47 protein-coding genes (1 of these 47 only partly in view) are annotated in these 57,433 nt (G+C 72.4%); 14 read left to right on the top strand and 33 right to left on the bottom strand.

Annotated features, from left to right (window positions below; genetic code table 11):
* Positions 1–89: 89 nt before the first annotated feature.
* Positions 90–1,256 carry an acyl-CoA dehydrogenase family protein gene (locus ACZ5K7_RS21470; protein WP_468915319.1) on the bottom strand — a complete coding sequence of 389 codons (1,167 nt, stop codon included), beginning with the start codon at positions 1,254–1,256 and terminating at the stop codon, positions 90–92.
* Between the two features lie 109 nt (positions 1,257–1,365).
* On the opposite strand from ACZ5K7_RS21470, the gene ACZ5K7_RS21465 reads away from it, so the two are divergent.
* Together ACZ5K7_RS21465 and ACZ5K7_RS21460 are read left to right on the top strand one after the other, a co-directional pair.
* Positions 1,366–2,856 (top strand): class I adenylate-forming enzyme family protein, encoded by a 1,491-nt coding sequence (locus tag ACZ5K7_RS21465; protein WP_468915317.1) that lies wholly within the window; start codon positions 1,366–1,368, stop codon positions 2,854–2,856.
* A gap of 4 nt (positions 2,857–2,860) precedes the next feature.
* On the top strand, positions 2,861–3,625 hold the full coding sequence (locus ACZ5K7_RS21460) for an SDR family NAD(P)-dependent oxidoreductase (protein ID WP_468915315.1): 765 nt from the start codon (positions 2,861–2,863) through the stop codon (positions 3,623–3,625).
* A 133-nt stretch (positions 3,626–3,758) separates the two neighbouring features.
* On the opposite strand, the gene ACZ5K7_RS21455 is transcribed toward ACZ5K7_RS21460, so the two are convergent.
* The 5 genes from ACZ5K7_RS21455 to ACZ5K7_RS21435 form a co-directional block, all read right to left on the bottom strand.
* On the bottom strand, positions 3,759–5,018 hold the full coding sequence (locus ACZ5K7_RS21455) for a metal-dependent hydrolase family protein (protein WP_468915313.1): 1,260 nt from the start codon (positions 5,016–5,018) through the stop codon (positions 3,759–3,761).
* 100 nt (positions 5,019–5,118) lie between these two features.
* Positions 5,119–5,448, bottom strand: a complete 330-nt coding sequence (locus ACZ5K7_RS21450) for a hypothetical protein (protein WP_351713200.1) — start codon at positions 5,446–5,448, stop codon at positions 5,119–5,121.
* A 17-nt stretch (positions 5,449–5,465) separates the two neighbouring features.
* Positions 5,466–6,752: an aromatic ring-hydroxylating oxygenase subunit alpha gene (locus tag ACZ5K7_RS21445; RefSeq protein ID WP_468915311.1), complete on the bottom strand. Its 1,287-nt coding sequence runs from the start codon at positions 6,750–6,752 to the stop codon at positions 5,466–5,468.
* Positions 6,753–6,936: 184 nt separating this feature from the next.
* Positions 6,937–7,797, bottom strand: coding sequence for an NAD(P)-dependent oxidoreductase (locus tag ACZ5K7_RS21440; protein WP_468915309.1), 861 nt, complete (start codon positions 7,795–7,797; stop codon positions 6,937–6,939).
* The gene (locus ACZ5K7_RS21435) at positions 7,794–8,033 is read right to left on the bottom strand and encodes a hypothetical protein (protein WP_468915307.1); all 240 of its coding nucleotides are present in this window, start codon (positions 8,031–8,033) and stop codon (positions 7,794–7,796) included. The genes ACZ5K7_RS21440 and ACZ5K7_RS21435 overlap by 4 nt, the downstream gene beginning before the upstream one ends.
* Positions 8,034–8,158: 125 nt before the next feature.
* On the opposite strand from ACZ5K7_RS21435, the gene ACZ5K7_RS21430 reads away from it, so the two are divergent.
* Both ACZ5K7_RS21430 and ACZ5K7_RS21425 read left to right on the top strand, forming a co-directional pair.
* Complete coding sequence (locus ACZ5K7_RS21430; RefSeq protein WP_468915305.1) at positions 8,159–9,439, top strand: cytochrome P450; 1,281 nt, start codon at positions 8,159–8,161, stop codon at positions 9,437–9,439.
* Complete coding sequence (locus tag ACZ5K7_RS21425; RefSeq protein WP_351713190.1) at positions 9,436–9,624, top strand: ferredoxin; 189 nt, start codon at positions 9,436–9,438, stop codon at positions 9,622–9,624. The genes ACZ5K7_RS21430 and ACZ5K7_RS21425 overlap by 4 nt, the downstream gene beginning before the upstream one ends.
* Positions 9,625–9,657: 33 nt before the next feature.
* On the opposite strand, the gene ACZ5K7_RS21420 is transcribed toward ACZ5K7_RS21425, so the two are convergent.
* Complete coding sequence (locus ACZ5K7_RS21420; RefSeq protein WP_468915303.1) at positions 9,658–10,116, bottom strand: VOC family protein; 459 nt, start codon at positions 10,114–10,116, stop codon at positions 9,658–9,660.
* Between the two features lie 111 nt (positions 10,117–10,227).
* Here ACZ5K7_RS21420 and ACZ5K7_RS21415 point away from each other — a divergent pair, with 111 nt between their 5' ends.
* Complete coding sequence (locus ACZ5K7_RS21415) at positions 10,228–11,529, top strand: acyl-CoA dehydrogenase family protein (protein WP_468915301.1); 1,302 nt, start codon at positions 10,228–10,230, stop codon at positions 11,527–11,529.
* Entirely contained in the window at positions 11,526–12,545 is a 1,020-nt protein-coding gene (locus ACZ5K7_RS21410; protein ID WP_468915299.1) for a phosphotransferase family protein, read from the top strand. Before ACZ5K7_RS21415 ends, ACZ5K7_RS21410 begins: the two co-directional genes overlap by 4 nt.
* An 84-nt stretch (positions 12,546–12,629) precedes the next feature.
* Here the strand turns inward: ACZ5K7_RS21410 and ACZ5K7_RS21405 are convergent, their stop codons facing one another.
* The 11 genes from ACZ5K7_RS21405 to ACZ5K7_RS21355 form a co-directional block, all read right to left on the bottom strand.
* A complete protein-coding gene (locus ACZ5K7_RS21405) occupies positions 12,630–13,778 on the bottom strand; it encodes an acyl-CoA dehydrogenase family protein (RefSeq protein ID WP_468915297.1) in 1,149 nt (382 codons plus the stop codon).
* Positions 13,779–13,895: 117 nt separating this feature from the next.
* Positions 13,896–15,089, bottom strand: coding sequence for a CaiB/BaiF CoA transferase family protein (locus tag ACZ5K7_RS21400; RefSeq protein WP_468915296.1), 1,194 nt, complete (start codon positions 15,087–15,089; stop codon positions 13,896–13,898).
* On the bottom strand, positions 15,089–15,856 hold the full coding sequence (locus ACZ5K7_RS21395) for an SDR family NAD(P)-dependent oxidoreductase (protein ID WP_468915294.1): 768 nt from the start codon (positions 15,854–15,856) through the stop codon (positions 15,089–15,091). Before ACZ5K7_RS21395 ends, ACZ5K7_RS21400 begins: the two co-directional genes overlap by 1 nt.
* The gene (locus tag ACZ5K7_RS21390) at positions 15,856–17,154 is read right to left on the bottom strand and encodes an amidohydrolase family protein (RefSeq protein WP_468915292.1); all 1,299 of its coding nucleotides are present in this window, start codon (positions 17,152–17,154) and stop codon (positions 15,856–15,858) included. Before ACZ5K7_RS21390 ends, ACZ5K7_RS21395 begins: the two co-directional genes overlap by 1 nt.
* Before the next feature lie 27 nt (positions 17,155–17,181).
* Positions 17,182–17,499: a hypothetical protein gene (locus tag ACZ5K7_RS21385; protein WP_351713173.1), complete on the bottom strand. Its 318-nt coding sequence runs from the start codon at positions 17,497–17,499 to the stop codon at positions 17,182–17,184.
* A complete protein-coding gene (locus tag ACZ5K7_RS21380; protein ID WP_468915291.1) occupies positions 17,465–17,899 on the bottom strand; it encodes a hypothetical protein in 435 nt (144 codons plus the stop codon). The genes ACZ5K7_RS21385 and ACZ5K7_RS21380 overlap by 35 nt, the downstream gene beginning before the upstream one ends.
* Positions 17,896–18,603: an ABC transporter ATP-binding protein gene (locus tag ACZ5K7_RS21375; RefSeq protein ID WP_468915289.1), complete on the bottom strand. Its 708-nt coding sequence runs from the start codon at positions 18,601–18,603 to the stop codon at positions 17,896–17,898. The genes ACZ5K7_RS21380 and ACZ5K7_RS21375 overlap by 4 nt, the downstream gene beginning before the upstream one ends.
* Complete coding sequence (locus ACZ5K7_RS21370; RefSeq protein ID WP_468915287.1) at positions 18,600–19,310, bottom strand: ABC transporter ATP-binding protein; 711 nt, start codon at positions 19,308–19,310, stop codon at positions 18,600–18,602. The genes ACZ5K7_RS21375 and ACZ5K7_RS21370 overlap by 4 nt, the downstream gene beginning before the upstream one ends.
* The gene (locus ACZ5K7_RS21365) at positions 19,291–21,402 is read right to left on the bottom strand and encodes a branched-chain amino acid ABC transporter permease (protein WP_468915285.1); all 2,112 of its coding nucleotides are present in this window, start codon (positions 21,400–21,402) and stop codon (positions 19,291–19,293) included. Before ACZ5K7_RS21365 ends, ACZ5K7_RS21370 begins: the two co-directional genes overlap by 20 nt.
* Positions 21,403–22,791 carry an ABC transporter substrate-binding protein gene (locus ACZ5K7_RS21360; protein WP_468915283.1) on the bottom strand — a complete coding sequence of 463 codons (1,389 nt, stop codon included), beginning with the start codon at positions 22,789–22,791 and terminating at the stop codon, positions 21,403–21,405.
* A gap of 46 nt (positions 22,792–22,837) precedes the next feature.
* The gene (locus ACZ5K7_RS21355; RefSeq protein ID WP_351713161.1) at positions 22,838–24,292 is read right to left on the bottom strand and encodes an aldehyde dehydrogenase family protein; all 1,455 of its coding nucleotides are present in this window, start codon (positions 24,290–24,292) and stop codon (positions 22,838–22,840) included.
* Between the two features lie 285 nt (positions 24,293–24,577).
* Between ACZ5K7_RS21355 and ACZ5K7_RS21350 the strand changes: the two genes are divergently transcribed.
* Genes ACZ5K7_RS21350 through ACZ5K7_RS21335 form a run of 4 tightly spaced genes read left to right on the top strand, consistent with a single transcriptional unit; the run spans position 24,578 to position 27,444 of the window.
* Complete coding sequence (locus ACZ5K7_RS21350) at positions 24,578–25,150, top strand: carboxymuconolactone decarboxylase family protein (RefSeq protein ID WP_468915281.1); 573 nt, start codon at positions 24,578–24,580, stop codon at positions 25,148–25,150.
* Complete coding sequence (locus ACZ5K7_RS21345) at positions 25,140–25,565, top strand: nuclear transport factor 2 family protein (RefSeq protein ID WP_468915279.1); 426 nt, start codon at positions 25,140–25,142, stop codon at positions 25,563–25,565. The genes ACZ5K7_RS21350 and ACZ5K7_RS21345 overlap by 11 nt, the downstream gene beginning before the upstream one ends.
* Positions 25,562–26,680, top strand: coding sequence for an acyl-CoA dehydrogenase family protein (locus tag ACZ5K7_RS21340; protein WP_468915277.1), 1,119 nt, complete (start codon positions 25,562–25,564; stop codon positions 26,678–26,680). The genes ACZ5K7_RS21345 and ACZ5K7_RS21340 overlap by 4 nt, the downstream gene beginning before the upstream one ends.
* Before the next feature lie 2 nt (positions 26,681–26,682).
* A complete protein-coding gene (locus ACZ5K7_RS21335) occupies positions 26,683–27,444 on the top strand; it encodes an acyl-CoA dehydrogenase family protein (protein ID WP_468915275.1) in 762 nt (253 codons plus the stop codon).
* A 1-nt stretch (position 27,445) separates the two neighbouring features.
* Here the strand turns inward: ACZ5K7_RS21335 and ACZ5K7_RS21330 are convergent, their stop codons facing one another.
* The 6 genes from ACZ5K7_RS21330 to ACZ5K7_RS21305 all read right to left on the bottom strand — a co-directional run bounded on the left by ACZ5K7_RS21330 (position 27,446) and on the right by ACZ5K7_RS21305 (position 31,867).
* The gene (locus ACZ5K7_RS21330) at positions 27,446–28,153 is read right to left on the bottom strand and encodes an SDR family oxidoreductase (RefSeq protein WP_351713151.1); all 708 of its coding nucleotides are present in this window, start codon (positions 28,151–28,153) and stop codon (positions 27,446–27,448) included.
* Between the two features lie 735 nt (positions 28,154–28,888).
* A complete protein-coding gene (locus ACZ5K7_RS21325) occupies positions 28,889–29,080 on the bottom strand; it encodes a hypothetical protein (RefSeq protein ID WP_082417165.1) in 192 nt (63 codons plus the stop codon).
* 176 nt (positions 29,081–29,256) lie between these two features.
* Entirely contained in the window at positions 29,257–29,718 is a 462-nt protein-coding gene (locus ACZ5K7_RS21320) for a hypothetical protein (protein ID WP_468915273.1), read from the bottom strand.
* On the bottom strand, positions 29,715–30,143 hold the full coding sequence (locus ACZ5K7_RS21315) for an ATP-binding protein (RefSeq protein WP_351702359.1): 429 nt from the start codon (positions 30,141–30,143) through the stop codon (positions 29,715–29,717). The genes ACZ5K7_RS21320 and ACZ5K7_RS21315 overlap by 4 nt, the downstream gene beginning before the upstream one ends.
* Positions 30,144–30,450: 307 nt before the next feature.
* Complete coding sequence (locus ACZ5K7_RS21310; RefSeq protein WP_468915271.1) at positions 30,451–31,239, bottom strand: zf-HC2 domain-containing protein; 789 nt, start codon at positions 31,237–31,239, stop codon at positions 30,451–30,453.
* 25 nt (positions 31,240–31,264) lie between these two features.
* Entirely contained in the window at positions 31,265–31,867 is a 603-nt protein-coding gene (locus tag ACZ5K7_RS21305; protein WP_351702364.1) for a sigma-70 family RNA polymerase sigma factor, read from the bottom strand.
* Positions 31,868–32,399: 532 nt separating this feature from the next.
* Here ACZ5K7_RS21305 and ACZ5K7_RS21300 point away from each other — a divergent pair.
* The 4 genes from ACZ5K7_RS21300 to ACZ5K7_RS21285 are packed head-to-tail and all read left to right on the top strand — an operon-like array spanning position 32,400 to position 34,517.
* Entirely contained in the window at positions 32,400–32,774 is a 375-nt protein-coding gene (locus ACZ5K7_RS21300) for a plastocyanin/azurin family copper-binding protein (RefSeq protein ID WP_351702367.1), read from the top strand.
* Complete coding sequence (locus tag ACZ5K7_RS21295) at positions 32,771–33,775, top strand: metallophosphoesterase family protein (protein ID WP_468915269.1); 1,005 nt, start codon at positions 32,771–32,773, stop codon at positions 33,773–33,775. Before ACZ5K7_RS21300 ends, ACZ5K7_RS21295 begins: the two co-directional genes overlap by 4 nt.
* Positions 33,772–34,224: a hypothetical protein gene (locus ACZ5K7_RS21290; RefSeq protein WP_351702373.1), complete on the top strand. Its 453-nt coding sequence runs from the start codon at positions 33,772–33,774 to the stop codon at positions 34,222–34,224. The genes ACZ5K7_RS21295 and ACZ5K7_RS21290 overlap by 4 nt, the downstream gene beginning before the upstream one ends.
* A gap of 20 nt (positions 34,225–34,244) precedes the next feature.
* Positions 34,245–34,517 (top strand): hypothetical protein, encoded by a 273-nt coding sequence (locus ACZ5K7_RS21285; RefSeq protein WP_351702376.1) that lies wholly within the window; start codon positions 34,245–34,247, stop codon positions 34,515–34,517.
* Positions 34,518–34,889: 372 nt separating this feature from the next.
* Here ACZ5K7_RS21285 and ACZ5K7_RS21280 read toward each other — a convergent pair whose 3' ends face one another.
* The 9 genes from ACZ5K7_RS21280 to ACZ5K7_RS21240 all read right to left on the bottom strand — a co-directional run.
* Positions 34,890–35,684, bottom strand: a complete 795-nt coding sequence (locus tag ACZ5K7_RS21280) for a thioesterase II family protein (protein WP_468915267.1) — start codon at positions 35,682–35,684, stop codon at positions 34,890–34,892.
* Positions 35,685–35,688: 4 nt separating this feature from the next.
* Positions 35,689–36,660: an LLM class flavin-dependent oxidoreductase gene (locus ACZ5K7_RS21275; RefSeq protein ID WP_351702382.1), complete on the bottom strand. Its 972-nt coding sequence runs from the start codon at positions 36,658–36,660 to the stop codon at positions 35,689–35,691.
* 90 nt (positions 36,661–36,750) lie between these two features.
* Positions 36,751–38,286, bottom strand: a complete 1,536-nt coding sequence (locus ACZ5K7_RS21270; RefSeq protein WP_468915266.1) for an AMP-binding protein — start codon at positions 38,284–38,286, stop codon at positions 36,751–36,753.
* A 32-nt stretch (positions 38,287–38,318) separates the two neighbouring features.
* Positions 38,319–41,150, bottom strand: coding sequence for a non-ribosomal peptide synthetase (locus tag ACZ5K7_RS21265; protein WP_468915265.1), 2,832 nt, complete (start codon positions 41,148–41,150; stop codon positions 38,319–38,321).
* Positions 41,147–46,387 carry an amino acid adenylation domain-containing protein gene (locus ACZ5K7_RS21260; protein ID WP_468915263.1) on the bottom strand — a complete coding sequence of 1,747 codons (5,241 nt, stop codon included), beginning with the start codon at positions 46,385–46,387 and terminating at the stop codon, positions 41,147–41,149. The genes ACZ5K7_RS21265 and ACZ5K7_RS21260 overlap by 4 nt, the downstream gene beginning before the upstream one ends.
* Positions 46,384–48,057 carry a hypothetical protein gene (locus tag ACZ5K7_RS21255; protein WP_468915261.1) on the bottom strand — a complete coding sequence of 558 codons (1,674 nt, stop codon included), beginning with the start codon at positions 48,055–48,057 and terminating at the stop codon, positions 46,384–46,386. The genes ACZ5K7_RS21260 and ACZ5K7_RS21255 overlap by 4 nt, the downstream gene beginning before the upstream one ends.
* Positions 48,058–48,233: 176 nt before the next feature.
* Complete coding sequence (locus ACZ5K7_RS21250) at positions 48,234–48,587, bottom strand: phosphopantetheine-binding protein (RefSeq protein WP_468915260.1); 354 nt, start codon at positions 48,585–48,587, stop codon at positions 48,234–48,236.
* Positions 48,588–48,823: 236 nt separating this feature from the next.
* Positions 48,824–55,537: a condensation domain-containing protein gene (locus ACZ5K7_RS21245; protein ID WP_468915258.1), complete on the bottom strand. Its 6,714-nt coding sequence runs from the start codon at positions 55,535–55,537 to the stop codon at positions 48,824–48,826.
* Positions 55,534–57,433: the 3' portion of a type I polyketide synthase gene (locus ACZ5K7_RS21240; RefSeq protein WP_468915256.1), read on the bottom strand. 1,403 nt of this gene lie beyond the right edge of the window; 1,900 of the gene's 3,303 nt are visible here — the last part of the coding sequence; its start codon lies beyond the right edge, outside the window; the stop codon is at positions 55,534–55,536. Before ACZ5K7_RS21240 ends, ACZ5K7_RS21245 begins: the two co-directional genes overlap by 4 nt.

The following is a 57,433-nucleotide window of genomic DNA, read 5'->3' as shown; positions in this document are numbered from 1 at the left end:
AACCGAAGCCCGCGTCCGCCCCGACGCGGGCTTCCCGCCGCCCGCGGGGGCCTGGCAGGCCGCCCGATCGGTGCGCACCGAAGCCGTCCTCAGTACGACCTGGGCAGTCCCAGCACGTGCTGGGACACGTAGTTCAGCACCATCTCCTGGCTGATGGGCGCGAGCCGCAGCAGCCGTGCCTCACGGAAGTACCGCTCGACGTGGTACTCGCGGGCGTACCCCATGCCGCCCAGCGTCTGCACGGCCCGGTCGGCGGCCTGGAAACCGGCGTCGGCGCAGAGGAACTTGGCCATGTTGGCCTCACGGCCGCACGCCAGCCCCCGGTCGTAGCGCCAGGCGGCGTTGCGGGCCATCAGCCGGGCGGCGTCGAGCCGGGTCAGGGCTTCCGCGAGCGGGAAGGCGATGCCCTGGTTCCGGCCGATGGGACGGCCGAAGACGACCCGTTCGCGAGCGTACCGGGTAGCCGCGTCGAGGGCCGCCCGGCCCAGACCCAGGGCCTCGTGGGCGAGCAGGATGCGCTCGGGGTTCAGGCCGTCCAGCAGGTAGCGGAATCCCTCGCCCTCCGCGCCGATGCGGGCACTCGCCGGGACGCGCAGGCCGTCGATGAAGACCTCGTTGGACGCGACGGCGTTGCGGCCCATCTTGGGGATCGGCCGGATGTCCATCGCCGCCCGGTCGACGTCGACCAGGAAGACCGAGATGCCCTGGGTCGGCTTGGCCACCTGGTCGCGCGGGGTCGTGCGGGCGAGGAGAATCATCTTCTGGGAGTCGCCCGCCTTGGTGATCCAGATCTTGCGGCCGTCGATGACGTAGTGGTCGCCGTCCCGGCGGGCGAAGGTGGCGATGCTGGCGGTGTCGGTGCCGGCGTCGGGTTCGGTGACGCCGAAACAGACATGCAGGTCTCCGGTGGCGGCGTGCGGGAGGATCTCGCGGCGGAGCGCCTCGCTGCCGTGCCGGGCCAGGACGTTGAGGCCGAAGATGGTCAGGTGCATGGTGCTGCAACCGTTCATCCCGGCACCCGAGGCGGCCACCTCCTCCAGCAGGAGGGAGGCCTCCAGCACGCCGAGTCCACCGCCGCCGTACTCCTCGGGGACGGCGATCCCGAGCCAGCTGGCCTTGGCGAAGGCGTCGTAGAAGCTCCAGGGGAACTCGGCCCGTTCGTCCTGCTCGGCCCAGTAGCCGGGCCCGAAGGAGGCGGCCAGTTCGCGGACGCCCCGGCGGATGTCCTCCTGCTGCTCGGTCAGCTCGAAATCCACGCGGCCCCCTGACACACAGCACAGCACGACTATGCACGACTATGGAGAATGAGGTTTTCCTATACGTAGAATATCGTTCACAGTCGGGGAGCGGAAGAAAGGGTGTGCCGTGAACATCGCGATGCTGCTCGACATGGCCGTGGCGGGCGATCCGGACCGGGTGGCGATCGGGCCGCGTGGTGCGGGGACGACCTGTGCGCAGTTGCGGCGCAGCGCGGCCGGAGTCGCGTCTGTGGTCCATCGGTCCGGGGCGCGGGAGTTGGTGTTCGCAGGGGTCAACGGCCCTGCCTTTCCGGTGCTGTTGTTCGGAGCTGCGCTGGCGGGTGTCCCGCTGGTTCCTGTCAACTACCGTCTTTCGGCAGCGGCGTTGACGGGCCTGCTGGAGCACACCGACAAGCCACTGGTCGTCGCGGACGAGGCCTTCGTGGGGGTGTTCGCCGGGGCGGGGCCTGAGGTGCGCGGTACGGAGGGTCTGCTGGCCGAGGGACTGGCCGCCGAGCCCGCCGAGGGCCTGGAGGGCGCGGCCGACGACCCGGCGGTGCTGCTGTTCACCAGCGGAACCACCGCCGCGCCCAAGGCCGCCGTGCTCCGCCACCGGCACCTGACCAGTTACGTTCTGGGGACCGTGGAGTTCGCGTCCGCCGCCCCGGACGACACCGTCCTCGCCTCGGTCCCGCCGTACCACGTGGCCGGCGTCGGCTCCGTGCTGAGCAGTCTCTACGCGGGCCGCCGCATGGTGCACCTCGGCGCCTTCGCACCGGAAGCCTGGCTTGAGCTGGTCCGTCGCGAGGGGGTCACCTCGACCATGGTCGTACCGACCATGCTGGCCCGTGTCGTCGAGCACCTGGACGGCCGTCCGGCCGAGGTGCCGACGCTGCGGGCGCTGGCCTACGGCGGTGCCCGTATGCCGCACACGGTGCTGGAGGCCGCCCTGCGGGCCTTCCCCGGCACGGGGTTCACCAACGCCTACGGCCTGACCGAGACCAGCTCCACCATCGCGCTGCTGGGTCCCGACGACCACCGCGCCGCCCTGTCCTCCGACGATCCCGCGGTGCGCGCCCGGCTGCGGTCGGCCGGACGGACGGTGCCGGGGGTGGCGGCGCAGGTCCGGGACGCGGGCGGGGCCGTGCTGCCCGCCGGTTCCTCGGGTGAGCTGTGGGTGCGCGGTCCGCAGGTGTCCGGCGAGTACAAGGGGGCTGCCGCGCTGCTGGACGCGGAGGGCTGGTTCCGCACCCGGGACCTCGCCCACTTCGACGACGCCGGCTACCTGTTCGTCGAGGGCCGCGCCGACGACACGATCATCCGCGGCGGCGAGAACATCGCTCCCGCCGAGGTGGAGGACGTGCTGCTGCGCCATGACGCGGTGCGCGAGGCCGCGGTCGTCGGGGTGCCGGACGCGGAGTGGGGCGAGCGGATCGTGGCCTTCGTCGTCGTCCACGAGGGCGCGGCCGTCGACGCCGAGGGCCTGCGCGGCTGGGTGCGTTCCCGGTTGCGCGGGTCCAGGACGCCGGACCTGGTCGTCTTCCGCGAGGAGTTGCCGTACACGCCCACCGGGAAGCTGCTGCGGCGCGAACTGCTGACCCTGATACGGAAAGGCTGACGTCGTGACGTCCTTCGCGGAGCTTCATGACCTGACGGGCAGGGTGGCCGTGGTCACCGGCGGTTCGCGCGGCATCGGGCGGGCCATCGTGCGGACGCTCGCGGAGGCCGGCGCCGATGTGGTGGTCGCCTCCCGGAAGGGTGAGGTGTGCCGGGCGGTCGCCGAGGAGGTGCGGGCGGCGACCGGGCGGCGGGCCGTCGGGATCGCCTGCCATGTGGGCCGCTGGGACGACTGCGAGCGGCTGGTCACCGAGACGGTGGAGCGGTTGGGCGGCCTCCACGTGCTCGTCAACAACGCGGGGATGTCACCCCCGTACGAGAGTCTCGACGCGGTCGGCGAGGAACTGTACGACAAGACGCTCGCGGTGAATCTGAAGGGCCCGTTCCGGCTGGCGGTCCTCGCGGCGAAGCACATGGCGGACCACGGCGGCGGCTCGATCATCAACATCGGTACGGCCGGCTCGCTGATGGCCAGCGTCCACGAACTGCCGTACGCCTGCGCCAAAGCGGGGCTCAACGCGCTCACGGTGGGGCTCGCGGAGGCGTACGCCCCGAAGGTCCGGGTGAACGCGATTCTCCCGGGGCCGGTGCTCACCGACGCCCACCAGGCCTGGGCCGCGGAGGACTTCGACCCGTCCTTCGTGCCGCTGGGCCGGCTCGGTCAGCCGGACGACGTGGCGCCCCTGGCGCTGCATCTCGCCAGTGCCGCGTCCAGTTTCACGACCGGTGCGATCGTCCGGGTCGACGGCGGGATCACGCGGAAGGTGTGAGCACCGTTCGGCATTCGGGAGAGCGGCGGTTCCGGTCCGATACGGCACGGGAGACCGGCGGCTCCGGTCCGATACGGCACGGGAGAGCGGCGGCTCCGGTCCGAGTCGCCGCCCTCCCGTCCCCCCGGCCCCTTTACTGTTGGGCGCCCTCGTTCCGGTACACCTGGCCGCCCTTCATCACGAACCGCACGTCCTGGGTCACCCCGATGTCCGTCAGCGGGTCGCCGGGTACGGCGATGACGTCGGCCAGCAGGCCGGGTTCGAGGCGGCCCCGGTCGTCGGCGGCGATCAGGTCGGCGGCGACGACGGTGGCGGCGCGCAGCGCGTCCAGGGGGCGCATGCCGCGGTCGACCAGGGCGAGCAGTTCCCTGGCGCCCCGGCCGTGCGGGACGGCGGGCGCGTCGGTGCCGACGGCGATCTTCACCCCGCGCCGGATCGCCCGGGTGGTGGACTCGCGGGCGCGCGGGAAGACCTCGGCGGCCTTGGCCCGGAGTTCCGGATCGGCCTGGGAGGTGTCCATGGCCTCGGTGAGACAGGTGGTCGCGACCAGGAAGGTGCCGCGTTCCGCCATCAGGTCGAGGGTGGCGTCGCTCGCGAGGAAGCCGTGCTCGATGCAGTCGATGCCGGCCTCGACGGCGGCCCGGATCGCGGTGTCGCCCATGCAGTGCGCCGCGACCTTCACCCCCGCCCGGTGCGCCTCGTCGACGGCGGCCCGCAGTTCCTCGTCCGAGTACTGCTGGGCGCCGGCCGGGCCGGTGTGCGACATGACGCCGTTGGAGGCACACACCTTGATCACCCGGGCGCCGTACTTGAGCTGGTACCTGACCGCCTTGCGGACCTCCGCCACGCCATCGGCGATGCCCTCCTCGACGGTGAGCGGCAGCACGCCGGGGGCGAACGCCTGGAACATGGTGGGGTCGAGATGGCCGCCGGTGGGCGCGACGGCGTGGCCGGCGGGCACGATCCGCGGGCCGTCGACCCAGCCGAGGTCGATCGCCTTCTTCAGCGCGACATCGAGGAGCACGCCCCCGGTCTGCACGAACAGACCGAGGTTGCGGACGGTCGTCCAGCCGTGCCGGAGGGTGCGGCGCGCGTTGGCGACCGCGCGCAGGGTACGCACCGCCGGGTCCTCCTGGACCGGGATGAGGGGGCTGCGGTGGTCGGGGCCGCCGAGGAAGAGGTTGACCTCCATGTCCATCAGGCCGGGCAGGAGGGTGACGTCACCGAGGTCGAGCACGACGGTGTCCGCCGGGACCGTCGCCGGGCCGACCGCGGTGATGTGCTCGCCCTCGATCAACAGGTCGGCCGGCTCGACCAGTTCGCCCTTGTCGACATCGAGCATGCGGGCGGCACGCAGCCGCACGGGAGGCTGCGGGGCGCGCGGCCGGGGCATCAGGCGCCTCCCGCGACGCGGAGGACGCAGAAGCCGCGGAACACGCGGAACACGCGGGCGGCATGCACGGCACGGACCGCGCGAACGGCTCGCATCCGGCTCACACCGCCGGTTCGACGACGGCGTCGATGCTCGCCGCGCCCGTGTCGGGCACCCTGGGCTGGCGCCATGCCTCGACCGAGAAGGCGACGGTCACCAGGGCGCAGAACACCCACAGCAGGTGCTTGTCCGCTTCGGAGATGTCCGTCATGGAGACGTTCCGCAGGTACTCCGTGCCGGAGGCGAGCAGCGGGTACGCGGTGGCGTAAAAGGCGTCCAGCTCGTCCATGGTGCTGGCGATCCGCTTGGCGTAACGGGCCTTCTCGGTGGGGACGGCCCAGTCGGCGAAGGGTTCCAGCGCGGCGAACTCGGGAGGAAAGACGGTGGCCATGGTTCGGTCTCCTCGGGTCAGCTCGCGGCCGGGGCGCCGCAGGCGCGCTGCTGGTACTCGCGGACGTACTGCCGGGCGGTGCCGTGCAGATGACGCAGCAGCACCTCCTGGTCGTTGAGCGGGAACTCCCCCACCGCACGCGACTCCAGCATGGTCTGGGTCGCCTCCAGGGTGTTGCCGTCCTGGAGTCCGTACTCCTTGAAGGAGACGACGGCCAGCTCCTGCTGGAGCCTTTGGAAGGCGTTCTCCGGCGGGACGAAGTAGCAGGTCGCCTCGAAGATGTGCGTGTTGTACGAGGTCGGCCAGTAGTGGTATGTCAGCACCCAGTTCGGCCGCCAGATCAGCAGCATGAAGTTGGGGAAGAAGACGAACGAGTCCATGCCCCAGCGCGGGTCCCGGGTGGGGTTGACGGCCGGCGGGAGCTGCTCGGTCGTCAGGCCGATGTCGGGCGCCTCCCAGGGCCCGAACAGGCCGCTGCGCAGCGCGGCTTCGATGGGCTTGACCATCGCGCGGTCGTGCGGCGGGGCGATGCCGCCCCAGGAGGAGACCATGCTGTGCGGGCCGTCGATGTCGTAGTGAAGGCCCTCGTACCCGTACTTCTGGATCTTGCGGGCCTCGTCGGAGACGTACTGGCCGGCGTGCAGGATCGGCGCGTGGTAGAACTCGGCGAACGCGTCGATGAACAGCTTCCAGTTGGCCCCGATCTCCGCCCGGTACCTGTGCGCCTGGGTCATCTTGTGGAACGGGTAGCCCTCGATGCCCTTGGCGAACTCGCCCAGGAACTCACGCAGTCCGGTGGTGTTCTCGGGATCGAGGTTGACGAAGACGAACCCCTCCCAGACGTCCGTGCGCACGCCCTTGAGCCCGTAGCGCGACTTGTCCAGGTCGAAGAACTCCTGCTCCTGCTGGACGAAGGACAGTCGGCCTTCGAGGTCGTAGCGCCAGGCATGGTATTTGCAGGTGAACTGGCGGCAGACCCCGCTGGTCTCCTCGCGCGGGAAGTCGTTCCACACGAGCTTGTTGCCGCGGTGCCGGCACACGTTGTGGAAGGCGCGCACTTCGTCGTCCATGCCGCGCACCACGATGACCGAGGTGCCCGCCGCGTCCAGCTCCTTGGTGAAGTAGCTGCCGCGCTTGGGGAGTTGCTCGATCCGGCCGACGTTCAGCCAGGTGCGCCTGAAGATGGCCGCCCGCTCCAGCTCGTAGTGCGCGGGCGAGATCGAGTCCTCGTACGAAACCGGCTCCGTGTCGATCTTGAGGTGTGCGGTCCAGCTGCCCGCCTCGGGCTTCTTGAAGTGCGCCATGGGGTCTGGTCCTCCAGTCGCTTGTACGGAGGGGGCTCTCGATAATCTCAGTCTCTCCGAATGAGAATGCTATTCTCGCCCGAGATCGGCCGTCAAGGCGGCCGCCAGACAGGAGGCCGGGGTCGGGGGCGGAGCCTGGGCGGGGGCCTGGACGGAGGCCGGGGCGGACGTGCCGACCGGTCCGTCAGGCCCCGTCCACGAAGGGGAAGATCCGGGTGAAGTCGGCCCCGGGCTCGGCCTCGGCGAACCGCGCCCACACCGACCCGGTCGCCGCTCCGATCGCGACCGGGCCACCCTGCTCGCCGACCGCGTCCAGATACAGCCGCATGTCCTTGTCCATCAGGGAGTTGGTGAAGCCGGCGGCGTAGCTGCCGGTGAGGACGTGGGCCGGGAACTTGTCGCTGGTGGCCGCGCTCCGGCCGCTGGAGCCGTTGAGCGCGTCGAGCATGGTGGCCATGTCGAGTCCGGCGGCGAGACCGAAGACGACGGCCTCGCTGGTCGCGGCGAGGGTGGTCGCGGACAGGAAGTTGTTGGCGAGCTTCAGGGCCTGGGCCATGCCGGGCTCGTCGCCGACCCGTCGGCGACGATCGCTCAGTCCGGCCAGCACCCCCTCGACACGTGAACACGCCTCGTCGTCCCCGGCGTACATGACGGTGAGGGTGCGGGCCCGGGCGCCGGCTACTCCGCCGGAGACGGGCGCGTCGACATAGCCGACCTCGCCGTCGGCCAGGAGCCCGGCGACGGTACGGGCGGCGGCCGGGCCGACGGTGGACGTGTCGACGACGTACCGGACCCGTCTCCCGGACGCCCCCAGGATCTCGCGGGCGACCTGCTCGGACGCGGCTCCGTCGGGCAGGCTGAGCACCAGAACGTCCGTGCGGCGGGCCACTTCGGCCACGTCGGGGACGTACTCGGCACCGTCGGGCGACCGGCGCGGGCCGAGTGCGTCATGCGTCACGACCGCGCAGCCCGCCCCCACGAGGTTCCCGGCCAGGACGCTGCCCATGTTGCCGAGGCCGACGAACCCGACGTTCCCCGCGCTCACTCCCCCGCCCCCCGCCTCACACGGACGTCCTTCACGCCCCGCCGGGCCACACTGCCCGCGGTCATTCCGCGGCAGGCGGTGAGCCGGCACAGCGGTTCGTCGGCCTCGGCGTCGGTGACCACGGTGCGGGGCGCGGTGCCGGCGTGGATGCGTAACTCCCCCATGCGGCCCGGGGCGGCCGTCATCGCCAGGACCAGGAGGCTGCGCGCGACGCGCAGCTCATCTGTCTCTTCCACGGATCTCCCTGAACTCGACCGAGAATGCGACTCTCCACCACGACGTCCAGCATTCCAGCAATTGGAGAACTGTGCTACCGTTCCCGATCGTCAGGGTTGCCGGCCGAGAGGGAGCCGAACAGACCGTGAACGACTTCGAGGCGATCGATTTCTTCCGGGACGAGAGGCTCGTCGCGGACCCCTACCCCTACTTCGACGCCCTGCGCGGACAGTGCCCCGTCCACCGCGAGACCCACCACGACGTGATGATGGTGACCGGGTACGACGAGGCGTTGCAGGTCTACAACGACAGCGGCACCTTCTCCTCCTGCGTCTCGGTCACCGGCCCGTTCCCCGGGTTCCCGGTCCCGCTGGAGGGCGACGACGTGAGCGGGCTGATCGAGCGGCACCGGGACGCGCTGCCGATGAGCGACCAGTTGCCGACCATGGACCCGCCGGTGCACACCGACCACCGCGCCCTCCTGATGCGGCTGATCACGCCGAAGCGCCTCAAGGAGAACGAGGCGTCCATGTGGCACTTGGCCGACGGGCTCCTCGACGCCTATCTCGCGCCGGGCGAGGGGGAGTTCATCGGCGGGTTCGCCGGGCCGTTCACCCTCCTCGTCATCGCCGACCTGCTCGGTGTGCCGGAGGAGGACCGGCAGGAGTTCATGGACAGGCTCCAGCGCCGGCCGCAGAACGGGGGTGGCATCGGCAGCACGGGAGACGAGGCGCTGCACCACTCGCCGCTGGAGTTCCTCTACGGCCGCTTCACGACGTACATCGAGGAGCGGCGGCGCGAGCCCCGCGAGGACGTGCTCACGGGCCTGGCGACCGCGACCTTCCCGGACGGGTCGACGCCGGAGGTCATCGACGTGGTCCGGGTCGCCGCCAACCTGTTCGCGGCCGGCCAGGAGACCACCGTCCGGCTGCTCGGCTCGGCGCTCAAGGTGCTCACCGAACGCCCGGAGCTGCAGCGGCTGTTGCGCAGCGAGCGGGACCGGATCCCGAACTTCGTGGAGGAGACGCTGCGGTCGGAGAGCCCGGTGAAGGGCGACTTCCGGCTGTCGCGGGTGGCTACCACGGTGGGCGGGGTCGACGTCCCGGCCGGGACCACGCTGATGGTGCTCAACGCCGCCGCGAACCGCGACCCGCGCCAGTTCGAGGACCCGGAGACCTTCGACGCCGGACGTCCGAACGTCCGCCGCCACCTCGCGTTCGGCCGGGGCGCCCACACCTGCCCGGGCGCGCCGCTGGCCCGTGCGGAGGCCCGGGTGACCCTGGAACGGCTGCTGGACCGTACGTCCGACATCAGGATCGCCGAGCGGGTGCACGGCCCGGCCGACGCCCGCCGCTACCAGTACGTGCCGACCTTCATCCTCCGCGGCCTCACCCATCTCGACCTGGAGTGGAGCCCGGCCCGATGAAGGTCACCGTGGACGACGACCGCTGCCGCGGGCACGGGGTGTGCTGCACGCTCTGCCCGGAGGTGTTCGACCTCGGCGACGACGGCTATGCCGTGGTGGACGTGCCCGAGGTCCCCGCGGAGCACGAGGACGCGGTGCGCTCGGCCGCCGCCCTGTGCCCCGAGCACGCCATCACCGTGAGCTGACGGCAGGGACCGGCGTGCCGGACGAACCCGTCATCACGACGGCCGCCTCCCGGTCGTCCAGTACCGCTCCAGGACCGGCTGCAACGCGCGGGTGACCAGCTCGATCCGCGGGCCGGTGATGCCGCGGTGGAACGCCCAGTACGGGGTGCCGTCCGGGCGCCGGCCGACGGCCTCGGGCGCGTAGCCGTGCCGGGCCAGTTCGGCGGAGTCGGCGGTCACGTCGTCGGACCAGTAGCCGAGGTGGTGGACGCCGGAGCCCGCGGCCGGCTGCCACAGGGAGCCCGGGATGCTCCGGACGAGTTCCAGCCGGGGCAGGGACATCGAGTACGTCGACCGCAGCTCGAGGACCGTGTCCCCGCCGGGCAGGCTCACCCTGACCGGCGCGCCGAGTTCGTCGCACCACTGGTGGCCGAAGAGCGCCGACAGCTCGGCCGCGGCAGCCGCGATGTCGTCGACGACGAGGCCGACATGGAACTGATCGGTCGCCTTCATCCGTACGCACGCTCCCTCGGGGTGACCGGTCCAGAACTCTCGTCCCATGCCATGGTAATTGCGTTCTCTTTCGCGAGAACGTTATTCTGACAGTCGCCGGAAGGAGACACAATGCCGTGGGACTTCGAGACCGAGCCGGACTACCAGGCCCAGCTGGACTGGGCGGACCAGTTCGTGCGGGAGGAGGTCGAACCCCTCGATCTGCTCTGGGACGGCCTGCAGTTCACCCCGCCCGACGCCAATCTCCGCCGGGTCCTCGACCCCCTCAAGAAGGAGGTCCGCGCGCACGGACTGTGGGCGACCCATCTCGGCCCCGAGCTGGGCGGTGCGGGCCACGGCCAGGTCAGGCTCTGTCTGCTCAACGAGATCCTGGGCCGCTCCTCCTGGGCCCCGGTCGTCTTCGGCTGCCAGGCCCCGGACACGGGCAACGCGGAGATCCTCGCCCACTACGGCACCGAGGCGCAGCAGGAGCGTTATCTGCGGCCGCTGCTCGACGGCGAGATCTTCTCCTGCTACTCGATGACGGAGCCCCAGGCCGGCGCCGATCCCAAGGAGTTCACCACGCGGGCGGTGCGGGACGGTGACGAATGGGTCGTGAACGGCTGGAAGTACTTCTCGTCCAACGCCAGGACGGCCGCCTTCTTCATCGTGATGGCCGTGACGGACCCGGACGGGGACCCGTACAAGAGCATGTCGATGTTCCTGATCCCGGCTCAGACGCCCGGCATCGTCATCGAGCGGAACGTGGCGCTGGCCGGTGAGCCCGAAGAACGGGGTTCTCACGCGCTGGTGCACTACGAGGACGTACGGGTGCCGACGGACGCGCTGCTCGGCGGCGAGGGGCAGGCGTTCGTGATCGCGCAGACCCGGCTCGGCGGCGGGCGGATCCATCACGCGATGCGCACGATCGGGCTCGCGGGCAAGGCGTTCGACATGATGTGCGAGCGCGCGCTGAGCCGGCACACCCAGGGCACGGTCCTCGCGGACAAACAGTTCGTGCAGGGGCACATAGCCGACTCGTGGGCGCAGCTGCAGCAGTTCAGGCTGACGGTGCTGCATACCGCCTGGAAGATCGACAAGTACAACGACCACCGCAAGGTCCGCAAGGACATCGCCATGGTCAAGGTGCTGCTGCCGGGCGTGCTGCACGACATCGCACACCGCGCGATCCAGGTGCACGGCGCACTCGGGGTGAGCGGTGACATGCCGCTGTTCCGGATGCTGCTGGGCGCGAGTGTGCTGGGCATCGCGGACGGCCCGACCGAGGTCCACAAGGTGACGGTCGCCCGGCAGGTGCTGCGGGACCACCGGGCGAGCGACGACCTCTGGCCGAGCGGCTATCTGCCCAGGCGGCTGGCCGCGGCCCGCGGCAAGTACGCGGAGTTCCTGGAGCCCGGGGCGGAGGCCCGATGATCGACGTCGAGCGGCTGGCGGGCTGGCTGGACGCGTCCGGTCTGCCCGGCAAGGGCGAGCCGGTGGAGCACCGGTATGTCTCGGGCGGGGCGCAGAACGAGATATACGAGATCCGGCGCGGCGAACTGCACTGTGCCCTGCGGATCCCGCCGCCCACCGCGCCGGCCGCCCGTGACGAGGGCATCCGGCGCGAGTGGCGGATCACCGAGGCGCTGAACGGCACGGACGTCCCGCACACCGAGGCGATCGCGGTCTGCACGGACGCCGCCGTCCTGGGCCGCACCTTCTATCTGATGGAGTTCGTCGACGGCTGGTCCCCGATGAGCGCCCGCACCTGGCCGGCCCCCTTCGACGCCGACCTCACCGCGCGAGCCGGGCTGGCGTACCAGCTCGCCGAGGGGGCGGCTCTGCTGAGCCGCGTGGACTGGCGGGAGAAGGGGCTGCACGACCTCGGCCGCCCCGACGGCTTCCACGAACGCCAGGTCGACCGCTGGACCCGCTACCTGGAGCGCGTCAAGGGCCGCGAGCTGCCCGGTTTCGACGCCGCGTCGGCCTGGCTGCGCGCCCACAGACCCCTCGACCACGTCCCGGGCCTGATGCACGGCGACTACCAGTTCGCCAACGTGATGTACCGCCATGGTGCCCCGGCCCGGCTCGCCGCCGTCCTCGACTGGGAGATGGGCACCGTCGGCGACCCCAAGCTCGACCTGGCTTGGATGCTGCGCGGCTGGCCCGAGGACACCGATGCCCCCGAGGCGGCGACCGCGTCCTACGTCGACCTGTCCGGCATGCCGTCGCGCGAGCAGCTGATCCAGCACTACGCGGACGTCTCCGGCCGTCAGGTCGACGACATGGACTACTACGACGTCCTCGCCCAGTGGAAGCTGGCCATCGTGCTGGAACAGGGCTTCCAACGGGCCGGTGACAACGAGAGGTTGCAGGCGTTCGGGCCGATGGTGCTGGAGCTGATGAAGTCCGCGGCCGACCTGGCGGAGACGACGGCGTACGGACGCTGAGCCGCGCGGGCGCCTCGGCCGTCGTGTGAACCGTGCGCGGAGGCCTCGGCCGTCGCGTGGCCGGCGGCCCTCGCGCAGTCCCGCTCACAGCCCCAGCGACTTCGCGATGATCACCTTCATGACCTCGCTGGTGCCGGCGTAGATCCGGGTGATCCGGGCGTCCGCGTACAGCCGGGCGATCGGATACTCCGTCATATAGCCGTAGCCACCGAACAGTTGAAGGCACCGGTCGACGGCTCGGGCCTGCATCTCGGTGCAGAAGAGCTTCACCTTGGCCGCGTCCGCGCCGGACAGTTCCCCGTCCACCAGGTCGAGGACGGCGCGGTCCAGCATGGCCTGTGCGGCCTCGATCTCGGCGGCCACGGCGGCGAGTTCGAACTTGGTGTTCTGGAAGGACGCCACCGCCCTGCCGAAGACCTCGCGTTCCTTGACGTACTCGATGGTCGTCTCCAGCGCGGCCCGCGCCTGCGCGACCGAGCCGACGGCGACCGTCATCCGCTCCTGCGGCAGGTTGTGGCCCAGATAGCCGAAGGCGGCCCCCTCCTCCCCCAGCCGGTTGGCCACCGGGACCCGTACGTCGGTGAAGGCCAGCTCGACGGTGTCCTGGACCTTGATGCCCATCTTGTCGAGGACCCGCCCCCGCGTGAATCCGGGCATGCCGTCCTCCACCACCAGCAGCGTCAGGCCGGCGCGCCGGTCGGCGGGGTCGTCCGCCGTGCGGGCGACCACGATCACCAGGTCGGCGAGCAGCCCGCCGGTGATGAAGGTCTTGGCGCCGTTGAGGACATAGGTGTCGCCGTCGCGTACGGCCGTGGTGCGGATGCCGGCCAGGTCGGAACCGGTGCCGGGCTCGGTCATGGCGACGGCGGTCAGCAGCCGGCCGGCGGCCAGGCCGGGGAACCAGCGGCGCCGCTGTTCCGTGTCGGCGTAGGCGAGGAAGTACGGCAGGATGACGTCGAGTTGGGTGCGTACGGTGCCCAGGGTGACCAGGGCCCGGGACGTCTCTTCCTGGAGGACGACGTTGTAGCGGTAATCGGCGAGGCCCGAGCCGCCGTACTCCTCCGGGACGGCCATGCCCAGCACGCCCAGCGAGCCGAGCTGTTCGAAGATCTCGCGGGGCAGGCGGCCGGCCCGCTCCCAGGAGGCGTAGACCGGGACCACCTCCTTGGCCACGAACTCCCTGACGAGGGCGCGGAAGTCCTCGTGGTCGGCGGTGAAGATCTCTCGGCGCACCGAAACCCCCTGGTCAGAAGCTGAGTTCGACAAGCGTGGCGTCGGCCCTGCCGCCGCCCTCGCACATGGTCCGCAGCCCGATGGCGCCGCCGGGCGGGTTGAACAGGGCGGGCCCGGTCATGTGCCGGCCCTCGGTTCCGTCTCCGGGAGGCCGAGTTCCGCGAGGAGCTGACCCGTGTGCTCGCCCAGGGCGGGGACGGCGCCCATCGGGGGGTCGTAGCCGGCGATGACCGGGGGCGGCAGCAGCGCCGGTACGGGTCCGGCGGGGGTGTCGATGTGGCGCCAGCGGTCGCGGGCCGCGAGGTGGGGGTGGTGGAGGACGTCGTCGGGGGTGTTGTAGCGGGAGTTGCCGATGCCGGATTCGTCGGCGCGCCGCTGGACGTACGCCAGGTCGTGCCGGGCGCACCAGGCGCCGATCTCGGTGTCGAGGAGGTCGCGGTGGTGGACGCGGCCGGGGTTGGTCCTGAGGCGGTCGTCGGCCGCCAGGTCCGGGCGTTCGAGCAACTCCCGTGCCAGGCGCTGCCATTCGCGGTCGTTGGTGGTGCCGAGGACGACCGTGTGTCCGTCGGCGGTGCGGTAGGCGCCGTACGGGGCGACCGCGGGCGAGCTCATGCCGAGCGGCTGCTGCCAGCCGCCCGCGTGCCGGGTGTGGGTGAGCGGGTACCCCATCAGCTCGGTCATGGTGTCGAACATGCTCACCGCGACGGCACCGCCCCGCTCGCCCCGGCGCTCACCGGCGTACAGCAGCGCCACGACCGACAGTGCCGTGTACAGGCCGGTGCTCGCGTCCGCGATGGGCGGGCCCGGTTTGGCCGGGGCGCCGGGGTGGCCGGTGATCGCGCAGACCCCGGACTCGGCCTGGACGAGAAGGTCGTAGGCGCGTTTGTGGGACAGCGGGCCGCCGGGCCCGTAGCCGTCGATCTCCGCCGCGATCAGGCCGGGGTGCCGGGTCGCCAGGTCGTCGGGGGCGAGACCGAGCTTGGCCGTGGTGCCCGGCGCGAGGTTGGAGACCAGCACGTCGGCGCGGTCGAGCAGGCGGTGCAGAACCGCCATCCCGGCCTCGGACTTGAGGTCGAGGGCGACGGACTGCTTGCCCCGGTTGGCCCAGACGAAGTGCGCCGCGAGGCCGCCGACCACGTCGTCGATGTGGCGGGCCGAGTCGCCGCCCTCCGGGTTCTCCACCTTGATCACCCGGGCGCCGAGGTCGCTGAGAACGCGGGTGCACAGGGGTGCGGAGACGGCCTGTTCCAGGGCCACCACCGTCACTCCGGACAGGGGTCCGGGAGCCGTCGGATCACCGGCGGATGCCATCAGATCACCAGGCCGCCGTCGACCGGCAGGACCTGGCCGGTGACGAAGGAGGCGGCGTCCGAGGCGAGGAAGACGAAGGCACCGGCGACCTCCTCGGGTTCGGCCCAGCGGCCGAGCGGGATACGGGCGAGCATGGCGGCGGCGAACTTCTCGTCGGTGCGGATGATCTCCGTCATAGGCGTGGCGGCCAGCGGGGCCAGGGCGTTGACCTTGATCTGTTTCCTGGCCAGCTCCCGGGCGAGCGACTTGGTCATGCCGATGACCGCGGCCTTGGCGGCCGAGTAGTTGACCTGGCCGAGGGTGCCGGTCAGGCCCGCCGAGGAGGTGACGTTGACGATGCGTCCGGTGCCGTCGGTGGGCAGGAACGGGAGGGCGGCCTGGGAGCAGGTGAAGGTGCCCAGGACATGGATGTCGAGCAGCCGGCGGAAGGTGGCCTCGTCGAGGTCGGCGAACATGGCCGGCGCGGTGACGCCGGCGTTGTTGACGAGGATGTGCAGGGTGCCTTCGGCGAGGGCGGCGGCCCGGGCGACGGCGGCGTCGGCGGCGGCCCGGTCGCGTACGTCGAGGGGCGCGCTGTCGGCCGTACCGCCCGCCGCCGTGATCTTCCCGGCGACGGACGCGGCGGCGGCCGGGTCGACGTCGGTGACGAGAACGGCGGCGCCGGCCCGGGCGAGCGCGTGGGCGACGGCGGCGCCGATGCCGCCCGCGGCGCCGGTGACCAGCGCCGCGCGTCCCGTCAGGTCGAACAGCCCGTTGTCGTGGGCCACTAGCTGCTCGCCGCCGCTACGGCCGCGCGGGCCCGGGCGCGGAAGGCCTCCAGTTTGTCGACCGGCTCCTTGAGCTGGCGGCTACGGGCCCGGATGCTGACGTCGTGCCCCTCGGCGGCCTTGCGCAGGGCGCCGACCGTGGCCTTCTCGCGCGGGATGTGTGTGAAGGGGTCGAAGGAGTACCAGCGCATCGCGTTCTCGTGGGTGATCTTCACGGTGTCGGCGTCCGGGACGTCGAACTCGGTGAGGACGCCGTGCAGTTGCTCGGGGGCGTCGGGCCACAGGGAGTCGCTGTGCGGGTAGTCGCCCTCCCAGCAGATGTTGTCGATGCCGATCTCGTGCCGCAGCTTCACGCCGAGCCGGTCGGTGATGAAGCAGGTCAGGAAGTGCTCGCGGAAGACCTCGGAGGGCAGCTTGCCGCCGAAGTCCTGGAGGGTCCAGGCGGCGTGCATCTCGAAGGTGCGGTCGACGCGCTCCAGGAAGTAGGGGATCCAGCCGGTGCCGCCCTCGGACAGGGCGATCCTGAGGTCGGGGAAGTCCTTGAGGGTGCGCGACCACAGCAGGTCGGCGGCGGCCTGGACGAGGTTGATCGGCTGGAGGGTGATCATCACGTCCGGCGGTGAGTCGACGGCCGGGATGGCGAGGCGGCCGGAGGAGCCGATGTGCACCGACAGCACCGTGCCGGTGTCGCAGGCGGCCTGCCACACCGGGTTCCAGTAGGGGGCGTGGAAGCTCGGGTAGCCGAGCGCGGCGGGGTTCTCCGGGAAGGTCATCGAGTGGCAGCCCTTGGCGGCGACCCGGCGCAGCTCGCCCGCGCACAGTTCGGCGTCCCAGATGGCGGGCAGGGCCATCGGGATGAAGCGCCCCGGGTAGGAGCCGCACCACTCGTCGATGTGCCAGTCATTGTACGCCCGTACCAGCGCGAGGGAGAAGTCGGAGTCCTCGGTGGCGAACATGCGGGCCGAGAAGCCGGGGAAGGACGGGAAGTTCATCTGGGCCAGCACGCCGCCTGCGTTCATGTCCTTGACGCGTTCGTGGACGTCGTAGCAGCCGGGCCGGATCTCGTCCATGCCCTGCGGGTCGAGGCCGTACTCCTCCTTGGGGCGTCCCGCGACCGCGTTGAGAGCGGCGTTGCCGACCGTGTTGTCCCGGAACTGCCAGACGTCGCTGCCGTCCTCGCGGTGGACGAGCTTGGGCGCGTCGTCCAGATACCGCTTCGGCAGGTGGTTGACGAAGATGTCCGGCGGCTCGATGACGTGGTCGTCGACGCTGATGAGAATCAGGTCGTCCTTGTTCATGCGAGGTCCCTTTCGCAGGTGGGCGGTTCAGTCCGAGGCGGGGAGGGGTCTGGCGGCCTTGAGGGTCATGGGGACGCCGTCGCAGGCGAGTTCGCCGGTGCCGGGGTGGGTGCAGAGCAGTTCGAGGGTGTCGTCGGCGTCGGCGTAGCGCTTGCCGAGGAGGGTGACCGGGTCACCGCCCGTGGCGGGCGGGGGCGGTGCGGTGGCGGCGGCGACCATGGGGGCGCCGCCGCAGGTAAGGGCCGGCTGCCGGTCGGCCCGGGCGCGGACCACGACGACCCGGGTGGTGCACACCGTGCTGGCGAGCTGGTCACCGGGGCGCGGCGTCGGAGCTGGTGAGGTCATGGCTGGGGTCCTTTCCGGCCAGGGGTCCGGGGGTTGTCCCCCGGGAAGGCACCGCACACAGGCGGTCGGCGAGCACGGCGAGGTCGTAGGACTGGCGGGCCATCCAGAACCGCAGGAAGCCGGTGAGCGAGTACCGCAGGAACAGCGCCGCGCCGACGACCGTCGCCGCGATGCCGCCGAGGCCGAGGGCGAGGGCGTCGTTCTGGTCGAGTTGGTTCTGGGTGTTGTGCGAGACGAAGTACGCCGACACCGCGAGGAGCAGGCCGACGGTCATGAGAGCGACGCCGAGGCGCAGCCACAGGCCCGCGCGGGCGGCGGCCGGGTCGGGGATCCTGAGGTCGGTCAGTTCGCGGACGAACCGGTCCGCGCGGGCGGCCGGCTGCGGCTCGGTGGATGTCATGCGGAACTCCCCAGGTAGAGGGCGGACAGTTCGTCGCGCAGCCCGCCGTCGGGGCGGCCCTGGCGTTCGATGCGGCCGCGCACGAGGACGGCGGCATGGTCGGCGATGCCGAGGACGGCGGCCGCGAACTGCTCGACGACCAGGACCGCGACGCCCTGCCGGGCGATCTCGGCGACCTGTTCGTAGAGCCGGGAGACGACCAACGGGGCGAGTCCCATGGAGAGTTCGTCGAGGAGCAGTACGGCCGGGTCGGTGGCCAGCCCTCGGGCGAGGGCGAGCATCTGCTGCTCGCCGCCGGAGAGTGTGCCCGCCGTCTGGCCCGCGCGGTTTCCCAGGACCGGGAAGCGGGCGTAGGCGATCTCCTGGATCTCCTCGCGGGTGCGGCCGGTGAAGGTCATCATCAGCAGGTTGTCGCGGACGGAGAGGCTGGGGAAGACTCCGCGTCCCTCGGGGATGAGGCAGACCCCGGCCCGGGCGAGGTCGCGGGGGTCGGCGCCGGTCATGTCCCGTCCGCCGAACAGGAGTTGGCCGGACCGTGGCGGACGGAGTCCGGCGGCGACGTGCAAGGTGGTCGTCTTTCCCGCCCCGTTGGGTCCGAGCAGCGCGACGACCTGTCCGGCGCCGACGGCCAGGTCGACGCCGTGCAGGACGGTGATGCCCTCGTGGGCGGCGCGTACGGCGCGCAGTGCGAGCAGAGCGTTCACACGTCCCCCAGGTAGGCCGCGAGCACCGTCTCGTCGTGCCGGATCACCTCGGGCGGTCCTACGGCGATGACCTTGCCGAGGTCGAGGACGTACACCTCGTCGCACACGCCCATGACCAGGCCCATGTCGTGCTCGACCAGGACGACCGCGGTGCCGTCGGCGGCGAGCGAGCGCAGCAGCGCGGCGAACCGTTCGGTCTCCTCGCCGTCCTGCCCGGCGGCGGGCTCGTCGAGGAGCAGGAGTGCGGGGCGTACGGCCAGGGCGCGGCCGACCTCGACCAGGCGGGCGACGCCGGTGGGGAGGTGGTCGGCGCAGGTGTCGGCCACGCCGGTCAGGCCGAGCCGGTCGAGGAGGTCCTCGGTCAGCCGTGCGGCCCGCCGGCGCTCGGGGCCGAGTTCGGCGGCGACGAGGAGGTTGTCACGGACGCTCAACCGGCCGAAGAGTTCCAGGCGTTGGAAGGTCCGGGCCAGTCCGTGCCGGCAGCGGCGGGCGGGGCCGAGGCGGGTGACGTCCCGGCCGCCGAGGGCGACCCTGCCCGCCGAGGGCCGACGCAGTCCGGACACCACGTCGAACAGGGTGCTCTTCCCGGCCCCGTTGGGCCCGATGAGGCCGGTGATCCGGCCCCGGTCGGCGCTCATGCCGACCCCGTCCAGGGCACGGTTGCCGCCGAAGGAGACGGTGACGCCGCTAACGTCCAGCAGTGGCACGGGCCAGCACCTCCCCGTCCTGGGGCCGCCAGGGCCGTCGTACGCCCCACCACTCGACCGGCACGTCCGGCACGGTGTCCGGAGCCGCGCGCGCGGCGGCCCAACCGCGCAGGGCGAGCGCCACCACCAGGGAACCGGTCAGGAACGTCCAGTCGCCGATCGCGTGGGTCAGCCGCAGCACCCAACCCAGGGCCAGGGCGCCCAGCAGGAGGGGCAGGGCGACCGGGTCCCGGCCGAGCGGCTCCCAGGTGCGCCGGAGACGGGCGACGAGTCCCTCGGGGCTGTGGCCGAGCCCCATGCCCGCGAGGGCGGGCAGCAGCGCGACGATGTTCTGGGTCCAGGAGGCCACGCCGATCAGCATGTTCGGCCCGATGTAGGCGGTGCCGGCGAACAGGCCGTTACCGACCGCGCCAAGGCCGCCGATGACGGCGACGAGGAAGATCGGCAGCCCGGCGACGAGGTTGAACTGCTCGGCGGTGACGGCCCGTTGCTGCATGCCGTAGAGGGCGCCGCCGAGGCCCGCGATACCAGCCGAAAACGCGAACACCGCCACCTTGGTCACCAGCAGGTTGCCGCCGAGCGTCGCGTACGCGGCCTCGCTGTCCCGCAGCGCGATCAGACGCCGGCCGAAACCGCTGCGGCGCAGCCGGGCGACGGCGAGCGAGGCGAGGCCCAGGCAGACCGCGGCGAGGACGGTCAGGTCGGCGGCGGAGTCCAGGTGCAGGCCGAACAGGTCGGGCCCGCTCATGTCGACCGAGCCCTGGTCGAACAGGGAGATGCGCGCCCCGAACAGGTGGAAGGAGGGCAGGGTGAAGATCCAGCGGTCCAGGACCACCGTGACCGCCGCCGTCCCGAGGGCCAGATACACGCCGGAGAAGCGCAGCGCGGGTACGGCGATCAGTGCCCCGACCGCCCCGGACACGGCGATCGCGGCGGCCAGCGCCCACCACTGCCCGTGGGCGCCGAGGTGTCCCCACACGACGGCGCCGATTCCGGCCAGGCTCAGCTGGCACAGGGAGATCTGGCCGGCGTACCCGGCGAGCGGGACGTACGACAGGGCGACGATGCCGAGGGAGAAGACCGGCCCGTAGGTGACGAGGTCGGCCTCGTCCAGGACCGTGGCCAGGACCACCCCGAACGCGACGGTCGAGGCGGCGAAGACGGCCGTGCCGCGCGGGCCGGGCGCCGGGACCTGGACCAGGCGCCGGTCGCGGTGGCGCGGGCGCGGGTGGCGGAAGAGGAGCAGGGCGAGGAAGAGCAGCAGGGCGGGGGCGGCCAGGCGCAGTCCGGGCAGGTACGGGTTCTGGGGGAGGTAGCCGGTGAGGTAGCTCTCCAGGCAGCCGACGACGACGGCGCCGGCGAAGGTGAGGGGCAGGCTGCGCAGTCTGCCGAAGACGGCTGCGGTGTAGGCGCTGACGATCAGCAGGGAGAGCTGGGAGGCGTCCAGGGCGACGGTCGGGGCGATGAGGATGCCGCCGATCGCGGCGAGCTGGGTGCCGAGGATCCAGGCGACCCGGCCGGCGCGGACCGGGTCGGCGCCGGTGAGCCGGACCAGGGCGCGGTCGTCGACGGTGGCGCGCATCTCGGCACCGGTGCGGGTGCGGGTGAGCAGGAACCACAGCCCGCCGGCGACCGCCACCGCGACGGTCATGGTGATGGCCTGGTGCCAGGTGACGGTGGCCGGGCCGAGGTGGAAGGGCCGCCTGTCGGCGAAGAACACCGACAGGGGGCGGGGCACGTTGGGGTCCCAGATCCAGCGGGCGGCGGCGATGGCACCGCTGAGCAGCGCCACCGTCATCACCAGGCGTTCGGCCTCGCCGAGCCGTTGCACGGGCCGCATCAGGACCCGTTCGACGGCGAGGCCGAACGCGGGGGCGAGCACCAGCAGGACCACGGCCAGGGCGACCGGGACCGGCCAGCCCCAGCCGACGGTGAACTGCCAGTAGCAGAACGCCGCCAGCATGCCCGCCGCCCCGTGCGCGAAGTTGAACACGCCGGTGGTGACGTAGGTGAGGACCAGGCCGCTGCCGATCACCGCGTAGACGGCGGCGGTGCTCAGGCCGACGATCCCGAAGGTCAGGAACTGCTCCATCTACTTCACATCGCTCATGCTCTTGCCGACGTCGGCAAGGGTGAGGGGCTTGCCGTAGTCGCCCTTGTACTTGTAGGCGGGCGCGTTGCAGCGGTAGGCGCCGTCGTCAGGCTCGAAGTCGGCCGGCTGCCAGCCCTTGGAGGTGGCCTTCTCGATGTTGAAGCAGGTCAGCGGGGCGTCCTTCTTCGACAGGTCGACCGGGGCGAGCAGTCCGCCGCCCGTCCAGGAGGTCTCCTTGACGGCGGCCTGGTAGACGCAGGTACGGGTGAGGGCGTCACCGCAGGAGGAGGCGGCCTTCGCGAACAGCAGCCAGGCGGCGAACCCGCGTACGCCGGGCAGGGTGATCTGTGCCTTCGGGGCGTACTTCTTGAACAGACCGACCAGTTGACCGGTAGCGGGGTTGTCGGCCGCTTTCTCCAGTGGGTGGACGCCGCTGAGATCGGCGAAGTTGTTCTGCTGGTCGAGGGAGGTGCCGGCCAGTTGCAGGAACGCCTGGCCGTAGGCGTTGTTGTTGGCGTCGATCCAGTCGAGCTTGTAGTCCATGCCGGTCAGGATCTGTTCCAGCTTGGCCAGGCTCGCGAAGTCCCCGTTGAAGACGAGACCCTTGACGCCCTTGCTCTTGATGGACTGGGCGTAGGGGGTCCAGTCCGAGACACCGGCGGCCGGGTACAGATCCTGGTACACGATCTTCGCGCCGGCGGCCAGGAGCATCTCCTTGGACTCGGCGTTGATGACCTTGGTCACCGGGGCGTCACCGCCGATGGTGCCGACGGCGGTCGCCGACTTCGGATAGGCCTGCTTCAGCAGCCAGTCGTAGTAGCCGGTGTAGCGGCCGTAGGACGCCCCGCCGGTCTCGTTCAGCTGGAGGTCGGAGCCGAGGTTCTGGACCTGGCTGACCTGGGCCGGGAAGTCGGGCAGCAGGCACTTCAGCCGGTCCTGCACGCCGAGGGCGTCCAGCGCCGCGCCGCCGCCGACGAGCGCGAAGTCGTCCTTGCAGGCCTCCAGCATCCGCTGGCGGACCTCCATCAGCCTGGAGTCGCGGGTGGTGGCGACCACCTTGCGGCCGTCGATGCCGCCGGCCGAGTTGCACCAGGAGGTGAACACCTTGGCGGTGTCGACGAATTCGGAGTTCTTGGTGAAGCCGACGTCGGAGAAGACGCCCACGTCGATGGTGTCGGCGGTGACACCCTGGGCGGGCGCGCTCTTCGCGTCGCCCGGTCCGCAGACGTCCTTCAGGTCTCCGAAGTCGCCGCTCGCGGCCTGCTGGGCGGCCTTGGTGGGGGTCGCGTCGCCGTCGCCGGCCGTACCGGCGCTGTCGTGACCGCCGCAGCCGGCGACGGCGAGCAGCGCGGCCGCCGCCAGGGCGGCGGGGATTGCCTGGACTCTCACGGGGTTCCTCCTCGGTGGTGTTCCCCGGACTGCCGTGTGCCGTCGGTCAGCCGGCCGGCACGGCGAAGGTCTTGAGTTCGAGGAACTCCTCAAGGCCCGCGACGCCCATCTCCCGGCCGATCCCGGACTGCTTGAACCCGCCGAACGGGGCGTCGGCGGCGAAGTAGTTGCCGCCGTTGATGCTGAAGGTGCCGCTGCGGATCCGCCGGGCGACCGCGGTCGCCCGCTCGTCGTCGGCGCCGATCACCGCGCCGGACAGGCCGTACACCGAGTCGTTGGCGATCCGGACGGCGTGGTCCTCGTCGTCGTAGGCGATGACGGCGAGCACCGGTCCGAAGACCTCCTCCTGGGCGATCTCGGCGGCCGGGTCGACGCCGGCGAGCAGGGTGGGCTCGTAGAAGAAGCCCTCCCGTTCGGCGGGCCGGCCGCCGGTCACCAGGCGGGCCCCGGCGGCGACGGCCCGCTCGACCATGCCGTGCACCTTGGCCCGCTGTTTCTCGCTGATCAGGGGGCCCATATGGGTCTTGGGGTCGGCCGGGTCGCCGTACCTGACCTTGCCGAGCACGGCGGCGACCAGGTCCACCAGCTCGTCGTGCTTCTCGCGCGGAACCAGCAGGCGTGAGGTGAGCGCGCAGCCCTGGCCGGAGTGCGAGCAGATGGTGAAGGCGGCGAACGTCGCGGCGGCGGCGAGGTCGGCGTCGTCGAGCACGATCAGCGCGGACTTGCCGCCGAGTTCCAGGAACACCCGCTTCAGGGTGACGGAGGCGGCGGCCATGATCGCCCTCCCGACCGGGGTCGACCCGGTGAAGGTGATCATGTCGATGCCGGGGTGGGTGGTGAGCAGCTGGCCGGTCTCGGGGCCGGACGAGGTCAGGACGTTGACGACGCCCGCGGGGATGCCGGTCTCCTCGGCGATGATCCGGCCGAGCGCGAGGGTCGTCCACGGGGTGTCCGGTGCGCCCTTGAGGACGACCGTGCAGCCGGCGGCGAGCGCGGGGGCGAGTTTGGCGAGGGCCAGCTGATTGGGGAAGTTGTACGGCAGGATGGCCGCGACGACTCCGGCGGCCTCCTTCTCGATCCAGCGGCGGTGGTGCCGTCCCCGGCTCTCCAGGACGGGCAGCTCCTCGCGGAACGGGTAGCGTTCGAGCAGGTCGGCGTAGTACTTGACCATCTCGATCGGCTCGTCGAGCTGGGGCCCGTGGGTGAGCGAGCGGGGTGCGCCCACCTCGGCGATGGTCAGGTCCCGCAGTTCCTCGCGGTGCGCGTGCAGGGCGTCGTACAGCCGGCGCAGACAGCGCAGCCGCAGGTCGCGGTCGCGCATCCAGTCGGTGGTGTCGAACGCCCGGCGGGCGGCCGCCACAGCCGCCTCGACATGCTCGGCCGCCGCGTCGGAGGCCGTCCCCAGCACCTTCCCGGTGGACGGATCGACGGTCTCGAAACTCCGCCCCGCCTGCACGAGACGCCCGTCGATCAACAGCCGGCCCTCATGGAAAAGACTCACGGCTCCCCATCTCTTCTGGGTGTCACAGGTCCCGCCTGCCATGGCCCTGCCTGCGGTGGAAAGTAGCTTCTCGGTAGAGGAGAAGCAACCATCCGCACAAGAGAATTGGGCATCCACAAGGCAGCGGAGGGAATCATGCCCGGTCAGCGCGGGGGACGGATTCCGCCTGCCGGGGCTGGGGCTTCGGCAAGCCCCGGGCATGACAGTTGACGCCACCACAGGCCGGGTGAAAATCTGGGACTCGAAATAGAGAATCACATTCTCACTACTGTTCAGGGAGCTCGCATGCCGCCTCGCCTGCCTCCGCTGCCCGACGACCAGTGGGACGACCGGACCCGCGAGGTGCTCGCCGCGCTCCTTCCCCGGCGCATGCGCAACGCCGCGGCGGCCGGCAACGCCATGTCCACGCTCGTCCGGCACCCCGACCTGACCGCGGCCTTCCTCCCCTACAGCACCTACCTCCTGGTCGGCTCGACGCTGCCGGACCGCCTGCGCGAGCTGGTCACCCTGCGGATCGCCAGGCGCCGCGACTGCGCCTACGAGTGGACCCACCACTTCCACGCGGCCCAGCAGTGCGGTCTGACCGAGAGCGAGATCGAGGCCGCCGGCCAGGGCAAGGCGGCGGACCCGCTGGAGAGCGCGGTGCTCAGCGCCGTCGACGAACTCGACGAGCACTCCGACGTCACGGACGGCACCTGGGCCGCGCTCGCGGCGCACCTGGACGAACACCAGCTGATGGACCTGGTGTTCACCGTGGGGACGTACGCCCTCATGGCGATGGCCTTCAACACCTTCGGCATCCGGCCCGAACACGACGCGCGTGAGCGTGCGGAAAGGAGGCGGGCCCGTGACCGCTGACGACGCCACCGCCGACCTCATGGAGATCCAGCAGCTGCTCGCCCGGTACGCCGTGACCATCACCCGCGGCGACATCGACGGGCTGCTCGCGGTCTTCACCCCCGACGGCAGCTACAGCGCCTTCGGCGACACCTATCCCCTCGCCGACTTCCCGGCACTGGTCGCGGCGGCCCCCAAGGGGCTGTTCCTCACCGGTACGCCCCTCGTCGACCTGTCCGGCGACACGGCGACCGGCACCCAGCCGCTGTGCTTCGTCGACCACGCCACGCACGAGCTGCGCATCGGCTACTACGACGACACGTACACCCGCACTCCCGGGGGCTGGCGGCTGCGCACCCGGGCCATGACCTTCATCCGGCGCAGCGGCGCCCACGACTCGGGACGCCCGCACGCGTTCGAACGCCCGGCCGTATGAACGCCCACGACTTCACCGGCCCCACCACCACGGCGGAGTTCCGCACCGCCCTGCGGAGCTGGCTGGACGAGCACGACCTCGCCCCCGGCCCCGACGGCTCCTTCGACGCCCAGGTCGCCCAACTGGCGCGGGTGCGCCGGGCCCTGTTCGACGCGGGCTGGATGCGGTACGGCTGGCCGGCGGAGGTGGGCGGCCTCGGCGGGCCCGCGGTCCTGCGGGCGGTGCTCGGCGAGGAGGTCGCCACCCGGGGCCTGGCCGAGCCCGGTATCTGGTCGATGGTCGAGGTCCTCACCCCGACCCTGGTCGCCTACGCCCGTCCCGAACTGGCCGCCGCCATGGTCCCGTTGCTGCTGAGCGGCCGGGAGCAGTGGTGCCAGGGCTTCTCCGAGCCGGGCTCGGGCAGCGATCTGGCCTCCCTGACCACGAAGGCGGTGCGGCGGGACGACGGCGGGTGGGTGGTCAACGGGCAGAAGGTGTGGACGAGTCTCGCCCAGTACGCGGCCCGCTGTGTCCTGCTCACCCGTACCGCTCCCGGCCACGACGGCATCACCGCGTTCTTCGTCGACATGGACACCCCCGGCATCACCGTCCGGCCGCTGCGCACGATGCACGGCGTCGACGAGTTCGCCGAGGTCTTCCTCGACGACGTGGCCGTGCCCGCCGACCGCATGCTGGGCCGCCCCGGCGACGGCTGGCGGCTCGCGATGGACCTGCTCCCGCACGAGCGCTCCACCTGCTTCTGGCACCGCATTGCGCACCTCTACACCCGCCTGGACCGCCTGGTCGCCGAGACCGGCACCCCGGACGACGCGGCCCTCGGCGCCGCCTATCTCGCCCTGCACACCGCCCGCTGCCGCTCCCACGCGACCCAGCGACGGCTCGCGTGGGGCGCCTCGCTCGGCCCGGAGACCTCGGTCGACAAGGTGCTGCTGGCCTCCGCCGAACAACAACTCTTCGAGACGGTAAGGGACTTGCTCCCGGGCGTCCTGGAGCTGACCGAGACGCCCTGGCGGTCGGAGTACCTCTACGCGAAGGCGGCCACCCTCTACGGCGGCACCGCCGAGATCCAGCGCAACATCATCGCCCGCCGGCTGCTCGATCTGGGGAGGGAATGAGCATGGACCCCACCGAGCTGGAACTCCTCTCGAAGACGCTCCGCAGGACGATGACGGTCACCGCCCCGGGCCCGGCCCTGGACGCGGCACTGGCCGAGCTGGGCTGGCCCGAACTGCTGGCCGAGTTCCCGGCGGTGGCCGTCACGACGGTGTGCCGGCTGCTGGGCGAGACGGGCGCGCATGCCTCGGTGCTGACCGATGTGGTGGGCGCGGCGACCCTGCCGTACGCGGGTGGCCGGTGGGTGGTGTGGGAGTACGGCGGTTCGGGGACGGGTGCCGGACTGGACGAGGAGCTGCCCCTGCGGCCGGTGGCCACCGGTGGTCCCGTGCCCCTCGCCGCCGGCCGGCGGGCGGTCGGCTGGTGGCTGCTCGGCACCGGCCACGCCATGCTGGCGCTCGCCCGGGGGCATGCCCTGGACCGGGTCCAGTTCGGCCGGCCGCTGGCCGCCTTCCAGGCGGTACGGCACCGGCTCGCGGAGACCCTGGTGGCGCTGGGGGGCGCCGAGGCCGCCCTCACGGCGGCCGAGGACGATCTCGGCGCGCTGCTGGCGAAGGCTGCGGCCGGGCAGGCGGCGCTGACCGCGGCCCGGCACTGCCAGCAGGTGCTGGGCGGGATCGGGTTCACCGCCGAGCACCCGCTGCACCGGCACGTCCGCCGGGCCGTCGTCCTGGACGGACTGCTGGGCAGTGCGCGGGAGCTGACGCGCGAGGCCGGGGCGCTGGTGCGCACGCGGGGCACCGCGCCCCGGCTGGTTCAGCTGTGACTCACCAGGGCAGCGGGCCGTTGACGTCGAAGTAGCCGCCGGTCGGTCCGTCCGGGCCGACCTGCGCCATCCGGACGATGATCTCGGCGCCCTCCGCCACGGTCTGCGTGCCCGTGTTGCCGTTCAGGTCGGTCTTGGTGAAGCCGGGCTCGACGGAGTTGATCCGCATGGCCGGGAACGCCTTCGCGAACTGCACGGTGAGCATGTTCACGGCGGTCTTGGAGGTCGGGTAGGCGATGCCCGGGTAGAAGTGGGCGGGGTGGTCGGGGTCGGAGAGGGCCGTCAGCGAGGCCAGACCGCTGCTCACGTTGACCACGACCGGTGCCGCCGAGCGCCGCAGCAGCGGCAGGAAGGCGTGCAGGACGCGGACCACACCGAAGACGTTGGTCTCGAAGGTGTTCCGCATCTGGTCGGCGGTCACGGTCTCGGCGGTGGGCACGCTGTTGTCCGCGGTCCGGGTCTCGATCCCGGCGTTGTTGATCAGGACGTCGAGTCCGCCGTCGGCCTCGACCGTCTTGGCCGCGGCGTCGACGGAGGCGTCGTCGGTGACGTCGAGGAGGACGAACCGGGCGCCCAGTTCCTCGGCGGCCCGGCGTCCCCTCTCGGCGTCCCGGGCTCCGATGTACACGGTGTGACCTGCGGCGATGAGCTGGCGGGCGGTTTCGTGGCCGATGCCCTTGTTGGCTCCGGTGATCAGTGTTGTCGTCATGTGTCCAGCCTGCGCCCCGGCCGCCCGGTCAGCCAGCAGATCCTTCTTCCTGGGACTGCCGGTACCACCGACGCACCTCTCTGACCTGGGCTCACTGAGGCCGAAGCGGCTGTGACCTGCTAGGTCGGGTTGCAGAGGCGATCGGAGGCAGTCAGAGGAAATCACTCTGATTCGACCCCGGTTCGACCCGGGTCGCTCAGAGGCAGTCAGAGGCATCGGCCCCCCAAACTGCCCCCTGAGTGATCCGAGTTGACCGTTTCGGATCCAGCGCGGCGACTCTGGCAACCTGTCGTTCGTCTCCGGTCGAGCCGCGATGGGGACGCCTGCCTCCGCACGGTGCCAGAGCGCACGAAAGCCCCCAGGACGGCAATCCTGGAGGCTTCGCCGGCACCGATCGGAGGTCGGTTCCGGACGCCACCGCTGGTTTACGAGTTGGTGCACAGCTGAGGTCGGGATGTTGCCGGCCTGGCGGCTCGGCTGTTGGATGATCACCGCCGCAGATCCGCTCCGAGGACTGCTGCTTGCGGGCCTTCTCCCATTGACAATTCCCGTCTGCCTCACGACGCCATGCACGCTCCCCCACCGCCTCAAGGGCGTGGGAGGTGCCCCCACTCGCCGCACCGGGCGCAGACCCGAGTACGTCCAGTACGAGGGCCTACGCCCGGCCCGCCGAGAGCACGCACCTGACGCCGCGAGGCCGCCCTCCGGGCAACGACGGGAATGGTCAGACAGGCCCTAGTCCCGCTGGGCGGCGAACAGTTCCAGATGTGCGCAGGTGGGGCAACGATAGGCATCGATCTGCCAGTGCGGTCGGCCCATCCTCTTGGCACCGCCGAGCGGGCCTCGCTGCAGGGGGCCCGCGATCCACCGCGCGAACCCGCGAGCGCCTTGTCCGGAGTCCTCGACGAAGCCCGGCTCCAGCCCCACCGCACCGCATTGGGTGCACCGTATGTTGTTCACCGTGGGAGTGTAGTGAGCAGCTGGGGGCGTTGGTCATTGGGACCAGTTCCCGTCGCCCTCATCCCGTGTGACGCGCAACGAACGGGCCGTGGCCTTTCGTGCACGGCCCCGTAAGCCCTGGGGCCCTGACGGGTCGGACCGGTTCAGGTGCCGGGCCGCCCGGCGGACGTCCAGGCGGCGTATTCCTGGCGGACGTAACGGCGGCGGCCGAGGCCTGGCGTGACCGCGTCGGGCAGGTGCGGCCCGGCCACCAGGTCGGGCCGGCGCCGGTCGTGTGCCACGAGTTGTCCGGCGGTCTGTGCGGCGGCGCCGGCCGGGCCGGGGTCGGAGCTTTCCAGGGCCATACGGTCCATGAGGGCTGCCCGGCGCAGCAGCCAGGCGCGTTCGGCGACCGCGGCGTCGGCCGGCGGCCCGGCGACGGTCCTGGCCTGACGGCCGTCGCGCTCGGCCCCGAGGGCCAGCACCTGGTGCATTTCGCGGCGCAGGTCGGGCGCGTTCGCGTACGCCTCGTGCGGGGGCGGAGCGTCGATCCCCTCACCGGCGCCCGGGGTGACGCCCTCGTACGGTACGCCGGAGCGGACGCCATGGCGTGCGAGGCCGGTCATGCCGAACACCTCAGGCGGGCGCGGACCTCGCGGCCGCTGCGCGTCTGGTGGATCTCGGTCGACTCTGCGAGGCACTGCACGATGCCGGTGCCGCGTCCGTGCTCGTCGGGGGCGATGTCGGGGCGGGGGCGCTCCACGGCGGTGCCGGAGTCGCTGACCACGATGTGCAGGGTGCCGAGGTCGAGCACGAGCAGCAGGGTCATGCGCTCGCGGCCGTACCGGGCGGCGTTGGCCGCGAGTTCGTCGACGATGAGAACGGCGGAGTCCCGCTCGCTCTCGGGAACGCTCCAGGTCTCCAGCAGATCGGCCGCGAAGTGCCGAGCGGCGGGAACGTGCGCCTCCTGCGCGGGCAGGGTGAGCAGTGCCTCGCGGCGGCAGAGCGTGGAGAGCAGTGAGCTCAGGCGGGGTGAATCGGCTACAGACATGGTCTTCTGACTCTTCTGTGGATGTGCGGAGACCGGAGTGGGAGACCGGATCGTGGGAGACCGCCGAGAGATTCGATGAGCGGTCGGTATGCCGGATCCTGTGGAGAAGCGCTCATCCAGTTCCACGGACGAAGCATGCCGAGCGGTTCGAGGAGTTCGCACCTTTTATGGTGTATTTCCTGTCAGGTCAGGTCAGGACCGACGGAAGACACGCGGGCCGTCGGGTGGCCGGGGATCGGCAGACCTGTCCCCTGACTGGACACCGACGCGTCGAGCAGGCCCGGGGTCAGGCGGGCCCCTCGCGACCTCACGCCCGGATCGTGACGAGCTTCTGTCCGTCGCCGGCGACGATCTCGAAGTGCTCGATGGCACTCGGAGACATGGGGACCGCACCTGGGACCGTGGTGCCAGGAGGGTATTCGCCCGCCCGCCACGTGGCGCCGTCCGCCCTGACCCCGCCGCGCCCGACCGCCTGCAGTCGGCAGGTGATCCCGGCGGGCGCCCCCTTGGCGGAGACCAGCAGGACACTGCCCCAGGCAGAGGGCGAGACCTTCACCGAGGCGGTGACACCGGTGGTGGGATCGTTTCCGGAGAAGGTGCGCACAGGCGCCGGCGCGGTCGGTCCCGGCTGCTTCGCCTCACTGCCCAGGGACCCGGCGGTCGCCAGCCAGGTGCCGGCGACCGCTCCCCCCATGAGCATCAGGGAGGCGGCGGCGCCCGCCAACTGCAGCCGCCACGTTCTGCGGCGCCGGGCCGCGGCCTGCCGCAGCAGCCTCTCCAGCACCCCCGCCTCGCGCGCCTGCGACGCCCCGGCCTCGGCGGGCCGCGCGGGCGGAGCGGCCTGCGCGCTCTCGGCCGCCCGCGCCACCAGCCGACCCGCCATGTCCCCGTCGGCAGCCGGCACCGTCCGGCCCTCGGCTTCGGCCGCGGTCACCGTCGCCAGCAGTGCGGGCAGTCCCGCCAACTGCGCGTGTTCCGCCCGGCACTCGGCGCATCCCGCGAGATGGTCACGCACCTGTTCCATCTCGGCCGGAGGCAGCGTGCCCAGGACGTACCCGCCCAGCGCAGGCCGGAGGGCGTCGCACTCCGCACTCATGATCGCCACCTCCCGCACGGCATGGTCATGGCTCGATGCCCCGTTCCAGCAGCGCCAGCCGCAGCGCGTGCAGGGCGTAGTAGGTCCGCGACTTCACGGTGCCCAGCGGGATGCCCAGCACCTGCGCGGCCTCCACCATGGTCCGGCCGTGGTAGTAGGTCTCCAACAGGACCGCGCGGTGGTCCGGGGACAGCGCCCGGAGGGCGTCGGCCACCGCCCAGCTCTGCAGCGCCTGCTCGATGTCATCCTCGCCCGGCGTCCGCTCCGCGGCCCGGTCGAGCGCCTCGCCGCCGACCTCGGCCGGCCTGGCCTGCCGGGCCCGGTGGGCGTCGATGACCAGGTGCCGGGCGACCGTGCACAGCCACGCCCGGGCCGGGCCTCGTGCGGGCTCGAACGCGTCGGGATGCTGCCATGCCCGCAGCAACGTCTCCTGCACGACGTCCTCCGCCCATTGCCGGTCACCCGAGGTCAGCCGAAGCGCGTAGTGGAACAGGGGTTCCGCGTGCTCGGCATACAGGGTGCGCAGCAGTTCCTCGTCCGTGGTCGAAAGGGTCCCTGTACCAGAGACACGGTCCGCGGAGCGATCCGGATCGGTCCTCGGGCCACGTTTTCGGGAACGCCAGGACATAAGGCGATCATCGCGCACACTTACGGCTTTGTCCTGTGATGCATCGCGTCGGCTCGATCACTCTCCGTGAGCGCCGTCAGGTTTACGCGCGCGGGACACCAAAGGCCCGACCGGTCCGCGGGTGACCACAACAAAGCACCGGAAGAAAACATCTCAAAAAGGTGTGAACCGACCGAACCGTTCGCCCCCCGCCGCCCGTGGAGTCAGACGAGAGCCGACGTACGCGGCACACCTGGCCCGCACCTCGGGCCGATCCCGGCCCTCGGACAGGGAACTGCCGCATGGCGCCCGAGACTTCGCTCGGTCCGCGCACTCGGTCGGCGCACTGCCCGTCTCAACCCGATCATGAGGGACGAACAGCATGTACCCGCACCTTCGTACACCCGGCCGGCGGTCCCGCACCGCGGCCGGGCTTGCCGTCGCCACCGCCGGCGCGCTGGGGCTCCTGAGCGCATGCGGCCAGTCGCCGCATTCCTCAGTCATCGGTGCCGGCGCCATCACACCGGGACAGAGTCAGCATCGGACGGCCGGGATGCCCGGCGCCACCGGACCGGACACCGCCGCACGCTCCGCTCCCGGCACCTCCTCCATGCCCAACATGACCATGCCCATGAGCGCCCCGAGCACCGGGACGTCGACCCGGCCGGTGGCCGGGAACGCCGTAGCGATCAAGCACTTCGCCTTCTCCCCGGCCACGCTGAAGGTCGCCGTGGGCACGACGGTGACCTGGACCAACCAGGACACCGACCCCCACACCGTCACCAGCACCGGAACGGGCGGCCCGTTGCATTCGGCCGCCCTGACCACCCACGCCTCGTACAGCTACAGGTTCACCAAGCCCGGCACCTACGCCTACCTCTGCACGATCCATCCGTTCATGACCGCCACCGTGGAGGTGACCCGATGACCGAGTATCTCGACCCTCACCAGGAAGCACCGATCGGCGGGGCCGAGCAGCCCGCCCGGGAACACGACATGTCCCGGCGCCAACTCCTCCGGCACGCAGGATGGTTCGGCGGGGCCGTGGTGCTGACCGTGGCCGGTGGAGAGGTGGTCAGTCACATCGCCGGCTCCGGGGACAACGCCGCCGCGGCCGCCCCGGCGGCACACGGCACGACAGCGAACGGCGCACTGCGATTCGTGCAGGTCTCCGACAGCCACATCGGCTTCCAGGGTCCGGCGAACACGGACGTGGCCGGCTCCTTCACCGAAGCGATCCACCAGGTCAACTCGCTGGGTTTCCGGCCCGACTTCGTCATGCACTCCGGCGACCTCACCCACCTTTCCACGGCAGCACAGTTCGACCAGGTCAGACAGATGATGACCGGCATGGAGACCGACCGGGTCTTCACCGTGCCCGGCGAGCACGACTCCATCGGCGATGCCGGCCGCGCCTACCGGCGGACCTTCGGCAAGGGCACGCTCGGCGACGGCTGGTACAGCTTCGACACCCACGGCGTGCACTTCATCGCCCTGGTCAACACCCTGAGCCCGGAGAAGCTCGGTCATCTGGGCAACGAGCAGATCGAGTTCGTGCGCAGGGACCTCAAGGGACTGTCGTCGGACACGCCCATCGTGGTCTTCAGCCACATCCCGCTGTTCGCCATGTATCCGCGGTGGGGCTGGAGCACGGACGACGCGTTGCGGATCATCGCACTCCTGCGCCGCTTCTCCTCCGTCACCTGCCTCAACGGGCACGTCCACCAGCTGTTCACGAAAACGGACGGCAACATCACCTTCCACTCCGCCACCACCACGGCCTACCCGCTGCCGAAGCCGGGCCGGGCCCCCGCCCCCGCCCCTCAGGTCGTCCCCGCCCGACAGCTCAGGGACGCACTCGGCATTCGTACCGTCGGCTACCGGCAGGGAGACCGGGAGCTGGCGATCAAGGAAGAGAGGCTGACATGACGCCCGGAAGACTCCTCGACCCGGCCCTGCGTGTGGCGACCGCCGCCACGCTCGCCGCGAGCGGGTACATCCACGCCCGGCTCTACGCCGACGGGTACCGCTTCATCCACATCGTCGGTCCCCTGTTCCTGGTCCAGGCGAGCGTCTCGTTCGCGGTCGCCGCCCTGCTGCTGATCGGGATGCCGCCGCTGCTGACGGTCGCCGCCGGCGGCGTGGCACTGGGCGCCCTCGGCGGATTCGCCGCCTCACGCACCGTAGGCGTCCTCGGATTCACCGAGCACGGTCTGCAGCCCGCCCCACAGGCCCTGCTCAGTCTCCTGGCCGAAGCCGGGACCCTGCTGCTCATCGCCGTCCGGCAGGCAGGCGTGACCAGACGGCGCCGTGCTGCCCGGCCTCCCCTCGGGCCACCCGTCTGGGACCGGGTCACCCTCCACACACCACCGAAGTGACGAAGCAAGGAGTCTCCCCCATGTCATCGCAACCACGCCCAGCGACCGCCGGACCGAGCCCGCACCTGCGCAGGCTGAGGGACAGCGTGCGCGCCCTGCTCCGCCTGGACGACGACACGGCCGTCGTGATCCGCCAGTTCCAGTACACCGAACCCGGCCACCCACCGCAGAAGACCGTGGTCGCCGTGCTGCCCATGGACGGCGAGGCACACCGCTGGACACTCCACCGTCCTCCCGACCGGATCACCGAGCAGGCCCTGCGGGCCGCGCTGCTCCACCACCCGCCGAGCTGACCGCAACCGGGTCCGTCCTGTACCTCGGAAGACGGTGAAGTCATCCGAGGAAGCTCAGCCGGACCCGACGGTCGGGGTTGTCCTTGTTCGTGCTCCGTTAAGACAACCCCGACCCTGCTCCCCAGCGCCGGCGCTTCGAGTGAGCGAGGCCCGGCGTCGCTCGGAGGTGCTCGGTCTCGGTGAGGGTCTAAGCTTCCGGCCCAGGTCCTGACCCCGCCGCCCGCGGTCGCGGGCCGGCCGCAGGTCGTCCTCGCTCCGCCGGCGAACAGCACGGCCTCGCGGAGTCCGTCGGTGGGGTGAGGACCTGGGCCGAGCCGCCCACACCGGCCAGGCGGCCGTCGAACTCGGCCCCACCGCGTTCGGCGGCCGGGTTCAGGGAGTGAGCTCCAAGCCTGCGATCAGGCGGGCGGAGACGAGGTCCAGCACCGCGGCCTGCTCCGGCAGCAGGAAGAAATGCCCGCCGGGGAACACCTCCAGGGCGAAGTGCGAGGACGTCAGGTCCCGCCACCGGGCGGCCAGGGCGGGGGTGACGACCGGGTCGTCCGCACCGGTGAGCGCCGTGATCGGAGTGGTCAACGGCGGACGGGCCGTCGGACGGTAGGACTGGAGCATCCGGAAGTCGCTGCGGATGTAGGGCAGGAAGATCTCGCGCATCGCGGGGTCGGCCAGGAGTTCGATCTCGGTGCCGCCAAGGCGCTGCAGATGGCGGACCAGCTTCTCGTCGTCGGCGTCCGCGAGGCCGGCGCCGGGCCGTGCCGTGCCGCTCCCCGCATCGCCCGGAGTCCACGGCGCGGTCTGCCCCGAGACGAACAGGTGCACCGGCGGCGCGCCGCGCCGGTCCAGGAGCCGCGCCGCCTCGTAGGCGACGAAGGCGCCCATGCTGTGGCCGAACAGGGCCAGCGGCCGGTCGAGCAGCGGGGCCAGGTCGTCCACGACGTGTCCGGCCATGGCCTGGACATCGTCGACCAGCGGGGCCGTTCGACGCTCGCCCCGTCCCGGGTACTGCACCGCGTGCAGTTCGACCAGGGGCGGCAGTCCCCGGTGCCACGACCGGTAGAAGGCCGCCGATCCACCGGCGTGCGGAAAGCAGACCATGCGGACCCGGGCGGCGAGCCGCTCGTCGTAGCCGCGAAGCCATTCGGACGAGGTGTTGATCAGTGCGCTCATCGGATCACCCGGCCTGTGCGTAGGCGTGGTTCAGGGCGGTTGTGGTGTGGTGCAGGTCCTCGGGCTCCACGACCTCGTCCAGGATCAGGGTGCTCACCCCGAGGGCGATGTACCGCTGGAGCATCGCACCGACGTCGGCGTAGGTCCCTACCAGGTACGGGCAGAACGTCTGGTAGGCCCGGAACGGATAGAGCCAGTAGACCCCCTTCGGGGCGTGCGAGCGCAGCGCGTCGCGCGAGAGCTTCAGGTGCCAGTGCGACTCGACCTTGCCGACGGCCCATTCGTGCAGCTTCTCCCCCGACTCGCTCGACGGGAAGCGCTCGTGGGCGATCCGCCACGCCTCCTGGGCGTCGTCGCGGGCTATGACGCCGAGGCGCACGCCGCAGCCGGCGAGCGGCCGGTCGCCCTGGTAGCTGTCGATCTGGTGCGGATAGGACAGCCGGTCGACGCCGAGCAGCCCCGCGATCTCACGGCAGTCGTCGGAGGCCCCGGACACGTAGAGGTCCGGCGCCAGGGCGGGATCGGCCGGCGGGCTGACGGCGGCGGCGTCCAAGGCGTAGTACTTGCCGGTGTACGTCACCGCCGTCGGCGCCGCCGTCAGCCTCCTGATGATCTCGCCGTACTCGGCCAGCCGGTCGTAGCGCTCCCGGTGGCCGAGTTCGCAGCCCAGTTCGCTCAGGTGCTTGGAGAATCCGCCGGTGACCAGGTTCAGGTCGACGCGCCGCCCGTAGACGAAGGCCAGGGTGCTGATCGTCTTGGCGACGGCGAACGGGTGGGTGTCCACCGGGTTGACCGCGACCAGGGGGACGAACCGCTCGGTGTTGTCGATGGCGAGCTGCGCCGCGGCCCAGGCGTCCACGAGCGTGTTGTCCGTGTAGACCAGCGCGCCGCGAAAGCCCGCCTGCTCGGTCCAGCGGGCCACGTCGACGACCCGGCGGCGGTATTCCTGCGGTGTCCGATCCTGCCAGGAAGGCATCGTTGTATAGACCGTCAGCACTGTTCGCGATCCCTTTCTTCGACTTCCGGGTGCTGCTCTGGGGCCGGCGCGCCCGGCCGGCGGGGCCGGTCAGAGCCGGGTGAGCTTGGCCTGCTCGGCGACGAGCTTCGCCACGATGGCGCGGTCGATCTTGCCGTTGGGGTTGAGGGGCATGGATTCCACGTGCAGGAACACATGCGGCACCAGATGGACCGGCAGTCCCGCGGCCAGCGCGCGGCGCAGGTCGGCCTCGCGGGCGGGCGCACCGGTGTAGCAGGCCATCAGTTCGGTGGCGTCGCGGTGCTGCACCGGTACGACGACGGCCTCCCGGACACCGGGGTGGCGGCGCAGCAGGGTCTCGAACTCGCCGAGCTCGACCCGGTAGCCGCGGATCTTGACCTGGTTGTCGAGGCGGCCGAGGTGGACCAGCGTGCCGTCGTCCTCGCGGCGGACCCGGTCGCCGGTGCGGTAGTAGTCCGCCTCGCTCGGCATCCCGGCCCGGTCGTCGAGGCCGAGGAACCGGTTGGTGTTGTCGCGCGGGTCCAGATAGCCGTCGAAGCGCTGCGGACCGCGGACGCACAGCTCGCCGTCCTCGGTGACGACGTGCTCCAGGCCCGGGTACACGGTGCCGATCGGCACCGTGTCGTTCACGGTCTCCGGCCAGTCCCGGCGCTCCTCCGGCAGGCGGAACTCCGCGCACGCCAGCGTCAGTTCGGTCGGGCCGTAGATGTTCTCCAACACCGATTCCGAGGCGGATCCACGCCACGCCTCGGCCTGCGCGTAGGTGAACTGCTCACCGCAGAACACGCTGTAGCGCAGCCCGGGGACCCGGCCCGCGGACAAGCCGCCGAGCCCGGCGGCGGCCGAGACCGCCGAGGGCACCGAAAACCAGTGCGTGAGCCCCCGGTTCACCGCGTAGTCGACGGGGCTCAGCAGTTCGGCAGCCTCGGGCACGACCAGCGTCGCGCCGCCGCCCCAGGTGACGAAGAGGTCGTACACCGAGAGGTCGAAGGTCAGGTCGAAGGTGTGCGACATCCGGCAGCCCGGGCCGACCTCGTAGCGGGGGACGGTGTGGGCCAGGAACGCCAGGACGTTGCGGTGCCGGATCGGCACGCCCTTGGGCCGTCCGGTGGAGCCGGAGGTGAACAGCACGTAGGCGATGTCGTCGGGGCCGGCGGAGGGCGGCGGCAGCGAACCGGCCGGGACGGCGGCCAGCAGCTCCTCGTCGGTGAGCGGCAGCACCGGCCGTGCCGGCGCGGTTCCGGAGGGGCAGTGTTCGAGCCACTGCTGTCCGGACGCGTCGGCGATGATCACGTCGACGTCGGCCAGCTCGCAGATGCCGGTGTTCCGCCGCGGCGGGTACTTGAGGTTCAGCGGCACGACCTGCGCGCCCAGGCGCAGTGCCGCGAGATAGCCGGCGTAGGCGACGCCGCTGCGCGCGGCCAGCAGGGCTACCGAGCGGACGCGGCCGTGTGCGGCGGTGACGGTCTCGGCCAGGGCCTCGGCCGCGCGCTCCAGCTCTGCGTAGCTGATCGACGACGCGGACAGCTCGACGGCCGGCAGCTCGGGGTGGCGCCGTGCCGAGGCGGCGAAGACGTCGTAGAGGGTGCTGATGCGGTCTTCCATGTCGACCTTCCCGGTCAGGAGTGGAGGCGGTCTCAGGCTTCGTAGGCGAGGAGCAGCCGCGCGATGCCGGCCAGGCGGCCGTCGTTGGCGGCCTCCCGGGCGGCGAACCAGGCGGCCTGCCCGGCGGCGGTCGGCCGATCGAACAGCACGCGCGCCGGGACGGTCAGGCGGAAGATCTCCGTCAGCTGCGCGGCGACCTCCAGCGCGGTGGCCGACTCGGCGCCGAGGGCGAACAGATCGGCGTGGACGCCGATGGCGTCGCGGGCCAGGGCGTCGGCCCAGATCTCGACCAGGAGCTCCGCGAAGGGGGACGCGGCGGCCGTAGCGTCGTCGGCCTTACCGCCAACGGCCTCGCCGTCGTCGGCCTTACCGCCAACGGTCGTACCACCGACGGCTGGGACCGCACCGGCCGCCTCGACCGCGCCGGCCTCTTCGAGTACGGCCTCGTACGCGGCGTCGAGGTCTTCGGGCAGCGGCCGCCCGGCCAGCGTGCGCCGGTCGACCTTGCCGCTGGGGGTCAGCGGCAGCGCGGTGACGGCGACGCAGGCGAACGGCACCATGTGCCCGGGCAGGATCCGCGCCAGATCGCCGCGCAGCGTCCGCGGCGGGACGTCGGAGCCCTCGGCAAGAAGGTAGTAGGCGATGATCTGCTTGTCCGACGCCCCCTCCCGCACGACGACGACGGCTTCGGCCACCCCGTCCTGCGCCAGGATCTGCGCCTCGACCTCGCCGAGTTCGACCCGGAAACCGCGGATCTTGACCTGCCCGTCGCGGCGGCCGAGGCACTGGATCCGGCCGTCGGGCAGCCGCGTTCCGAAGTCACCCGTGCGGTAGGTCCGGACTCTGATCCGCTCGGCGGCTTCCGGGGCGTCCAGGGGGTCCGAGGTGTGCTGGGCAGCGGCGGAACCGAGGGGTCCGGCGGCGCCCACCAGTCCGGCGGACCCCCCGGGGCCTACGGGACCGACGCGGCCTACGGGTCCGACGGCCAGATCGCGGACCGCGAAGCGCTCGGCGGTCAGGTCGGGCCGGCCCAGATACCCGTCGGCCAGCGGTACGCCGGAGACGCAGATCTCGCCGGGTACGCCGTCCGGCAGAGGTTGCAGCCGGTCGTCGAGGATCTCCACCACCGCGCGGTCGATCGGGCCGCCGATCGCCGGCAGCTCCGGCCAGTCCGCCGGGTCGCCGGACAGGCGCTCGGCGGTGACGACGTGGGTCTCCGAAGGGCCGTACTGATTCTCCAGTGACGCGCCCGTGCGGCGGAAGAACTCACGCACGGCAGGACTGACGTGCAGCTGCTCCCCCGCCGTGATGACCTCGCGCAGGGCCGAGGGGTAGCGGCCGGAGCGCAGGGACGCCTCGGCGAGCTGCTGAAGGGCGACGAAGGGCAGGAACAGGCGGTGCACGCTCTGCTCGGTCAGCCAGTCGGCCAGCCGGTCGGGATCGCGACGGACCTCGTCGGTGATCAGCACCAGGGTGCCACCGGTGCCCCAGGTGGCGAACATCTCCTGGAAGGCGACGTCGAAGCTGAACGCCGCGAACTGGAGGGTGTTCCAGCCGGGGCCGGCCTGCGAGTGCCGGAACTGCCAGTCCAGCAGGGAAACGAGCGGCCGGTGCGGCATGCCGACGCCCTTGGGCAGACCGGTCGAGCCGGAGGTGTAGATGACGTAGCAGAGGTCCGCGGTGCCGGCCGGGGTGGGCGGCGCGGGCCGTGGGTCCGCCGGGAGGCTCGGCGCGGCCACGAGCATGTCGTGCAGACCGATGACGCGGACGCCCTCGGGAACCGTGAGCGCGCCGTCGATTCCGGCCGGGCCGATCAGGACCTCGGCGCGGCTGTCGGTGAGCATGTAGTCGAGGCGTTCGCGGGGGTACGCCGAATCGAGCGGCACATATCCGGCTCCGCTCTTGAGGATCGCCAGCAGTGCGACGATCAGCTCGGGGCAGCGCGGCCCGGACAGCGCGACGGCGCGGGCGGCACCGATCCGGTCGGCGCACTGGTCGGCGGCGGCCTTCAGCTCCGCGTAGGTCATCTCGCCGCCGTCCCAGCGCAGCGCCTTGGCCTCGGGGTACCTCGCGACGGCGCGGTCGAACAGCTCGTGCGCGGTGACGTCCCACGCGCTCGCCCCGAACGTCCCGTCGGCCTCGGCGGCGGGATTCCGCATGGGTGACGGCACCAGGGGCAACAGGCCGATCGGCGTCCTCACGTCACGGATCGCCGCGCACAGCAGTTCGAGGTAGCCCGCGACGATGCGCTCGGCCGTGTCCGACGCGTAACGCAGGCCGTCGTATTCCAGCGAGCCGCAGCGCCCGTTCTCGATGTCGAAGTGGAACACGAGATCGAGGGGAAGTTCGCCGTCGCCGGTCACAACGGCGGCCCGGCAGAAGTCCTCCCAGGCGACACCGGTCCGCTCACCGATCACGAGCTCCGCGCCGGCCGCGTCTCGCAGTTCGGCGGCGTCCCGGTGGGCGAGGTCGGAGAACGCGGTGTCCGGGTCGAGGGACTGCCGCAGCGGTGCCCACGAACCGTCCCGCCCGGCACCGACCACGATCTCCTCGACCCCGGCGTTCTCCCAGGGCGAGGCGACCCGGTACAGCAGCGCCTGCAGCCCGGCGGCCAGGGCCGCGAGCACCGGGACGCCCTGCTCCCGCGCGACGGTCGCGAGGCCCTCGGCGAGGTCGCCCGGGATCTCGAAAGCCAGCGTCGGACGCCGTTGTCCGGGCAGGGGGTGCGGCGCGCCTCGGTCGGCGGGCCATGTGGTGGCGGGCGGTGCGCCGCGGAGCCGGTCGAGCAGCGCTGTGCGTACGGCATCGGCCTTGGACACCGGTGCGCCGGCGGCCGGGATCGCCGAGGGGGCGGCGAGGTTCATCGGGTCACCTTCCCTTCGTCGTCGCGGCCGGCGGCGGCCCGTCGTGATCTCGTCAGCAGGGCGCTTCGCGCGCCGGACCGGGTCGGCCGGCCCGGCGCCACCGGGGCCGGCGCCGTGGCCCGGGGCGCGTCGTCCGAGAGCGCGGCGGCCAGGTCGTGCACGGTCGGATGGGTGAAGAGCTGGAGTGCCGCGATGTCCCGGTCCAGCACCTGCGTCAGCCGGGTCCTCACCTGGGCCAGCAGCAGCGAGTCGCCGCCGATCTCGAAGAAGTTGTCGTGCGTGCCGACCTCGTCGAGACCGAGAAGGTCGCACCAGACGGCCGCGATCTCCCGTTCCAGACGCGACACCGGTGCGACGCGGGCCGCTCCGGCGTTCCGGTCGCGCGGCGGCTCGGGCAGCTTCGCGTGGTCGATCTTGCCGTTGCCGTTCAGCGGGAACGCGGCCAGCGGCACGATCACGGCGGGCACCATGAACTCCGGCAGCTCCTTGGCCAGTCGGCGCCGCAGCGCGGACGGGTCCAGACCGGCGACGTCGAGGGGCGCGGCCGGCGAGACGTAGGCGACCAGGCGCAGCGGTCCGGGGCCGGACCGGTCGCGGCGCGCCGTGACGACGCCGCGCCCGACGCCGGGGAGCCGCTCCAGGCGGCCCTCGATCTCGGGCAGCTCGACGCGGTGGCCGCGGACCTTCACCTGCCGGTCGATGCGGCCCAGGTAGTCCAGCTTGCCGTCGGGCAGGCGGCGCACCAGGTCGCCGGTGCGATAGAGGTGCTCACCGGACCGGGCCGCATACGGGTCCAGCGGGAACTGCCGGGCCGTCAGCTCGGGACGGCGCAGGTAGCCCAGCCCCACGCCGAGGCCGCCGACGCACAGTTCGCCGGGGACGCCGACCGGTACGAGGTGCAGGCGCTCGTCCAGGACGTGCACGGTGGCGCCGGGGACCGGGCCGCCGATGGTGGGCCGGCGCTCGGTGCCGTCCAGGAGTGTGTGGGTGCACCAGATGGTGGTCTCGGTGGGCCCGTAGATGTTGAACAGCCGACGGTTCGGCGCCCACAGGGGGCCCAGCTCCGGCGGGAACGCCTCGCCGCCAACCAGGATGGTGCGCAGTCCCGGCACGTCGCCCGGCTGCATCACCGCGAGCGCGGACGGCGGCAGGAACGCCATCGTCACCTGGTAGCGGCGGACGGTCTCGGCCAGGTCGGGGCCGGGCAGCATGCGGTCGCGGGGCACGACGCACAGCCGTCCGCCGTGCGCGAAGGCCAGCGTGAAGTCCAGGACCGAGCCGTCGAAGCTCGGCGAGGAGAACTGGATCACGGTGTCCGGCGTCTCCGGGTCGACGAACTCCCGCTCCGCGTTAGCGGAGTTGACCACGCCGCGGTGGTGGATCGCGACGCCCTTGGGCTGGCCGGTGGAACCGGAGGTGAAGACGATGTAGGCCGGGTCGCCGGGCCCGGTGTTCCGGGGCGGCCGGGTGTCCGGATACCCGCCCAGCGGGTCGTCGGGACCGCCCAGGCAGACCACCGGCATGCGGTCCGCGCCGGGCGGCTCGGCGCGGCCGGCCCGGGTGATCAGGGCCTTGACCTCGGTGTCGTCGATCATGAGGGCCAGCCGCTCGGCCGGATAGCCGGTGTCCAGCGGGACGTAGACCGCGCCGGCCTTGAGCACGCCCAGGAACGCGACCGGCAAATCGTGGCAGCGGTCCAGCGCGACGCCGACAGCCGTCCCGGGGCCGACTCCGATCCCGGCGAGGTGGTGGGCGAGCCGGTTGGCCCGCGCCTCGAGTTCGGCGTAGCTGAGCTCGCCGTCGGAGCCGACGACGGCGGTCCGCTCCGGCGCCCGGTCCGCCCAGCGCTCGAACAGGGCCGGGATGTCCGCGGCCATGGGCGCGGGCAGACCGGTGTCGTTCCAGCGGTCGAGCTGGGCGAGTTCGTCCCGGGTCAGCAGGTCCAGGTCGGCGACCGCCGTGTCGGGCGCGGCCAGCGCGGCCTGGAGCAGGGTGCCCAGATGGCCGAGGAAGCGGCTCACGGTGTCCGCGCCGTAGAGGCTGGTGTTGAATTCGGCGGTGCCCTGGAAGCCGCCTCCGGCCTGGGCACCGGCGTGCTGGAGGATGACGGACAGGTCCTGGATCGCGCCGCCGCCGTGCGCGGGCAGCGGAGCGAGGTCCGCGCCGGGCAGGCTCAGGGCGGTGTCGACGTCCTGCAGGACGAACAGCAGCTGCACGACGGGGTCGTGGCTGGCGTCCCGGTCCGGGCGCAGCAGCGCGACCAGGTCCTCGAAGGGGAAGTCCTGGTGGTCCTGTGCCTCGCTGATGGTGAGGTGGGCGGCGCGTGCCAGGTCGAGGAAAGTGGTGTCCCCGGCGACGCGCAGGCGCAGCGGCACCAGGTTGACGAAGCAGCCGACGGTCTTGGCGAACTCCGGCCGGACACGGTTGGCGACGGGGGTGCCGATGAGCAGGTCGTCGCGGCCGGTGTGCCGGCGGACGACCGAGGCGAAGGCGGCCAGCAGCGTCGCGTAGGCGGTGACGCCGTGCCGCCGGGAGAACTCGGCGACGCGTTCCTCCACGTCCGCGGGCCAGGCGAAGTCGACCACCGCCCCGTCCGGCCGGCGCTGCGCGGGCCGGGTCCGGTCGGTGGGCAGGTCCAGGAGCGTGGGGGCGCCTTCGAGTTGTCCGCGCCAGTAGTCGGCGAGCCGCTCGCGGCGCGCACCGGTCAGCTGCCCGGACTGCCAGGCGGCGAAGTCCATGAACTGGATCGCCGGTGTCGGTGTGGTGCTGGGGCGGTTCTCGGTGCGGGCGGTGTAGAGCTCCGGGAGTTCGGCGAAGAGCAGCTCCAGGCTCCAGCCGTCGCAGGCGATGTGATGCGCGGTCACGACGAGCGCGGCCGACGGAGTGCCCGGTGCGACGAGGCGGGCACGGATCAGCGGGCCGGCGGACAGGTCGAAGGGCGCTCGGGCCTCGGCGTCGATCCGGTCGGCGACCCAGGCCGCCAGGTCGGCGGGAGCGGTGCCGCCGGGCGCGGCGCCCTCGGGTTCTTCGACGGCCAGGCGCACCGCGAGGCCGGGCAGCACGCGCTGTCGCGCCTGCTCGTCGTGGACGTCGACGACGGTGCGCAGGGCTTCGTGGCGGGCGACGAGGTCGTTGAGCGCCGCTTCGAGGGCGGGGGCGTCGATGTCGCCGCTGACCCGGAAGGCGTACGGCAGGTTGTAGACGGCGTTGTCGGGATACAGCTGCGACAGGAGCCACATGCGCCGCTGGGTCGCGGACAGCGGCGCGCCCGCTTCCGTTCGCTCGGTCACTTCGACGGGCGCGGCCGAGGCGGATGCGGCGGATGTGGCGGAGGCGGATGTGGCCGAGGCCGTCGAGTCGGCGCGTCCGGCGCCGGACGCGGCCCAGCCGTCGAGGAACGCGGACAGTTCGGCGACGGTCGGATGGTCGAACAGGGCACGGGCCGTGAGGGGCAGGCGGAATTCGGAGGCCAACAGGGAGGCTGCCCGGACCGCGCTGAGCGAATGGCCGCCGATGGCGAAGAAGTCGTCGTCGATGCCGGGCGGCACCTGTTCCAGAACGGTTCGCCAGGCCTCCGCGACGCGCCGTTGCGTCGGGTTGGACGGCTGACGGCGAGGGCCGTCGGCAGGGCGGCGCGGGGCGGTCCGGCGGCGGTCGGCCTCGGTGCGCCGGCCGGTGGCCGTCCCGGCGGCTCCCTCGACGGCCTTGGCGGGGCCGCTGAGCCCGGCGGGCCACGGCGTCGCGGCTATCGGGCTGTCGGGCGCGGAGGTCAGGACCTCGAGGAGACGGACGAAGCCGGTCACGAAGGCGGCGGCCGTCGAGGAGTCCAGCACGGACGTCCGGTAGCGCAGGTAGCCGGGCATTCCCGTGGGCAGGTCGGCGAGCTGGAGTTCGACCTCGTACAGGGAGCGTCGTGAGAGGTGTTCGGTCGCCTCGACCGTCAGGGGGCCGACGGTGGCCGGAGGGTCCAGCGGCTGGCGGCCACCGAGCAGCACCTGGAACAGCGGGTGCGCATCGGGGCGGCGGGCCGGGGCGAGGGCCTCCACCACCCGGCGGAACGGGATGTCGGCGTCGTCGAAGGCCGACAGCGTCGCCTCGCGGGCCACGCGCAGGGCATCGCGCCAGGTCGCGTCGGCCGGCAGGCGGAGGCGCAGCGCGGCCTGGTTGGCGATGAACCCGGCGGTGTCGCGCGAGGCGGCGTCGCGGCGGCCGACGACGGTTCCGAGGACCGCTTCCCCCTGGCCGGACATGCGCTGGATCAGGACGGACAGCGCGGTGAGCCAGAGCATGAACGGTGTGGCCCGCTCCGCCGCCGCGACCGCGTGGACGGCCTGGGCCAGCGGAGCCGGAACATCGACCGGGAGGACCGCTGCGGCGTAGGGATCGCCCGGGGCCGGACGCCCGAAGGACGGCCAGCGGTCGGCGTCGGCCGGCAGGTCGGCCAGTTCGGCGGCGCGGCGTTCCAGCCGCTGCGCCATGCCGGGTTGGTCTGCGGCGGCGCGGGACCGGGCGGCCGCCGCGGCCAGGGCCGGCGGCGGCGTCGGCAGGTCTTCGCCGCGCAGAGCCGCCACCAGGTCGCCGTGGAGCAACTGGAGGGTCCGGCCGTCGGCGACGATGTGGTGCACGACGACCAGCAGCCGGTGCCGCCGTCCGGCCACCCGGGCCAGGGTGAAGCGGGCCGGCGGACCGTTCTCCAGGTCGAAGGGCCGGTGGATCTCGCGGTCGGCGAGCGCGGTCCAGCGCAGTTCGGCCCCGGAGTCGGTCGCGGAGTCCGGCGAAGTCGAAGGGGTGTCGGCATCGAACGCGGTGCCTGTCGCGTCGGCACCGCCGGATCCGCTGTCGGCAGCGGGGGCGGGGACGGTCAGATCGACGTATTCGAGCGCCCCGGTGAATTCGGGCTCGATCACCATGACCGGTGTGCCGGAGGCGTCGGCCGGGAACCGCGTACGCAGCGCCTCGTGGCGGCGGCCGAGCACCCGGACGGCGCTCGCCGCCGTCTCCCGGTCGAACGGCCCGGTCAGGTCGACGACCATAGCGATCTGATGGACGAGCGCCTCGGGTGCGGTCAGGTCGAACAACCACACGTCCTCCTGTGCGGCGTCCGGCCGGTCGGCCCGCTCCTCGGCGGTCGGTGAGGCGTCGAGCGGATCGAGCCCGGCCTCCTGGTGGATACGCCGGAGGTTCTCGGCGGAAAACCGGCGGGCGCGGGTGCCCGGCCGAGTGGGGATCTCGGTCATGAGGTGATCACGGCTCCGGTGTCAGAGGTCTCGGCGCGCACGAGGAGATCCAGGACCGCGCCGTCGGGCGTCTCGGCTGTGCCGCCCGCCGTGGGCGAACGGAGGAAGTCGATGGCCGCGTGGTTGCGGCCGGTGTCGCGGTAGCCGACGACGATCCGGTCGGCGCCCATGGCCCGTGCGTGCGCGGCAATCTCGCGCATCGCCTGGACCTCGACGCCCTTGCCCATGGCCGGACAGGAGATGACGAGGGCCTCGACGACGCAGTCCGAGCCTTGTCCGGCCAGCGACACGACGACGCTGGGGCCGAGGTCGCCGAGGCGGTCCCGGACGCTGCCGAGCAGCAGGACCCGGTCACCGCCGGCCGGCAGCGTGCCCACCGTCACGGGCGGGACCGGCACCCCGAGGGTGAATTCCTTGGAGGCCACGAGCATTTCGTTGATCCTGGGGAGGTCGCCGTCCCTGGCCGCACGGAAGTCGGCCTCGACTCGGAGACCGGCCACGAAGGAGGCCAGCGACAGACCGCCGGCGGGCTCGGGGGCTCCGTCGCCGCCGGCGGGACCGCCCCAGGCGGCCGCCCGGCCCGGCGCGCCGGGCACCGGCAGGTGGTCGAAGACCCCGGCTGCGGCCAGGCGCGACGGCCAGGCCGCGGCGTCCACACCGAGATCCACCGCCTCGGCGGGGCCGCCGTGGGCGGGACGCACCGTGACGATCAGGTGGTCCTCCCGGCGCTGGAGCAGGGCGACGTCCCGCGCGGTCAGGCCGGCCTCGGCGGCCAGGTCGCGCACCTGGACGTCAAGGTCACGGTCGTCGAAGAACCAGTCGGACAGCCGTGCCGGAACCGTTGGATCGCTCGTGACGAGCTCGCGCCACGCAGGGACCGCGTCCCGGCCGCCGAGCGCGTACGACGGCACTCCGGCGGCGGACAACCAGCGCAGGACACCGCCGAGACCGTCCGTGTCGTCGGCATCGGCGAGACCACGCAGGTCCAGCGCCGCGGCGTGGCGGGTGTCGCCGGTCCGCAACCGCAGGACGTGGGCGACACGCGCCCCGAGCTGGTGGTAGACCTCCTCGCGGTAGGGAACCTTCGCGAACTGGTACAGCGCCGGATGGTGTGCCTTGGCGGCACCGAGCGAGCGGAGCACCGATTCGAGATCCACCAGGTGGACATTGGGCCGGTCGGCCAGCGCGGTCCGCATCGCCTCGCGGGCGGCCGCGGCCGCGGCGGTGTGGCCGTCGGACCAGCAGTCGCCCGCGACGCCCAGTGGATCGGCCGCCGGCAGGCCGGGAAGCACCGCTACCAGCGTGGCACCCCACCGTGCCGCGGCCTCGCGCGCGGCATCGGCGACGGCCAGCAGCCCGGCGGTCCAGGCGCCGTCCTCCAGTTCCTCCAGGCGCTGCGCGACCACCACCACGTCCAGGTCGGCCCGGGCGGAACCGCTGTCCGGGTCGAGGCACTCCTGGATGATCTGGTTGTAGGGCGCGACGTGGAAGTCCGGGCGGCCGTACGCCCCGCCGAGCGCCGTCGCGAGATAGGGCACGACCGAGTCGGCCGTGTAGCTGGCCATGATCCCGATGCGTGGTCCGTCGGGCGGTCCCGTGCGCTCGGTCTCCTGGTGGGCGGCCCGGAGCGCGCGCAGGTCGACCGGGACGTCGGTGAGGGGCAGTGGCATGATCGTCCTTCCGTCAGCGCCTGAGCCCGGCGAGGATGTCGGCGGTCCAGGGCCTGCTTGACCTCGGCGAGGGAACGGACCGCGTCAAGGATTGGGGTGGCGGGGGCGGCAGGGGGCCGCGAGGGTGTCGCGGTGCCCCGGGACCGGAACGGACAGCAGTGCGAAGCCGGCGCCGGTCACGAGGCGACCCCCGCGACTCCCTTGTCCGCCAGGAGCTTGCGCAGACCGGCGATGCTGCTGATGCCCTTGATCTCCCGGCTGCTGAGGGCCACCCCGTAGTGCTCCTCCAGCACGACCACGACCTCGACGTGCTTCAGGCTCGTCCAGGCGACGTGGACGCCGGGGCCGGAGTCCTCGGCCAGTTCGGCCGCCGGCACCCCCAGAACGTCGGCGATCAGACCGGACAGCTGATCGGTCGGCGGCACGGCGGCCGTCTGCTCCGCGGCGCCCATCAGCGGACCGCCCGCCGGATACGCGGTGCCGGCACGGCAGCCGCAGGGGCCGGGACCGAGATGTCGGTGCCGGGACACGTGGACCGGGAGGACATGATCGGAGCCACCTTTCACAGGACTCGGAAACGCTGAACGGGAAACTCGGTCGCGAAGGCCGGACGACGCGAGCCGGCCCGGCTGTCGGTGGCGCCGTCGGCCGGTCGTCGGCCGGTCGGCGCGGTGGGGAGGGCGGCCCGGCGGCCGAGCGGAACGGCGGCGGGGCGTCCGGCCGCGGGGTGTCGGCCCTCGGCCGCGGATCGGGGGGCCTGGGTGGTCTACGGCGCCGCGGGTGCGGCCAGGGCGCGGAACCGGTCGGCGATGCGCTCGGCGAGCGCCGTGACGGTCGCGGCGTCATGGATGCTGCGCCGGTAGTAGATCTGGAGGACCAGCGCGCCGTCGACGATGGCCGGCATCAGGTCGAGCAGGTACGGCCAGGTGCACGCACCGTCCTGGCAGGGGCCGTACGCGTCGGGGCAGTGCCCGAACAGGGAGGTGTGCGCGGAGGTCTGCTCGAACCCGGACTCACCCATGTAGTTGAAGCTGAACAACGGCTGCTCACCCCCCGTCAGGCCGACGCGCAGCGCGGGATCGGCATGCTGGCCGGCCAGCACCGCGTAGCCGAAGCCGGCGTCGGGGACGGCCGCGAGCCGGCGGTGCACCGACTGCACCAGCGACATGCCCTCGGTATCGGCGACGTCGATGCCGATCGGGAAGTAGATCTGGAACCAGCCCACCGTGCGGACCAGGTCGAGGTCCGGGAATCGCTGGGGCCGGCCGTGACCGGCCACCGCGAAGCGGAGGTGGTCGGTACCGGTCCATTCGGCCAGGACCGAGGCCGAGGCGGCGAAGACGGCGTCGGACAGGCTGGCGTTCCGCCCGACGGCGAGCCGCTGCACCGCGGCCGTCTCCTCGGCGCTGACCCGCGCCTCGGCGGTCTCCATGTAGGCCATCTCCCTCGATCCGCCCTCGTGGTCGACCGGCACGACCGGGGCGCGGGCGCCTTCCGGGGTGGGGGCGACCTGCTCCAGCCAGAACGGCACCTCGGCGAGGAGTTCCTCGCTGGACGCGTACTCGTCGACCCGGTCGGTCCAGTCGCGGAACGACGAGGTCTTCGGGGGCAGGCGCAGCGGTGACCCCGTGACGGCCTGTTCGGCGAGGGTGGTCAGGTCCTCCAGCAGGATGCCCCGGGACATGCCGTCCACGACCAGGTGGTGGCAGATGATCAGCAGCCGGTCCGGCTCGCCGTCGGTGTGCAGGTGCAGCGCGCGCAGAGTCGGGCCGGCCGCCAGGTCGAGGCCGCTCTGCAGCCCGATGGCCAGAGCCTCGGCCCGTGCGGCGCGCTCCTCGGCCGGTGTCCCGGTCAGATCGACGCGCTCGAACGGCACTTCCACGCCGGTGGGCTCCGACCACTGGTGCCACTCGCCGTCCTCGTCGCGGGCGAAGCGCAGCCGGAGGGCGTCGTGGTGGTCCACGAGGACGCGGAGCGCGCTCTCCAGATGGTCCGCGGTGACGTCCGGCCGCAGGGTGAGGTAGTAGGGGTGGTTGTAGTAGTTGGGGTCGCCGCCGGTTCCGAGCGGGTTGGCGAAGAACCACCGCTGTGCCGGGGCCAGAGCCACCGGCCCGACGACCGGGCCCTGGTCGGCTACGACGACCGGGGCCGCGGCCGCCTCGGCGAGGTCGGCGACCGACGGCGCATCGAGGACGGCGCGCGGCGACAGGCTGATGCCGTGCCGGGCAGCCTGGGAGACGACCTGGATCGCGGTCATCGAGTCGCCGCCGAGTGCGACGAAGCTGTCTGAGAGCCCGACGCGGTCGATGCCGAGCAGCCGGGCCAGGATCTCGGCCAGCCGCCGTTCGCGCTCGGTGCGCGGCTCGACGTATTCGCCCCGGTACACGCGCCAGCGGGCCCGGTCCACGGCCGCCTGGATTCCGGCCGCGTCCGACAGTTCGGTCAGGATGCGCAGGCCGGCGGCCGCGCTGACGCCCTGCGCGGTCCCCAGGGCGGTGTCGGCGTCGTGCTCCTCGGCGAAGAGCGGCTGGTCGAGCGCCCACAAATGCTCCAGTACGTGGCGCGCACCGTCCGCCTCCGCCGGTATCGGGACCGCGAGAACGCCAGGGAAGCGCGCGCCCAGCCGCTCGCAGAGTTCGGCGTCCGGGTCCAGCACGATGCAGTCGGCCGGGTCGACGGCGCCGGCCGCGACCGCATCCGCGAATCCGGCTTCGAGGTCCCCGGCGCCAGGCCCGGCGAACCACAAGGCGGCATCCACGTCGGGCAGCAGGTCCGGACGGGCGGCGAGCTCCCGTCGCACGGTGGGATCGGTATCACCGGCGAACACCAGCGAGCGGCCCTGGCCGGCCCCCCGCCGCAGCGCGCGGGCGACGAGCGCGGCGGACCCGTCGCCGCCGGCCCCGGTACCGGCGCCGAGCCGCAGCAGGCGGCCGGGTTCCAGGTAGACGGTGCCGCGCCGTTCGGTGCTCAGGACGGCGCGGGCCACAACCGTGGCCAGAACCGTCGTGAACTCCGGTGTGTAGGGCATGTGTGCGAGGCGGTCGGCGTGTTCGTCGTCGCGTCGGTCCACCGGGTACCGGTCGGCGAGGGGCCCGACGTCGAGAACACGCATGGCGGGCAGGGACGCGGCCAGCCGCGTCAGACGTGCGGTCAGCCCGCGTGCCACGGTGGCCCACGGCTGCGCGGACCAGCGGGGCGAGGCCGGGCAGACGGCGATCAGGAGCGGCGTCCGGCACCAGGCACGGTGGCTGAGCAGGGCGGCGTGCAGGTCGCCGAAAGCGGTTTCGAGATCGCGGACCACGGCGTCGAAGCGGGCGGGGCCGTCGGCGGCGCCGGCGGGAGCCCGCGGATCGTGGCCGAGGTGGCGGACCCAGTCCTCCCAGCGCAGCAGCACGGTGTTGACGCGTGCTCCCGCGGTGCCGAAGGTGGCGTCCGGGTCGAGCAGTTGCTGCACGACCTGCGCGTAGGGCGCGAAGGCGACCTTGGCCGGGCGGTCGAACAGGTCGAACCAGAAACCGAGCGCCGGGCCGGCCGCTTCGGCGGTGAAGCTGGCCGCCACGGCGGTGGAGGGGACGGTCGCGGCGTGGTCGGGCTCGGTGCCGGATTCGGTTCCGGGCGCGATCGCCGGGATCCGGCAGCCCTTGGGGAAGGTGAGTTCGCCGCTGCGGGCCTCGGAGTCGCCGGCCACCGCCTCCAGCATGGCGGCGAAGGCTTCCAGCAGCGCCTCGGCCCCGGCTGATGAGTACAGCCCGGTCTGGTAGTCCAGGGTGATCAGGAACTCGTCGCCCTCGGCGTCGAGGCTGAACAGGAGCTCGAACTCCGTCCCGGCGCGCAGCCAGTTCAGCTGCGCCAGGGTCAGACCGTCGATGTCGGGCAGGCGGTCGTCGCCGTCGACGAAGTTGAACAGCGTCTGGAACAGCGGCTGTCGGCCGGGGACGCGCACGGCGCGGACCGCCGAGACGATGTTCTCGAACGGCAGCCGCTGGACGGCACGGGCGTCCAGAATCGCCTGGTGGGTGGCCTGGACGCGGCCGGCGACGGTCAGGTCGCCGACCCCGGTCAGCCGGATCGGCACCAGGTCGGCGAAGTCCCCCACGATATCGGACAGCCCGGGGTGCTCGCGGTTGCCGTTGAGCGTGCCCACGACGAACTCGTCGCGTCCGCCGGCGCGTGCGGCCAGCAGGTGGAACGCGGTGAGCACGACGCTGAACAGCGGCACCTCCATCCGGCGTCCGGCCGCGCGCAGCCGCGCGGCGAGCCCGGTGTCGACGCGGCGGGTGACCACCCCGCTGTCCGAACCGATCTCCGCGGTGCGCGGGAAGTCGGTCGGCAGCGAGGAGACCCCCGGAACGTCGCGCATGATCTCCCGCCAGCACGTCTCGTGTTCGCGCCCGCCCGGGCCGAGAAGCCATTCGTGCTGCCAGTGGGCGTAGTCGGCGAACTGCACCGGCAGCTCCGGGAGTTCCGGGGCACGTCCCGAGCGCGCGGCGCGGTAGAGCTCGGCCAGGTCGCGCACGATGACGGCCCAGGACCGGTTGTCGGTGACCGCGTGATGCATGGCCATCGACAGGTAGTGGATGCGCGGCCCGGCGGCGAACAGCCGGAACCTGGCCAGCGGGCCGCGGTCGAGTTCGAAGGTCTCCTCGGCGGCGGCGCGCATCAGGCGCTCGATCTCTTCGGACTGATCCGGCCCTTCGGGGACGGTGGTCGTCGCCGGGAAGACGTCGCTCCCCCAGCCCGCCGCGTCGGGCACGATGCGCAGCACCGGCGCGCCGTCGGGGTCCTCCGCGATCGTCGTACGCAGCGATTCGTGGCGGTCGAACAGGGCCGCGACAGCCGTGCGGAGTGCGGCCTCGTCGAGCTCGCCGTCGATGCGCAGCGGGAAGGCGCTGTTGTGCAGGAGGCCGGCGCCGTGCACCTTCGCCAAGGTCCACAGCCGGCGCTGCGTGGAGGACGGTGCGAGCGCCTGGTCGCGTGACACGGGCACCGGTCCGTCCTCGCCCGCCCCGGGTGCCGCGGCGTCGACGAGGTGGGCAAGGTGGCCGAGGGTCGGGCCGCGGAAGAGCTCGAACGGCTCCACCGAGCGGCCGAACTCGGCCTTGATGCGGGTCAGCAGCTCGACGGCGAGGAAGGAGTGGCCGCCGAGGGCGAAGAAGCTGTCGTCCAGTCCGATCCGGTCGGCCTTCAGCGCCTGCTGCCACATCGCGGCCAGGCGGCGCTCGGTGTCGGTGGCCGGTTCGCGGAATCCGGCCGCGTCCGGCGCTCCGGTCCCGGCCGCCGGTCCGCCGTCGGCGACGTCGGCCGCGTCGGCACCGCCGACAGGTCCGGCGGCCCCGAGGGCCAGCCGCGACGGCCAGACCGGGACGAGTTCGGCCGGGCGCCCGTCCTCGTCGCGGACGGTCAGCGGCAGCAGGCCGCGCACGACAGAGGCGCCGAGCAGGGCATGGAAGTCGGCTCCGGCGTACGGCACGACGTCCAGCCCGTCGAGGAAGTCCGCATCGTCCTGGTCCTCGTCGAAGCCGTCGCTCCCGGTGCTCGGGGTGCTCTCGGCGTTCTTCGGCACCGCGGCCTGCGCGGTGCGGATACGGACGTCGGACCAGCGCCCGCAGGCTTCGCCGAGACGGCGGGCCGGTCCGTCGAAGACCTCGGTGCCCTGCCAGCGGGACCAGGCCGCCGAGGGCGGGCAGAGCACGATCGTCAGCGGGTCCTCGGACCAGGCGCGATAGGCGGACAGGGCGTCGCAGAACTCGACGAGGCCGCGGTCCAGGGCCGCGCCGACCGCCTCGGGGTCGCGTCGGTCCGGTACGGCGCCGAACCTGGCCAGGTCCTCCCAGCGCAGCAGCACCACATGGGCCGCGCCGGGGTTCATGCCGAACACGCCGGTCAGGGCGCGCAGTTGCTCGGCCACCGGGCCGGGCTCGGACGGCACCTCGAAGTCCAGCCCGAGACCCGCGTGCCTGGCCCAGGAGCGCACCACCGGCAGCACCGGTTCGACCGGGAACGAGGCCGCCAGCGCGACCAGTCCGGCGCGCGCCGGAGCGAGGCGGCTCCACGGCGTGTCGGGAGCGGCGGCGACGGCGCGCGCCACCGTGGCGAAGCGCCCGGTGAGGTCGGCGACGGCGTCGGCGGTGAACAGGTCGGTGTTGTAGCGCAGTTCGCCTTCGAAGCAGCCGTCCTCTCGACGCTCCATGTTCAGGAACAGGTCGAAGTCGGTGACGCCGTTGTCGCGGGTCTCCACGGTGAACTCCGGGACCGCGTCGTCGAAGCGCGCCGGGACGACCTCGTGGAAGCCGAACATGACCTGGAACAGCGGGTTGCGGGACGGGTCGCGCGGCGGCGCCAGGGCTTCGACGACCTTGGCGTACGGGACCTCCTGGTCGCCGTAGGCCCGGCCGGCCTCCTCGTGCGCCGCGCGCAGCAGGTCGCGGAAGGTGGCCGAGGCCGCCGGGGCCATGCGCAGGACGAGGATGTCGGCGAAGCAGCCGATCATCGGCTCCAGTTCGGGACGCGTGCGCCCGGCCACCGGGGACCCGATGACCACTTCGGCGTCGTCCGAGGCCCGGCCGAGCAGGATCGTCAGGACGCTGAGCAGGGCGACGAACGGCGTGGTGCCCTCGGCGCGCGCCAGGGCGGCCAGGCGCTCGCTGGTCTCGGGGTCCAGGACGAGCGGGGTCAGGGCGCCGTGGTGGGTCTGGAGCGGCGGCCGGGGCTTGTCGGCGGGCAGGTCCAGGACGAACGGGGCGCCGATCAGGCGGTCGCGGACCGCGGCGAGGCGGCGCTCGTAGCGGTCCCCCGCCGCGCGCTCGCGCGCCCACAGCGAGAAGTCCGGGTACTGGATCGGCAGTGTGTCGAGCTTCGGCCGGCGGCCTTCGGTGTCGGCACGGTAGGCCTCGACGAGTTCTTCCACGAGGACGGAGGTGGACCAGCCGTCGAAGGCGATGTGGTGGACGACGATCTGGAGCAGGTGCTCGTCGCTCCCGACGGGGAACAGCGCGGCGTCCAGGAGGCGTCCGGTGACCAGGTCGAGCCTGGTGCGCGCGTGCCGGACCAGGGCCGCGTCGAGGGCCGGCGGGTCCTGCCGGTCGCCGGGCACGGCCGCGGCGGTGACCGGGACGGCGACCGGTCCGCCGGGGACGACGCGCTGGCGCGGCCCTTCGGGGCCGGCGACGAACGCGGTGCGCAGAGCTTCATGGCGCTCCACGACCACGGTCAGCGCGCGTTCCACGGCGCCGTGGTCCAAGGCGCCGCGGACCCGGATCGAGACGGTGATGTTGAGGGCCGGGTTACCCGGATCGAGCAGGTCCTGGAAGTAGAGGCGCTCCTGGGCCGGGCTGAGCGGGATCAGGTCCAGGCCCGCGTCACGGGGGCGCAGCCGACCGGCAGCGGCGGCGTCGCGCTTCTCGGCGCGCAGGCGTGCGAGGAGTTCGGCGCGCTGGTCGGCCGGCATCTCGCGGGCGGGTTCGCGGATGGTCTCGGTCATCGGACGCCCTCTTTCCGGGGGTCGGGCAGCGGATCGGTGGCGGCGGGCTGTGACGCGGACTGGCTGCCGAGGTAGGCCCTCATGAGCTCTTCGTCGGCGTACTCGCACAACGCGGCCACGGTCGGCGCCTCCATCAGGGCGCTGAGCGGGAGTTCGACGCCGAGGACGTCGAGCAGCCGGGCCACGACGCGAGTGGCCAGCAGGGAGTGGCCGCCGAGTTCGAAGAAGTCGTCGTGGACGCCGATGTCGGCGATGCCGAGCAGGTCGCTCCAGACCGCCGCGACGGCTTCCTCCCGCTCGTCGCGGGGTGCGACGAAGGCGGTCGCCAGGCGCCGGGGGTACGCGGCCAACGCCACGGCGTCGGGCGCGGTCCCGCTCGCTCCGTTCTCGTCCGCCGCGGCGCCCCGTCCGGTGGCGGCCGGGGCGGCTCCGGTGAGCGGCGGGGAGTGGGCCGGACGGCCGTCCGCGGCGGGGTCCGGGCCGATGGCCGTCCCGGAGGCCGGGGGGTCGATCCAGTAGCGTCCGCGTTCGAAGGGGTAGGTGGGCAACTCCGCACGCCCGCGCGGGTCGTGGCGCCAGTAGCCGGTCCAGTCCGGCTCGATCCCGGCGAGCCACAGACGGGCCAGGGCCTCGGTCACGGTCCGGTCGGCGGGGACCGGCCGGCCGGGCGCGGGCAGGCTGCCGACCACGAGGTTCCCGGGCAGCTCCGGGTTCTGCCGGGCCAGGGTGGCCAGGGCGGTGCCCGGGCCGACCTCGATCAGCGCCAGCGGTCCGGCCTCGGCGAGGGTCACCAGGCCCTCGTGGAAGCGGACCCGGCCGCGCAGGTGCCGTACCCAGTAGTCCGGCGAGGTGGCCTCCTCGGCGGTGACCCAGGTCCCGGACAGGTTGGAGACGAACGGCAGGGCCGGGGCGGCGAGCGGGACGGCGGCCGCGAGGGCGCGGAAGTCCTCGAGGACGGGATCCATCGCCGGCGAGTGGAAGGCGTGCGAGGTGTGCAGCGGACGGACCGCGACGCCCTTGGCGGCCAGCGTCCCCTCGATGTCGGCGAGCGCCTCGGCCGGCCCGGAGAGGACGGTGAGCGACGGGGCGTTGGAGGCGGCGACGGCCACGTCGCCCCGGACGAACCGCTCGGCCTCCTCGACCGGCAGCCCGACCGACAGCATGCGGCCCGGCGGCAGCGCCTGCATCAAGCGCCCGCGCAGGGCGACCAGACGCAGAGCGTCCGGCAGGGGCATCGTGCCGGCCAGGCAGGCGGCCACGTACTCGCCGACGCTGTGGCCGATCATCGCCGCGGGCCGGATGCCCCAGGACTCCCAGAGCCGTGCGAGTGCGTATTCGACCGCGAACAGGGCAGGCTGTGCGAATTCGGTTCGGCGCAGCCGCTCGGCGGCGGCCGGGTCCGCCACGGCGCCCGGCAGCCGATCGCTTGCGGAATCCCCGAGGACGAGGTCGCGCAGGTCCCGGCCGAGGGTCGGTACGAGCAGGTCCGCGCAGGTGTCGAAGGCGTCCCGGTACGCGGGCTCGGTGCGGTACAGCTCGGCTCCCATGCCGACGTGCTGCGCGCCCTGGCCGGAGAACATGAACACGATGTCGCGGCGGCCGGATTCGACGTGACCGGCCATGGCCTGCGGCGATCCGGGGGCGAGTGCGGCCGCCGCGTCCGCCGCGGAGTCCGCGACCAGGGCCACGCGATGTGCGAAGGCGGTGCGGCCGAGTTGAAGGGTGGACGCGACGTCGGCGAGTTCGGCGGGACCCGGCCCCGGTTCCGTGCGGAGTTGCTTGCGCAGCCGCTCCCGAACCGTTTCCAGCGCGCTCGGAGTGCGGGCCGAGAGCACGAGCAGGTGCCGCCCGCGATACGGCGGGCCGGACGGGGCGGGGTCGGGCGCCTCCTGGAGG

Source organism: Streptomyces sp. NPDC031497 (assembly GCF_055580905.1).
This window is presented reverse-complemented; position numbering and strand designations above follow the sequence as displayed.

What these genes read in the sequence shown, in the direction of transcription:
- ACZ5K7_RS21455 (WP_468915313.1), bottom strand. Translation starts at nt 5,018, where the DNA reads ATGCCCCGGCCGCGCGCCCCGCAGCCTCCCGTGCGGCTGCGTGCCGCC.
- ACZ5K7_RS21450 (WP_351713200.1), bottom strand. Translation starts at nt 5,448, where the DNA reads ATGGCCACCGTCTTTCCTCCCGAGTTCGCCGCGCTGGAACCCTTCGCC.
- ACZ5K7_RS21445 (WP_468915311.1), bottom strand. Translation starts at nt 6,752, where the DNA reads ATGGCGCACTTCAAGAAGCCCGAGGCGGGCAGCTGGACCGCACACCTC.
- ACZ5K7_RS21425 (WP_351713190.1), top strand. Translation starts at nt 9,436, where the DNA reads ATGAAGGTCACCGTGGACGACGACCGCTGCCGCGGGCACGGGGTGTGC.
- ACZ5K7_RS21420 (WP_468915303.1), bottom strand. Translation starts at nt 10,116, where the DNA reads ATGAAGGCGACCGATCAGTTCCATGTCGGCCTCGTCGTCGACGACATC.
- ACZ5K7_RS21415 (WP_468915301.1), top strand. Translation starts at nt 10,228, where the DNA reads ATGCCGTGGGACTTCGAGACCGAGCCGGACTACCAGGCCCAGCTGGAC.
- ACZ5K7_RS21410 (WP_468915299.1), top strand. Translation starts at nt 11,526, where the DNA reads ATGATCGACGTCGAGCGGCTGGCGGGCTGGCTGGACGCGTCCGGTCTG.
- ACZ5K7_RS21400 (WP_468915296.1), bottom strand. Translation starts at nt 15,089, where the DNA reads ATGGCATCCGCCGGTGATCCGACGGCTCCCGGACCCCTGTCCGGAGTG.
- ACZ5K7_RS21390 (WP_468915292.1), bottom strand. Translation starts at nt 17,154, where the DNA reads ATGAACAAGGACGACCTGATTCTCATCAGCGTCGACGACCACGTCATC.
- ACZ5K7_RS21385 (WP_351713173.1), bottom strand. Translation starts at nt 17,499, where the DNA reads ATGACCTCACCAGCTCCGACGCCGCGCCCCGGTGACCAGCTCGCCAGC.
- ACZ5K7_RS21380 (WP_468915291.1), bottom strand. Translation starts at nt 17,899, where the DNA reads ATGACATCCACCGAGCCGCAGCCGGCCGCCCGCGCGGACCGGTTCGTC.
- ACZ5K7_RS21365 (WP_468915285.1), bottom strand. Translation starts at nt 21,402, where the DNA reads ATGGAGCAGTTCCTGACCTTCGGGATCGTCGGCCTGAGCACCGCCGCC.
- ACZ5K7_RS21350 (WP_468915281.1), top strand. Translation starts at nt 24,578, where the DNA reads ATGCCGCCTCGCCTGCCTCCGCTGCCCGACGACCAGTGGGACGACCGG.
- ACZ5K7_RS21340 (WP_468915277.1), top strand. Translation starts at nt 25,562, where the DNA reads ATGAACGCCCACGACTTCACCGGCCCCACCACCACGGCGGAGTTCCGC.
- ACZ5K7_RS21335 (WP_468915275.1), top strand. Translation starts at nt 26,683, where the DNA reads ATGGACCCCACCGAGCTGGAACTCCTCTCGAAGACGCTCCGCAGGACG.
- ACZ5K7_RS21330 (WP_351713151.1), bottom strand. Translation starts at nt 28,153, where the DNA reads ATGACGACAACACTGATCACCGGAGCCAACAAGGGCATCGGCCACGAA.
- ACZ5K7_RS21320 (WP_468915273.1), bottom strand. Translation starts at nt 29,718, where the DNA reads ATGACCGGCCTCGCACGCCATGGCGTCCGCTCCGGCGTACCGTACGAG.
- ACZ5K7_RS21315 (WP_351702359.1), bottom strand. Translation starts at nt 30,143, where the DNA reads ATGTCTGTAGCCGATTCACCCCGCCTGAGCTCACTGCTCTCCACGCTC.
- ACZ5K7_RS21310 (WP_468915271.1), bottom strand. Translation starts at nt 31,239, where the DNA reads ATGAGTGCGGAGTGCGACGCCCTCCGGCCTGCGCTGGGCGGGTACGTC.
- ACZ5K7_RS21305 (WP_351702364.1), bottom strand. Translation starts at nt 31,867, where the DNA reads ATGTCCTGGCGTTCCCGAAAACGTGGCCCGAGGACCGATCCGGATCGC.
- ACZ5K7_RS21300 (WP_351702367.1), top strand. Translation starts at nt 32,400, where the DNA reads ATGCCCGGCGCCACCGGACCGGACACCGCCGCACGCTCCGCTCCCGGC.
- ACZ5K7_RS21295 (WP_468915269.1), top strand. Translation starts at nt 32,771, where the DNA reads ATGACCGAGTATCTCGACCCTCACCAGGAAGCACCGATCGGCGGGGCC.
- ACZ5K7_RS21290 (WP_351702373.1), top strand. Translation starts at nt 33,772, where the DNA reads ATGACGCCCGGAAGACTCCTCGACCCGGCCCTGCGTGTGGCGACCGCC.
- ACZ5K7_RS21285 (WP_351702376.1), top strand. Translation starts at nt 34,245, where the DNA reads ATGTCATCGCAACCACGCCCAGCGACCGCCGGACCGAGCCCGCACCTG.
- ACZ5K7_RS21280 (WP_468915267.1), bottom strand. Translation starts at nt 35,684, where the DNA reads ATGAGCGCACTGATCAACACCTCGTCCGAATGGCTTCGCGGCTACGAC.
- ACZ5K7_RS21275 (WP_351702382.1), bottom strand. Translation starts at nt 36,660, where the DNA reads ATGCCTTCCTGGCAGGATCGGACACCGCAGGAATACCGCCGCCGGGTC.
- ACZ5K7_RS21270 (WP_468915266.1), bottom strand. Translation starts at nt 38,286, where the DNA reads ATGGAAGACCGCATCAGCACCCTCTACGACGTCTTCGCCGCCTCGGCA.
- ACZ5K7_RS21265 (WP_468915265.1), bottom strand. Translation starts at nt 41,150, where the DNA reads ATGAACCTCGCCGCCCCCTCGGCGATCCCGGCCGCCGGCGCACCGGTG.
- ACZ5K7_RS21260 (WP_468915263.1), bottom strand. Translation starts at nt 46,387, where the DNA reads ATGACCGAGATCCCCACTCGGCCGGGCACCCGCGCCCGCCGGTTTTCC.
- ACZ5K7_RS21255 (WP_468915261.1), bottom strand. Translation starts at nt 48,057, where the DNA reads ATGCCACTGCCCCTCACCGACGTCCCGGTCGACCTGCGCGCGCTCCGG.
- ACZ5K7_RS21245 (WP_468915258.1), bottom strand. Translation starts at nt 55,537, where the DNA reads ATGACCGAGACCATCCGCGAACCCGCCCGCGAGATGCCGGCCGACCAG.